Raw genomic sequence first — 43,185 nt, 5'->3', positions numbered from 1 at the left:
CCTTTTGGTTACTTTTGGGCTCTTTCAAAAGTGACCCGCCGTAAGGGCGGAACCCATATCAGCCGTTACCGCAGCAACGGATATGTACTCAAAAAACAGCCTCTAAGCCTTAGCCTGCTGCTCCAGATGCACCTGCAACCCCGGATCAATCCGCAACTGCCCCGCCAACTCATCCAGATAACCCCGCTCCCCTGCCTGCTCAACATTCACCAGCATCACACTGGCCAAATAAACCTCCGAAGCCACCGCCGGATCTTTCGCATATTCAGCAAAATCCGCAGCATTCAGCGGCTTGGCCACCTCGGCATCGAGCCATTGCTGCAATTGCGGGTCATCAGTATGGCGCCCAATCTCGGCTGAGATCATCTCCTGCTCCTGCTCATCAATCTCGCCATCCGCCTTAGCCGCCGCAATCAGCGCACGCAACAGCGCATGGCTATGAGCCTCAGCCTGCGGCCCATCAAGCTGGTCAACCGTTTGGATCGCTTGCTGCGGCGCAGACGCCTGCTGACGCTGCCACGCCTGATACGCCTGAAACGCCGCCATTCCCAACGAAGCCAGCGCCGCGTAATTCATCCCGCCTGAGCGCGTCGGCGTCGAACCACTGGCGGGCGCACCGCCCAACAACCCACCCAGGCCACCCAATAACCCACCCAAACCGCCGCCAGCCGAGGCATTCCCGGTACTGGTGCCTTTCAGTAAACCGCCCAGCAGCCCACCCAGGCCACCGCCCGAGGCGCCGCCGCCTTGCTGCCCGCGCAGCAATTGTTCCAATAGATCGCTGGTGTTCATGCTCTCACCCTCCCGGGGCGCAGTAATGGCGTTCAACAACCATAGCCCGCCCAGGCTGGAACACCATGACCGCCGGGCGGGCACGCCTTATGATGGCGCCACTACGCCGCTAAGAGAGAACCCACGTGAACCGCATCGAGCACATCGCGTTGATGGCCCACTACAACCAGTGGATGAACCGCAAAGTCTACGAAGCCGCCGGCACGCTGACGGACGCAGAGCTGAGCGCGGACCGACAGGCGTTTTTCGGCTCGATTCTCGGCACCCTCAATCACCTGGCGCTGGGCGACACCGTCTGGCTCAAGCGCTTTGCCCAGCACCCGGCAAACTTTGCGGCCCTGGCCTCCTTAAGTGCGATTGCCACACCCAGCGACCTCAAGCAGTTGGCCTTTGCCGATATCCGCGAGCTGGCAAACCATCGCGCCTGGCTGGACCAACTCATCCTCGAGTGGGCCCACAGCCTGCGCGAAACCGACCTGGATCAGCGCCTGAGTTACCACAACATGCGCGGCGTGGCGAACAGCAAACCGTTCTTCGGCTTGCTGGTGCATTTTTTCAACCACCAGACCCACCACCGGGGCCAGGCAACCACGTTGCTGACCCAGGCGGGCGTGGACGTGGGCGACACCGACCTGCTGGCACTGGTCGACTGAACTCAGCGCTGCGCGTAGGCCTGCATCAAGCGCGGGAATTCTTGCAGCTCAGGCAATTGCGCAAAGCTTTCGACCGCGGGGGTCGTGGCCCAAGGCAGCTTTTCGCTGGTCCAGGTTTCCATGAAAGGCACGTAATCACTGGCGTTATCCAGCAAGGTCGCACGCACATTGACGAACTCATCGATGCCATGCGGGCGGGTAAACAGCCAGCTCATGCAATGCGGGCAGCAATAGTGGCGGTCCACACCGTGCAAGCCGCCAATCACCGGGCAGCCCTGAGTCACGGTAAAGCCGCTGGCGGGAAACAGCGCGCTGAGGGAGAACGCACTGGAGGTCATTTTCTGGCAGCCGCTGCAATGGCACGCCATGGTAATCACCGGTGGCAAGCTCACACTGAAACGCACCCGATTGCAGCGGCAGCTGCCTTCCAGCGGCAGTTTTTCGACGCTCATCATTCACTCCTTTTTATGATTGTTGGCGGCACAGATTAGCCTGAACACCCTTAAGCGCAAAACCGAACGCTGCGCTGCGTCTGGGGTCGTAACTTCAGGTGTCGGGATTTTCCGCAGCCCGCCCTCCTCGCGCACATCAGCGTATTACCGATGCGCGCACCCCATAAGAAGGAGACGCTTACATGGTCACTCACTTCAAGGTCGCCGGGCATTTAGCCTGCGGCCACCACGGCAGCAACCTCACGTCCAGCACTGAGCTGAACCGAGTCAAATGCCGTACCTGCCGCAATACCGATGCCTACAAGGAAGCGCGCCGCACCCAACGCAACGCCGCCCGCCGCTCCGCACGCAAAGCCAAAACCCACACCGCCAGCGATTGGCGCAGCGCGTGGACACAACGCCTCACCGACCTGCCCGGCTTGCAGCGTTTGCCACGCGGTTTCAGCGGGCAGCCATTTGTCTGAGTCATTCAGGCCCGTGTCAGTTGTTGACTGGAACGTTTCGCGAGGTGTCCAACACCTCGCTTCAGCCCCAGCTTTCCTGTGTAGATCACTGATCTGACAAGCTTTTTCAGCTTTGGATTAAAGCGATAAACAGCGTTTTCGACCTTGCATCCAAACGCTCGGGTCTATATATTCCCAACCCTGCTGCACCGCGCTACCGCCCGAATGGCGAAACTGGTAGACGCATGGGACTTAAAATCCCCCGCTCGTAAGGGCGTGCCGGTTCGATTCCGGCTTCGGGCACCATAGATATCAAGGGCTTGCATGATGAATTTCATGCAGGCCCTTATCTTTTGTGCTCCGCAATTTAATACACTGCACCGCAATTCCACTCCACCGGCGTCCTGCCGACCGAACACCAACCCAAAATCCGCTACAGCTCGTCGCCTCAAATCGCATCATGCCTAAACCTCGATTACTGTACGAACATACAGCAATCGGATTACCTCGCCATGCACCCTATCGACGAAGACACCTCTGCGTGGCTTGGATGCCCTACGCCCCTGGAAATGTACCGCCAGCACGGCAGACTTTTGGAGAACGAGATCCAGGAGCTGAACCTGCAACTGCGCAAAGCGCGGGCTGACGTTTTCGGCATCAGCCAAATGCTGCTAGAGACCCAGGCGAAGAGCGCAGAGTTTGCCGGGTAGCCGCAAACGCACCACCTCTTCTGTGGAGATTAGAGAATTTCGCACTCCTGTTAGTTAGTCAAGGCAGTATAGGTCGCGTCGCACACAGTACCAGTCGTGCCAATTTGATCGACAGCCCGGGATAGGGGATCGCGGAACTTTATAGAAGCTCATAAGAAGTAGCGTCATCCTTAAATTTAGCGCGAAAGACAGAAGCGTCCCACGGCGCACGACCTCATTAAAGTGCAAAGCGAAACTTCCTCACTCTCCCAAACAAGAAACAAATTGCAACAAAGACCTCTTGAAATATTCTAAACACCAAGAAACCAATATTCACTAACCGAAAACGAGAGGCCTTGCCTTTTATAGCTGGATGGAAACCCAGTTCAATAAAACCCCACCTAGTGGTAACGTATGTTTTCGCATTGCTCAGTATAAGAAAAAACATGAGCAAATTTGTTGGTTTAATAAAGGATTGACGAATGACTATCGAGCGAGAGATTTTCTCGGCCCTTATCGCGAAGAACGCATTTCAAGGTGAAAAGCCGAGCGTACAAAGCTACGCCAAGCTAGCCGTAGACAAGGGTTTTAGAGCGCTTTCGTCAAAGCAGCAGGCGGTGGTAAGCCCCTTCCTGAAAAAACGATGCGAGGGGGTGAAAGAACCAAATGAAAAACATAACAACTGCCAAAACAGTATAGGCGGTCGTGATTTTATTACAGCGCTTGAGAAATCCGAAAATTATAAGGGATGGCGCTGCGAGAGCTGCCGAAGCGCACCTTAAAAACAATAAAAAAACACAAAAAGAGTAGCAATCTAAAAACCTGTAAAAACAAAAAAACACTACAGTTCTCGCTACTCCTGAATGTTACTGCAGCAGGCCACCATGGCCTGCTCGCAGGTCTTTCTTTTCTTTAAGCCCTGATCAGCCCACCATCAAATCGCCGTTCACTCGTCACACACCTGAGTGCTTCGGAAAAATATTGCACGATGCAGCCAAACCCTTCTGCGTATCTAATTTTTTCAGGGAGAAAAGAGCGCCCATATATCAGATAGCACTACTGGTTGTTTTCGGTATCACCACACTCTGGTTGGGCTACCAATTGGATAAGAAGAACCGTCAAAAAGAGTTGGCCGCAAAAAGGCAAAGCGAAACCCGGGCCTCCTAGGGTCGCTGGCAGACATCCCTGATATACGTCTGCGCCGCCCTCAAGGCTGCTTGGTCGGCGATGAGGTCTCTCCGTAAATCGAAAACAGCTTGTCCAGTTTCTCGACTGATTTCGACGGTTCCTGCATCACCCGGGCTGGCGGTGCTGGTGGAACTGGACACGTTGCCGCTATCGGCACGACTGAGCCGCCTTCATCGCGGTGAGCGCAGAACCCTCGGCATCATTTTTCACGATGCCAAATGAATTGTGGCGAGCGCCTCAACGAGCAACCGTGACTGCCTTGATCCATTGCACCGCGTCTTCAACCGACTGGCCGGCGCCGCCGGGTGAGACGTTGTGCCCCAACTCGGGATAGAGCCGATATTCAAATGCCTTGCCCTTGGCATTCATCGCGTCCAACCGCTCGATGGCCATGAACGCCGGAGTTTGCAGGTCTTTGCCGCCCAACAACCACAGCCCCGGGGTCGACACCTTGGCCAACGCAGCGCGCGGGTCAGTGTCGACAAACGGGTAACGGTCGGGGTCTTGCGCGATATGTTGACGCACATCCGCTTGGCTGTGAGTGCGCCAGAAGTCCGCCTTGCCCTGGGTCAGAAACTGAAACCGCAATTGCTCCCGTGTGGTGAGGACAGGCCCGCTGAACAGCACCATGAAATTGACGCTGCGATTGTGTTCTGCGGCGATGGGAATGACCCAGCCGGCCTGGCTGAAACCCACCAGCCCGATGGGCACCGCAGCCTGTGCTGACAGGGCCGTAACCGCTGCATTTGCATCACCCGCCAGGGCCACCAGGTTGGACGCATCGAGGTTGTTGGTACCCACCTCGGGGCCGACGTATACACCAGCGGATTGCCCGACGCCGCGCTTGTCGTAGGTCAGCACGGCAATGCCACGCCCGGCCAGCAGCGTTGCGAAACGAACCATGCGCGGTTCCTGACCGGAGCCGTGCACAAGTACCACGCCCACCTGCGGATGCTCGGGCAGGAAGACGGTGCCGGCCAGTGCAACACCGGCGCTTTGGAAGGTAATGTCCTGGGTGGCAAAACTTACAGGCTCCGCCAGGGTCAGCCGAGGCAGCAGCACGAGCAGGCCCAGCCAAAAAACCAAGTGTCGAAACATGATTCAATTCCAGGGAGGGTACGTCCGAGTACCGAAAGCGCCACTGTGCCTGCGCCCCGTTGCTATCTCATGACGGGGCACGCTAAACAGCCTATAACTGCACGAGTGAAACAATCACCTCATCGGAGCATCAACATGAACCCGACTACCACCGCGTTGGTTTTGATTGAATTTCAGAACGACTTCACCACCCCGGGCGGGGTGTTTCACGACGCCGTCAAAGACGTCATGCACACCACCAACATGTTGGCCAATACCGCCACCACGGTTGAGCAGGCACGCAAGCTCGGCGTGAAAATCATCCATATGCCGATCCAGTTTGCCGACGGCTACCCCGAACTGACCACCCGCACCTACGGAATTCTCAAAGGTGTGGCAGACGCCAATGCCTTTCGCGCCGGCAGTTGGGGCGCCGAGATCACCGAGGCGCTGACACGCGAGGCCGCCGACATCCTGGTCGAGGGCAAGCGCGGCCTGGATGCGTTCGCCACCACCGGCCTGGACCTGGTGCTGCGTAACAATGGCATCAAGAACCTGGTGGTCGCGGGTTTCCTGACTAACTGCTGTGTCGAAGGCACAGTGCGGTCCGGTTATGAGAAAGGCTACGACGTGGTGACCTTGACCGATTGCACCGCAACGTTCAGCGATGAGCAACAGCACGCCGCCGAAAACTTTACGCTGCCGATGTTTTCGCAAACGCTGAAACACGACCAGTTTCTGCAGGCGTTGGATACCCAATAAGCAAAAGGGCGACGCCTAGCAGAGTCGCCCCTTTTTACACCTCGTTCAGCGTCGCTTCGCAACACTTTCCTCCAGTGCCGTCGGGCCCAAGCCTGCGCCCTTAAAGCATCGGCGAATGGCTGACCACCCGCAGCGCCAGGCCTTCATACGCATCCAGGGTGATGGTGAACTCCCCCTCAGCGGTAAGATCGCCCTCCACCCGTTCATTAATGATGTCGACCACCGGCCCCGGCGCGATATTGGGCAGGTGCAGGGCTTCAGTGATCGGCGTAGCGCCAAAGTTAAGCGCGGTGATCTGCGTGCCCTTCCCGGCCGGCAATTCGTGAACCATGATCAGCAAGCCCGGGTGTTCAACCTCCGGCACCAGAATCTGGCGGCTGGCGGCGATCCCGTAGGCACTGCGCACCGCGAGAATTTTTTGCAACTGCGAGGCAAACGACTCCGGGTCCTGCAATTGACTGTTGAGGCTGCCGTACAAGGTTTTCGAGCGCGGCATCTGCCCCGCCGAGAGCTCGGCATCCGGATTCAAGTCCACCAGGTCGTAGGCGCCGCGATGAACCCAGCGGGTATCGCCATCGCCCATCAAATGCGCCACCTCATCGGCCGCCAATGGCAACGCGCCGACCAAGTCCCAGCCCGACAACGCAAACACGCCCGGCTGCATGGCGTTGTACATCACCAACAGTAAATGGATCTGGCGGATCTGCTGGATATCGGCCGGCGTAATTGCTTCAAGGTCACGAATACCCAGGGCTGCCGTGATGATGCTGGCGGTGGTGCAGGACACGCCGTTGGTGACGAACTTGAGGTTATACGGCGCATGCTCGCCCGCCAGGCGCTCATACATCTGCTCGCGGATATGCTCGCGCAGGATGTTGCCGGGGAACGTCTGGCCTTGGTAGAGGTAGCTGTCGTGGGCGTGCAAGGTCCAGAAGTGCACCAGTTCCAGGGTCAGTTCGTCGTGGTTCTGCAACGCATGGATCAGCGAGCCTGGGTCGATGCCCTGGCTGTGCATTTCGCGCAGCATCAGGCGCAGGAACTCGGTATCGCCCATCAGCAACGCATGCTGGTACGCCGGGCGCGTAATGAAGTCATAAGAAAGGTCGGCGCCGCCGTGGGACATGGCGGCGATGTCGTCGACGGTAAGGTTCAACTCTTGAAAGCTGAACCCACCGGCCTTGCGAATCGCGCCGCCGAGCAGTTGGTTGCCGGTGATCGACAGCGGATGGCTTTCCGACCAGGCACCGCCCTCCAGCTTGCGCTCCACGCCGAGGAAGCCGTTGGCGTCCAGGCGCAGGATCTTGGCGCCCATCACGTCAATCGCGTGCAAGGCGTCGCCGATGATCATCTGCTGCGCCGCGAACGAAGGGTCCAGCCAGTTCAGCGACGGCTGGCCTTCCTTGAAATAGTGCAGGTACACCCAGCGCCGCGGCTTGCCATCCACACCGATGACCACCGGCGTCGCGCTCCAGTCGGTTTCCTTCACGCCGGGCTCGAAAAAGATCACCCGCTGCAACTGGCCGACGATGTAATGCTTGTCACGCAGCGCATCCACCTGCAATGGGCTGAGGTTCTGCGCATCACGGCCTTCGGCGACGTCGGGCAGCATCGGCCAGTCTTCCTCGCGGATTTCCACCATGTGGTAGAGGCCGGGATAGTCCTCGTACGCCATCTCGGCCAGGCGAAAATCCGCGCCCTTGCCGGTGTGCGACGGGATCACATCGTCGATGATCACCGCATTGTGCGCGGCCGCCATGCGCGTCAGCGCCTGCAACTGCGCCTCGGTGCCGAGCTGCGGGTCAATTTCAAAACTGATGCGGTCGAAATTGCCGTCGATGGTCGGCGTATGCCGCGTACCGGACAGCCCGCCGGACTTCTTCAATGGGCCGTTGTGAATGCCCTGGATGCCGATTTTCGACAGCGCGTGCCACAGGCTTTCATCCCCCAGCGCCTCCAATACCGTGCCGTTTTCACGGGTCACGATCGAGGCTGGGTAGGCGGTAAACCACACCGAAGACAAGGCGGTAGCATCGCGCGGCCGGGTATGCGCATACGGCTGTTGCCACAAGCGCCCTTGCCCCGAATACAGCTTGGCCCGCTGGCGCGCCGCGTGCAGCATCGATTGCTCAACCAGCCAGTTCACATGATCGTTGTCCGCCGCCGTCATAAGCCTATTACCTGTGTGCGTGAAAAGGTTACTCGTAAGCATAGGAGCGACGACGGGAGTGATTCGTTGCATTGCAATGCCGGCAACTACGCCAACTGCCGATACTGCCTCGGCGTAAACCCGGTCAATGCCTTGAACTGGCGGGTAAACGCGCTGTGGTCGGTGTAGCCGCATTGCAGCGCCACTTCGGTGATCGGCAGGTCGGTGTGCAGCAACCGATGCGCATGTTCCAGGCGCACTTTCTGGATCATCTGCCGGGGTGTGAGGTGGAACACGCGCTTGCAGTAGCGCTCCAGTTGCGCCACGGAAATTCCGGCGATGCGCGTCAGTTCGCCAAGGGTGACGCGCCGGTTGAAATGCGTGCGGATGTACTCGTCCACGGCGGCCAGGCGCTGGTACGCCGGGTGGGTTTCGCTGGCCGATTGCAGGTCGACCGAGATACCCGCCAGGCCAATAATCTGGCCTGCAGCGCTGTACAGCGGCCATTTGTGCGTCAGGCACCAGCCGGGTTCGCGGGTGCCGTACAGGTGCAATTCAAGCTGGTCTTCCAGCACAAACCCCTGCTCCAGCACGCGCCGATCCTGTTCGGTGTAACCCGGCCCCAGTTGCGCTGGGAACACTTCGGCGCTGGTCTTGCCCAGCAGCGGTTGCAGCTGCTTGAGGCCGCAGCGTTGCACCAAGGTGTGGTTGGCGAGTAGGTAGCGGGCGTCGATGTCCTTGATGAAGATCGCGGCGTTGGGGATCACGTCGAGCATCGGCAACAGCTGTGCCACCCCGGCCAGGAGCTGTTCAATGTTGTGGGGGCGATTGGCCTGAAAAAGGCTCGCAAATGCGCTCGGCAACATGGCCTGGACTCCCGGTTTTTTTGAGCAGATTGCCGCATGCCGGCATGGCTGTCGAGCCTGGTGAACTGTGCCGAATTCGTCATCCACACACGCGCAAAACATCAATCACCACGCCATTGATGGGTTCAGGATAGCGCCACCGCATGCCTATCCAATAACTCACAAGAAGGCGCCGCCATGTCTGCTCAAGGCAAGTTCAAGAAACAACTTTCACTGATGGACCTCACCTTTATCGGGCTGGGCGCCATCTTCGGTTCGGGCTGGCTGTTTGCGGCCAGCCACGTCTCCGCCATCGCCGGGCCCGCCGGGATTATTTCCTGGCTGATCGGTGGTTTCGCCGTGCTGCTGTTGGGCATTGTGTACTGCGAACTCGGCGCCGCCCTGCCCCGCGCCGGTGGTGTGGTGCGTTACCCGGTGTATTCCCACGGCCCGTTGCTGGGCTACCTGATGGGCTTTATCACGTTGATCGCGTTTTCAAGCTTAGTGGCGATTGAAGTGGTCGCCTCGCGCCAATACGCCGCGGCCTGGTTTCCCGAGCTGACCAAAGTCGGCTCCAGTGACCCGACCACCCTCGGTTGGCTGGTGCAGTTCGCCCTGCTGTGCCTGTTCTTTGTCCTCAACTACCGCAGCGTGAAGACCTTCGCCATCGCCAATAACCTGGTGAGCGTGTTCAAGTTCATCGTGCCGCTGCTGGTGATTGGCGTGCTGTTCACCTTCTTCAAACCAGCGAACTTTCAGGTGCAGGGTTTTGCCCCGTTCGGGCTGTCGGGCATCGAGATGGCGGTGTCGGCCGGCGGGGTGATTTTTGCGTACTTGGGCCTCACGCCGATCATCTCGGTAGCCAGTGAAGTGAAGAACCCGCAACGCACGATTCCGATTGCATTGATCCTCTCGGTGCTGCTGTCGACGGCGATCTATGTGCTGCTGCAAACCGCATTCCTCGGCGGCGTACCCACCGAGATGCTCGCCAACGGTTGGGCCGGGATCAGCAAGGAACTCGCACTGCCTTACCGCGACATCGCCCTGGCGCTGGGCGTGGGCTGGCTGGCCTATCTGGTGGTGGCCGACGCGGTGATCTCGCCCAGCGGCTGCGGCAATATCTACATGAACGCCACCCCGCGCGTGGTGTATGGCTGGGCGCAGACCGGCACGTTCTTCAAGATCTTCACGCGTATTGACGAAAAGTCCGGCATCCCGCGCCCAGCGCTGTGGCTGACCTTTGGCTTGTCGGTGTTCTGGACCCTGCCGTTTCCATCCTGGGAAGCGCTGATCAACGTGGTGTCGGCCGCGTTGATCTTGAGCTACGCCGTGGCCCCGGTGACCGTCGCCGCGCTGCGCCGCAATGCACCGGGCATGGCGCGGCCGTTCCGGGTCAAGGGCATGGCGGTGCTCGGCCCACTGTCGTTCATCATCGCCGCGCTGATCGTGTACTGGTCCGGCTGGAGCACGGTCTCGTGGCTGCTCGGCCTGCAAATCCTGATGTTTGCGGTGTACCTGCTGTGCGCGCGCTGGGTGCCGACTGCGCACCTGAACATCAAGCAGCAAGTGCGTTCGGCGGCGTGGCTGATCGGCTTCTACGCGGTGACCATCCTGCTCTCCAAGCTCGGCAGCTTTGGCGGCATCGGCGTACTCAGCCACCCGTATGACACGGTTGTCGTCGCCGTCTGCGCCTTGGGCATCTATTACTGGGGCGCCGCCACCGGCGTGCCTGCGCACCTGGTGCGCCTGGAACACGAAGACGACGAAAGCGAAGCCGTCAGCGAACTCCAGCACAACACACGCTTGTCCCCGGCCACCCATTGAATGGAGTGTTTTATGAAACGGTTGCACGTTATCGACTCCCACACCGGCGGCGAACCTACGCGCTTAGTGCTGGACGGTTTCCCCACGCTGGCCGGCAGCAGCATCGCTGAGCAACTGGACAACCTGCGCAGCGAGCACGACCGGTGGCGCCGCGCCTGCCTGTTGGAGCCGCGTGGCAATGATGTATTGGTCGGCGCGTTGTATTGCGAGCCAGTCACACCGGGCGCCACCTGCGGGGTGATCTTCTTCAACAACGCCGGCTACCTCGGGATGTGCGGCCACGGCACTATCGGGCTGGTCGCCTCGCTGCACCACTTGGGCCGCATCCAGCCGGGCGTTCACAGCATCGACACGCCAGTGGGCCCGGTAGCCGCCACCTTGCACGAAGATGGCGCCGTGACCCTGCGCAACGTGCCCGCCTACCGCCATCGCCAACAGGTCGCGGTGCAGGTGCCTGGCTACGGCGTGGTCTACGGCGACATTGCCTGGGGCGGCAACTGGTTTTTCCTGGTGTCGCAGCATGGGCAAACGCTGGAGATGGCTAACGTCGATGCCCTCACCGATTACACCTGGGCGATGCTCAAGGCCCTGGAAGAGCAAGGCATTCACGGTGCCGATGGCGCGCTGATCGACCATATCGAACTGTTCGCCGGTGACGCCCACGCCGATAGCCGCAACTTCGTGATGTGCCCCGGCAAGGCCTACGACCGCTCGCCGTGCGGCACCGGCACCAGCGCCAAGCTCGCGTGCCTGGCCGCTGACGGCAAACTCGCGCCCGGCGCCACCTGGGTACAAGCCAGCATCACCGGCAGCCAATTCGAAGGCCGTTATGAATGGGACGGCGAACGCGTACGCCCCTTCATCACCGGCCGCGCCTACATGACCGCCGACAGCACCTTGCTGATCGATGAGCAGGACCCTTTCGCCTGGGGCATCTGAGCCCAGGCCTTATTTAACTGAACGCTGGAGTTAGAACAATGAGCGACAACATCTTCACCGGTTGCATCCCCGCGCTGATGACCCCGTGCACGCCACAGCGCACGCCGGACTTCGACGCCCTGGTCGCCAAGGGCCGCGAGCTGATCGATATCGGCATGAGCGCCGTGGTGTACTGCGGCTCCATGGGTGACTGGCCGTTGCTCACCGAAGCTGAGCGCCAGGAAGGCGTGGCACGCCTGGTGGCCGCCGGTGTGCCGACCATCGTCGGCACTGGCGCGGTGAACAGCCGTGAGGCCGTGGCCCACGCAGCACATGCGGCCAAAGTCGGTGCCCATGGCCTGATGGTGATCCCGCGCGTGCTGTCACGTGGCGCTTCGGCCACCGCACAAAAGGCGCACTTCTCGGCCATCCTCAAGGCTGCGCCGAACCTGCCGGCGGTGATCTACAACAGCCCGTACTACGGCTTCGCCACCCGCGCCGAGCTGTTTTTCGAACTGCGCCGCGAGCACCCGAACCTCATCGGCTTCAAGGAATTCGGCGGCGCTGCCGACCTGCGTTACGCGGCGGAAAACATCACCTCCCAGGACGATAACGTGACCCTGATGGTCGGCGTTGATACTCAAGTGGTCCATGGTTTCGTCAACTGTAACGCCACTGGCGCGATCACCGGCATCGGCAACGCCCTGCCCCGCGAAGTGCTGCAACTGGTGGCCCTGAGCAAACAAGCCGCCAAAGGCGACGCCAAGGCACGGCGCCTGGCCCGTGAGTTGGAAGCCGCGCTGGGCGTGCTGTCGTCCTTCGACGAAGGCTGCGACCTGGTGCTGTACTACAAGCATTTGATGGTGCTCAACGGTGACCAGGGTTACGCCCTGCACTTCAACGACACCGACGTGCTCAGCGATGCGCAGCGCCGTTACGCCGAACACCAGTACGCGCTGTTCCGCCAGTGGTACGCCAACTGGTCGGCTGAACAGAACCGCGCCTGACCCGTGCGCGCCGCTGTGGTTCTCGCAGCGGCCAACCCTTTTTTCCAGGATGACCCCCATGACTCTGACGGGCAAGATGCTGATCGGTCAGCAAGCAATTTCCGGTGATCGCCAAGGGTTTCGAGCGATCAATCCCGCCACCGATACCCCCTTGGAACCGGCCTATGCCGGCGGCAGTGGCGAGCATGTCGAACAGGCCTGCGCGCTGGCGTGGGCCGCGTTCGACACGTACCGCGAAACCTCGCTGACGGCGCGCGCCGCCTTTCTCGAAGCCATTGCCGACAACATTGAAGCCCTCGGTGATGCGTTGATCGACCGCGCCGTGGCCGAAACCGGCCTGCCACGCGCGCGCATTCAAGGTGAACGCGGGCGTACCTGCGGGCAACTGCGGACCTTTGCCCGCACCGTGCGCGCCGGTGAATGGCTGGATGTGCGGGTGGACACCGCGCAGCCTGAGCGCCAGCCGCTGCCGCGTGCGGACCTGCGTCAACGCCACCTGCCACTGGGGCCGGTGGCCGTGTTTGGCGCGAGTAATTTCCCGCTGGCGTTCTCGGTGGCGGGCGGCGATACCGCGTCGGCACTCGCGGCCGGCTGCCCGGTGATCGTCAAGGCCCATGGCGCCCATCCGGGCACCAGTGAGCTGGTGGGCCGTGCGCTGGCCAAGGCGGTTGAAGACTGCGGTTTGCCGCAAGGCGTGTTTTCGCTGTTGTATGGCTCAGGTACCGACGTGGGCATTGCGCTGGTCACCGACCCACGGATCAAGGCCGTCGGCTTTACCGGTTCGCGCAGCGGTGGCCTCGCGCTGACACACGCAGCGCAGGCGCGGCCGGAGCCGATTGCGGTGTATGCCGAGATGAGCTCGATCAACCCGGTGTATCTGTTTCCCGGCGCATTGCAGGCACGCGCCGAAGGCTTGGCGCAGGGCTTTGTCGCATCGTTGACCCAGGGCGCCGGGCAGTTCTGTACCAACCCAGGTTTGGTGATTGCCATCGAGGGCAGCGCACTGCAGCGATTCATCGCCACCGCCAGTGAGCTGCTGCGCGGTTGCGCGGCGCAGACCATGTTGACGCCGGGCATTTTCAACGCTTACGAAACCGGCGTGGCTGCGCTGACCGAACACGCCCACGTCGCCGCCAAAGGTCAGGCGGCTGAGGGCCCGAACCAGGGCCAGGCGCATTTATTCGTCACCCAGGCCAGTGCGTTTTTGAGCAATGAGCACCTGCAAGCCGAAGTCTTCGGCGCCGCATCGCTGGTGGTGGTGTGCGCCAGCGACGCAGAAGTGCGCCAGGTCTCGGAACACTTGGAAGGCCAACTGACAGCCACGCTGCACGTGGATGAAGCGGACCTGGCGCGTGCGAAAACCTTGCTCCCGGTGCTTGAGCGCAAGGCGGGCCGCCTGCTGGTCAACGGCTGGCCGACCGGCGTGGAGGTCTGTGACGCCATGGTCCACGGCGGCCCCTTCCCTGCCACTTCAGACTCACGCAGCACCTCGGTCGGCACGGCGGCGATCCTGCGGTTCTTGCGCCCGGTGTGCTACCAGGATTTCCCCGACGACTTGCTCCCCGGCGCCCTGCAACACGCCAACCCCTGGCTGTTGCGGCGCTTGCTCGACGGCCAGAGAGAGGCCTAGGCCATGCGCGACTCCAACACTGGCGATATCGCGGTCATCGGCGCCGGTATTATCGGCGTGGCCTGTGCACTGCAATTGGCGCGTCAAGGCCGGCGCGTGGTGGTCATCGACCCGCAAGCGCCCGGCATGGGCGCCTCCTACGGCAATGCCGGGCACCTGGCGACCGAGCAGGTGTTTCCCATCGCCGATGTGTCGATCTTAAAGCGCCTGCCCGCGATGCTGATGGACCCCATGGGCCCGCTGCGCCTGGACTGGAAATACCTGCCCCGCGCCCTGCCCTGGTTTGTGCGCCTGCTGTTGAACCTGCGCCCGGCAAACTACCGGCGCACGGTGGCGGGCATTCGTGCGTTGAATGAAGCCAGCCTGGGCGCCTGGCAACGCCTGCTGCAATCGATTGAGCGCCCGCACCTGTTGCGCGAAGACGGTTCGTTGCTGGTGTTTGAACGTGCTGAATCGCGCGCAGCGGTGGATGCGTTGCAACAGCGCATGCAGCAACAAAATGTACCGGTTGAGTTCTGGTCGAGTACTGCGGTGCACACGGCCGCGCCGCAGTTAAGCGAAGCGATCCAAGGCGGCTTGTTCTTCCCCGCTACCGGGCATTTTCTGGACCCTTATCACGTGGTCTGCGAACTGGTGGAGGCCGCCAAGGCCGAAGGTGTGCAGTTCCTCAAACAGCGCGTGCTGGGTGGGCGCCTGGAACCAGAGGGCGTGTCGTTATTAACCGACCAGGGCAGCGTTACGGCGCGCCAGGTGCTGATCGCCTGCGGTGCGCACTCGGCCAGCCTGACCGCCGCACTCACCGGTAAAAAGATCCCGCTGGACACCGAACGCGGCTATCACTTGATGCTGCCCCAGGAACACAACCGCCTGCCATTCGCCGTCACCTCGTTCGAACGCAAGTTCATCATGACGCCCATGGCCGGCGGCCTGCGCCTGGCCGGCACCGTCGAGTTCGCCGGGCTCACGCGCCCGGCGAACATGCAACGCGCCTGGCAACTGCACCGTCTGAGCCAGGGTTTGTTTCGCCAGGACCTGAGCACGCAGGGCGCTACACCGTGGATGGGCTTTCGGCCGTCCTTGCCCGACTCGCTGCCGATCATTGATCAGGTGTGTGACGCCAAGGTGCTGCTGGCGTTTGGGCACCAACATCTGGGGTTGACACAGGCGGCGGTGACCGCAGAGATGGTGGTGCAGTTGGCTACTGCGAAGCCTGCGTTTTCAGGCCTGCCGGCACTTGCACCGTTTCGGTTGGATCGATTCTGAGAAAACTCGCCGCGTGCGGGTTTTCAATCGGCCACTTGGGATGCACTGAACAACGCATCGGCCGCCTCTTGAATCTCCTCACGCATCCATAGCGTCTGCAACCACCCCGCCGGAATACCTTGCACGCCATAGTAGGCGCCCGCCAACTGCCCGACGATGGCGGCGGTGGTATCAGCATCATCACCCAGGTTCGCGGCGGCGAGCACGGCCTCAGCAAAGCTGTCGATGTGATGAAAACACCAAAACGCGGCCTCTAAAGAGGCGACGGCATACCCGGAACCGACAATGTCATCACGGGACTTGTTGCGGTACTCACCCGCGGCGATAGCCTGCACTTTAGGGGCCGTCAACGCTGGGTCGCGGACGTGCAGCACTTGATCTTTTGAAACACCGTTCAAGGCATTGCTGATGGCCTGCGCCAGCACCAGGCAACACTCGATTGCTTCTTGAGCGCCATGGGTCGTGCGTGAACTTTCGATAGTGTATGTACGCACCTTTTGCGGGTCGGCAAAGAAGAACAACACCACCGGCGCAAGGCGCATCATCGAACCATTGCCGGCCGAACGCGGGTGTGTAGAACCCGCAAAAGGGTTGCCGTCTTGCTGGTACGCCGCCAATGCCTCACGTACGGTCATGCCGATATCAAAGCAGTCGCCGGTAGCACTCAAGTAGCCCCACTGCCACCAATTCAAGTACCGGCCCATCTGATCCTTCGCGTCAAAACCGCCCTTGCGCAGCAGGCTTTCGGCAAGGCACAGGGCCATTGAAGTATCGTCCGTCCATTGGCCGGGCTTGAGGTTGAACGGCCCGCCGCCGACCATGTCGGTAACGGCGGCAAACGTGCCACGCGGCATGAATTCAACCGTGGTGCCGACCGCGTCACCGCAGGCTAACCCAAGCAGGCTGCCACGGTAACGATCAATGAGTGTGAGGGGCATCCGTCTTCCTTTAGAGCTGATCCAGTCGCAGGGTTATCCTACTCGACCAGCCGCCTTTTGAGGGAACTCGGCACCGCACGCTCAAAATCAGATAAATCCTGCGTTGCGTGTAGGAACTTAATCACACGCGGCTTTTTCTTGGCAGGTGCACAGGGCGTACAAGGGCTTAGCGCGATGGCATTGTGCCAATGCGCACTTGGCTAAGTGGCTTGTGGCGCGTTCAGAGGGCTTGAATAAACATCAGGTGACGATTGCGTCAGCCACAACCTAAAAAGCAGCTGATAAAACCAACGCAAACCTTTGCGTGCGAGACCGATGTCTTGAAAAGAAACTCTTCATCCGCTTCATCCAACGCTTGGTGCTGGGTCGGCAAGCTGGCACCGCCGTTGACATTGCTGACTTCCTTGCCGCGCCAGGCGTTACTGGACTCTTTTCGCGAGCGCACAAGCGGCCCTCTGGTGCTGGTGGTTGCTCCCGCCGGTTTCGGAAAGACGACGCTGTTGATGCAGTGGCGACGCGCCTTGCTGTCGACCACGCTACCCTCGACCATCGCATGGCTGTCAGTGGATGAGGCCGACGGCGACCCCCATCGTTTCCTGTCCTACCTGATCCTGACGCTGGACCACGCCGGCCTTGATCTGGGGCACCTGACCCGTCTGGCACACGCGCAATCACTGGATGTGCAACCGCAGCGCACGATCACGGCCCTGCTGCATGCACTGGCGCGTACTAACCGTAAGGTGACGCTGTTCCTTGACGACTATCACTGCGCGGCAAACCCCCAACTCGACCCCATCGTCCAGGCCTTGCTGGAACAGGCTTCGCCTTGGCTGGAATGGGTTGTAGCGGCGCGCCAGCGGCCTGGCTGGCCCCTGGCGCGCTGGAAAGCCAATGGCTGGGTGCACGAAGTATCCGCCCAGGCGTTGACATTCACAGCGGCCGAAACCACGGCGGTGCTCGGCGCAGATATACCCACCGCTGAACTTCTGGACTTGCATGAGAGAACCGAAGGCTGGGCGGTGGCGGTGCAACTGGCGAGGTTGTGGCGTGACAGTGGCGATGCCTCACTGCATGGCCTGAATGCATTTTCCGGGCGTGTCACCGACATGGCGGAGTACCTGACGGGGCAAGTCGTGCAGCGCCTGTCACCTGAATGCCAGGCTTTTTTGCGTGATATGGCACTGCTGGAGCGTTTCAACGCCGAGCTGGCCGACGCCGTCCGTGGCCGTAATGACAGCGCGCAGCGGATGGCGCAGTTAACGCATCTGGACGCCCTGCTTGTTCCCTTGGATGCCGGCCGCCAATGGTTTCGTCACCACCGGCTGCTGCGCGACTTTCTCAACCAGAGCATTGAGACCGACGCCGCTCATAACCTTTATAACGCCGCAGCTCACTGGCTGGCGGCACAAAGGGACTGGGTCCAGGCCATCCGCTATGCACTGCGTGCCCGTGATACCCGGCTGGCAGTTGACCTGCTCGTGCGGGCCGGCGGTTGGGAGGTGGTCATGCACAACGGCATCCGTTACGCCGAAAGCCTGCTGCAGCAATTCGATGAAAAGGCGCTGAGTACTGAACCGGACCTGATGCTGCTCCAGGCGTACTTGCACGCCAAACTCGGCGAACATGCCCTCGCCAAGCAATTGCTCGATTTGATCCGAGAGCAAGTGCAGGCAGATCAGCGCCTGGCGCGGGACTATCATGTGGTGCGCACGCTCGCCGACGCCTATGTCGATCGCTTTGAACTGGCGCCGTGGGAAAGTGACTGCGCCGACAATATGCTCGCCACGGGCACGCAGGAATGCGCTCAGGCCTTGAAAGCACTGAAACAAGGCCAACTGCCCCTGTCCCTGCAAGTGATTCGCTCGGCGCACATCAAGATGCGGGTGGCCGCCAACCCACGGGGTGAAAATTACTGTCGGATCCATGAGGCGCAAATCCTCGCGTTGACAGGCGATATTCGCGTCTCAGCACAGATGGTCGACACCGCCGTGGCCGTGGCCGACAGTCAATTCGGCAGCGAGAGTTCAGTCAGGGCGGTGGCCGGTTGCCTCAAGGCCCAGCACCTGTACTGGCAAGGCGCCTGGGCCGAGGCAACCCCGTGGTTGCGCGATGGTTGGGCTTCGCTCAAACACACCGACGCTTGGTTGGATATCACCGCCGTCACCGCCGAGCTGGCATGGCGCACTTCGTTGCGCACGCTTGGCTTGCAGCCAGCGTTGCTGGAGCTCACGCAAGTAGCCGAACTCGCCACTGCGCGCAACTGGCAGCGGCTGGAACGGCTGGTCAACGCGTGGCGAGTCGACCTGCTGGTGCAACGCAAGCGCGTCAGGAAGCGCTGGCCAATGACCTGGAAAGCGCCGCAAAGAACCCCGATGACTGGCGTAACCATGAGGCCGCGACGTTGGCACTGGCCAGGTTACAGTTCGCGACCGGAGCGTCGGCTGACGCGCTCAACCACCTGCAACGCGGCGCCAGGCTCTTGCACGAACGCGGCTTGCAGTTACCCGCCTGGCGCCTGCAACTGCTGGCCCTGGCCGCCCACGGCAAAGGCCATCCACCCGAGCAGAACGCAATCTTGGCATCGATCCCGGCCCAGGCGTTGCCCGGGCTGCTGCTGGAAGCCGGTCCGTGTCTTTTGAGCGCGCTGGAAGCCTGCGCCAGCACCACCCACAGCCAACAAACCATCATCACGCGCTTGCGCGGATGGCGCGCCCACCCTGTGCGCTCACGCCTGTCGTTCAGCGCCAAGGAGACGCAGATCCTCACGTTGCTTGCCGAAGGTCAATCGAACAAAGCCATCGCCCTGGCGATGGATATTTCTGAAAACACCGTGAAATTCCACCTCAAGCACGTGTTTACCAAGCTGTGTGTCGACAGCCGCACCGCCGCAATGGCCGCCGCATTGCGCTTGGGCCTGCTCGACGCGCCCCATTGACCCACCAACCTACCCATGCGGGTAGTCGAAATGCCGCAATCGTCGTCACCTACCCGCCCTACTCGTAGCCTGCGCCGAGTAGCGCGCCCTAGCATCCCCCAACACCAGCGAGAGGCTCTCGCCTGGCTCCCATGACAACGTAAGTACAGCAGGAGATGCCCTGTGGGTATGGAAGGCAAAACAGTGCGCGTGGCCACCGACGTCGGCGGGACTTTTACCGACCTTGTGTATTTCGAACACGACCCGACCACCGGCGAACAGACGATTCGCACGGCCAAAGTCGACACCACCCCACCCAACTTCGCCCAGGGCGTACTCAATGTCATCCGCAAGGCGGACGTGGATCTGGCTGACGTCGACTTCCTGGCCCATGGCACCACCGTGGTCATCAATGCCCTGACCGAACGCCGGGGCGTCAAGACAGGGTTGATCACCACCCAAGGCTTTCGCGATGTGCTGGAAATCGCCCGCGCCAACCGCCCGGATTACTTCAACCTCAAGTGGGTCAAGCCGGCGCCCTTCGTGCCGCGCTATCTGCGTCGCGAAATAACCGGGCGCCTGCACACCAACGGTCAGGAGCGCCAGCCCCTGGACCTTACGCAAGTGGCGCCGATCATCGAAGCCTTTCGCGCCGACAACGTGCAGGCCATTGCGATCTGCTTGATACACGCCTACGCCAACCCGGCCCATGAGCAAGCTGTGCTGAATGAAATACGCAGGCTCTGGCCGCAGGTGTCGGTGGTTGCGTCCCATCAGATCACCCGAGAATGGCGTGAGTACGAGCGCTCCAGCACAACGGTGCTGTCCGCCTATGTCCAGCCCATCGCCGCACGGTATCTCGACGACCTGGCCAGCGGTTTGCGCGACGGTGGCTACAAGGCGCCGTTGTACATCATGCAATCGAACTGCGGCGTCGACAGTGTGGAGCATGCGCGGGAAACACCGATCACCATGGTCGAATCCGGCCCAGCCAGCGGTTTTTGGGCGGCTGCCGAACTGGGACGGCTGATTGATGAGCCAAACGTACTGGGCCTGGACATTGGTGGCACCACCGCCAAATGTGCACTGATTCGCAACGGCCAGGTATCGATCAAGACCGACTACTGGATTGAGCGCAACCGAATCAATGCGGGCTACCCGATCATGGTGCCCGTGGTCGACCTGGTGGAAATCGGCAACGGCGGGGGCTCCATCGCCTGGGTTGATGACTTTGACAAACTGCATGTCGGCCCACATTCCGCCGGCGCGGTGCCGGGCCCCGCCGCCTATGGCAATGGCGGCACGCTGATCACCACTACCGACGCCAACCTGATGCTGGGGCGCATCAACCCGGATTACTTTTGCGGCGGCGACGTGGTAGCCGACCTGCCGGCCGTTGTACGCGGGCTGAACACCCTGGGGCAGCGCCTGCAACTGCCGGCCGATGAGGTGGCGCGCGGCGTGGTGCGTTTGGCCAACGACAATATGGTCAACGCGTTGAAGCTGGTGTCGCTGAGCCGTGGGCATGACCCACGCGAGCTGACCTTGATGGCCTTTGGCGGAGGTGGCGCCATGCATGCTGTTGCGCTCGCCCAGGAGCTGGGTGTGCAAAAGGTCATCGTCCCGCGCAGCGCCTCAGTGTTCTCTGCCTGGGGCATGACCCTCTCGGACTTGCGACGCGACCTGTTTATCAACCGTTTTGTACAGACCCGCCACCTCGTTGAACTGGAGCAGACCCAGCAGTTTTTGCAAGAACTGACGGGGGCCGCCCGCGAACAGTTCGTCGCGCAAGGCATCACGCCGGCGCACGTCGAGGTCCAGGTGCATTGCAAGCTGCGCTACCAGAACCAGGAGCATTCAGTTGAAGTGCTGCTCGGGCCGAACGAGCGCATCGACGCAGACTGGGCAGTGATCGAACAGCGCTTTCACAGCCTCTACAAGCAGCATTACACCTACAGCCTGCAAGCACCCGTGGAAATCATCGGTTTTCATCTGGTGGCGATTGCTCAGATCGGCAAGTTGACGCCCCAGGCGTTGCCGATTACCGGCCGTTTGGTGAGCGAGGCCTGCAAGGGGTGGCGCCGCGTCGACTACGCCCAGGAAGGCATTCATGAGGCGAGTCTCTACGACTACGCCTTGCTCGAACCGCTGATGACGTTTAACGGGCCGGCCATAGTCGAGGACGCCGGCACCACCGTGGTGGTGCACCCCGGCAACCGCGTACAGGTGGACCGCCTGGGCAACCTGCACATCATGATCAACGGCTGACGGAGTATCGCCATGAGCAAGCTCGATATCTTTACCCGCGACATCATCCAGAACTCACTCCAGGCCATCGCCGACGAGATGTTCACTGCCATGCGCACGGCCGCCATGAGCCCGGTGATTTACGAAGTGTTGGACATGGGCACGGGCATCACCGACGCCCACGGCGAGATCGCCAGTTCCGGCGCGGGTATACCCGCCTTTGTCGGTGTGCTGGACAAAGCCGTGAAGAAAATCCGCCAGCACCATCCGTTGCCGCATGACATTGAAGACGGCGATATTTTTATCAGCAACGACCCGCATGATGGTGCGGTAACGCACCTCAACGATGTGGTTTTGGCCATGCCGGTGTTTGCCGACGGCCATCTGGTGGCCTGGACCGCCAACATCGCGCACTGGAACGATGTGGGAGGTCGCGTACCCGGTTCGTTGTCGACGGATGCCACGGATATCTTTCAGGAAGGCCTGCGCCTGTCCTCGGTGAAGCTGTTCAGCAAGGGTGAGCCGATCCGTTCGGTACTGCAGATTTTGCGCGCAAACACCCGTATGCCGGACTTTATGGAAGGCGATCTTTGGGCGGGCGTTGCCGCTGTCCGGGGTGGCGCAACGCGCTTGCGCGAACTCACAGAAAAATACGGTACGGCGCTGTTTTTGCTGGCGATGAGCGACTTCATGGACCTGGGCGAGAGAGTCTCGCTCAAGGCGCTGGCGGCGTTGCCTGAAGGGCAACTGAACCTTGAGGAGCTGCAAGATGATGGCAGCCTGTTCAAGGTGCGCATTGATATCCGCAACACCGAACTGGTGATCGACCTGCGGGACAACCCCGACCAGTGCCTGGGGCCGACCAACCTCAGCCGCGACGGCGCGGTAGTCGCGGCGCAAATGGCGTTCAAGGCCTTGACGGCGCCGCAAGGCGTGACCAATGGCGGCACGTTCCGCCCCTTGCGGGTGCTGACGCGCCCAGGCTCGTTGTTCGATGCGCTGCCGCCCGCCGCCGAAGGGTTTTACTTCGAGAACCTGATTCGGGTGCATGACCTGATCCTGTGCTGCCTGGCCCAGCAGTTTCCGGAGCGTTTACCCGCCGGCAACTTCGCGTCGGTGTGCGCCACCATCATTGGCGGCGCACACCCGGAAACCGGCCGCCTGTTCACCCTGGTAGAACCGGAAATCGGCGGCTGGGGCGCCGAACCCGGGCGCGACGGCAACAACGCGGTTTACTCCGGATTGCATGGCGAAACCTACAACTGCCCCGTTGAGGTCTGTGAGGCCCGTTATGGGCTGTATGTAGAGCGTCTGGCACTGAATGACGAGCCCGGCGGGCACGGCCAGTTCAGAGGTGGGCGCGGGGTGTGCATTGACTACCGAATTCGCGCTGACGGCAGCTTCATGACCTGCGGCTACACCCGTTCGGTCATCCCGCCCTGGGGCCTGGCGCAAGGGGGTGAAGGCACGCCCAACTATGTCGAAGTCATTCGCGTGAACGGCCAACAGGAACACTACAGCATGGCTAGCGGCATCGCCCTGAATGCCGGTGATCTGGTCCGGGTGCGCACCGGCGCTGGCGGCGGCTATGGCCCGGCCAGCCGGCGCGAGCCACACGCCGTTCGCGCAGACCTGAAGAATGGCTACATCGATGCAGCCACCGCCCAATCGGTCTACGGCTTGACACTTTAGCCCGGGGCGCATCGCGCGCCTTGACACTCGGCTTGAAAGAACAACAACAAAAAAGAGAGCACCACTATGAAACCGCAACACTCATCGCGTTTATGGGTAGCGCCTGCGCTTGCCTGGATGTTGGGATTCACCTCCGTAGCACAGGCTGATCAGTTCATTGGTTTCGCCCAGCCGGGCGTTCCTGGGAAGTGGGCATTGGAAACGTTCCCGGTGTTCAACCGCACGCAAAATGGCGACGTGCGCGCGGGCAGTAATACGGTGCTGACGTACTTCTCCGAAACCGGCTTTACCGGCACGCAACGTGATCAGTTGCAAGTATGGGTGGGTGCCGACGCGGGTTACACCGGCGCCAACGGCACGCGCAGCAATGGTTCGTGGGGCGTCGCCTCGCCCAACCTCGGCCTGGCCTATTACTACAACGTGGTAGAGCCCACCAGCGCCTTTGGTGCCGATGATTTCACCACGTTCTGGGTCAACCCCACCCTGTCGCTGGAGTTTCCCAACGGCAACGATGAAGGCAGCGGCTATGGCGCGTTTGCCAACCGCTATGGTGCCAGCTTCAGCGTGGCCAACTACTTGCGCGTGGGGCGCTTCGCCGCCACGTTCACGCCGGTCGGCATCCATTACGCCGCGCGCAATCGTCACGCTTCCGACCTCGGCGACGGCGACCCTACTCGGCTTCAAGGCGGTGTCAGCCTGTGGTTTGCAAACATTGCCGCGGGGTACCTGGTAAGCGATGACTTGTGGCTCGGTGTGCATTACGCCTACCACATCAACAACCGTACGGCCTCGGACTTCAAAGAGTCGCGCCAGGGCAAGATCGGCCCGGCGATGACCTACACCGGTTTCAGCAAGCAGGGGCTCTACCTGTCGAGCAACTTCAACTTCGATTACTACAACAGCGACAACCTGCCCCGTTCCAATAGCTTGACCATGGCGATAGTGAAATTTTTCTAGTGCCACACACATCATCTATGAGGAATACCGTATGGACTTGACTACCAGCACGCCAGAGCCACATGACATGCCGGTCATTGTGCGCTGGCTGAACCCGATTGGCTGCCCAACCTTCGACGCCCCTATCGCCGAACTGCTGCACAGCATCAAACAACCCTCTACCGAAGTTGAGGTGGTGTCGTTTGACCTGACCCCAAGCCCTACGCACTTGGAATACCGCGCCTACGAGGCACTCACTTATGAGCGCACTGTACGCATCGCCCGCGATTGTGCGCAGTCGGGCGTGGACGCCTTGGTGCTGGGCTGTTTTTACGATCCGGCATTGGCCGATGCACGCGAAATTTCCGGTAAAACCCTGGTCGTCGGCCCCTGCCAGGCAAGCCTGCAGGTGGCCGCGCACCTGGCCAATCGTTTTTCGATCATTGTCGGGCGCACCAAGTGGATCGAGCAGATGCGCAGCCTGGTCCAGGGCTACGGTGCCGGCGACAGACTGGCGTCAATGCGCCCGCTGGGCATGGGCGTGGATGAGTTCCAGCTCGACCACGCGGTGACCCGCCGCAAGATCATCGAGCAAGCCCGGCGTGCCGTAGAAGACGATGGCGCCGAGGCCATCATCCTGGGCTGCACCATCGAGTTCGGCTTTTTTGAGGAGGTGCAACGCGAAATCGGCGTGCCGGTGATCGACCCCGTGGTGGCGGCATTCAAAGTCGCCGAAGCCATGGCGGGCATGAAGCGCAGGTTTGGCTGGCGCCCCAGCCGCGTGGGCAGTTGTGAGCCACCACCGGAAGCCGAAATCGAACGATTCGGTTTGTTCAAGGGCCCCGCTCCCATAGGCAATCGCGTCAAAGCCTGAGCATAAAAAGGATAACTGCCATGCGTGATACTCCCTCCACGCCCGACCCGCGCGGGTCACAACAGCACCGCAACGTGGGTGATGTGTTCAGAGACGTGCCCCTGACACGCAAGCACCTGCAGTGCTGCCTGGTACTGTTTCTGGTGTTTGCGATTGAAGCCTGGGAGATGATGATCATCGTCTACACCGCGCCGTTGATTGCGGCAGAATTTGCCCTGGATGCACTTGCCGTCGGCCACCTGATCGGCGCGATGTTCATCGGCATGCTGCTGGGTGCATTGCCCTGGGGCAAAGTGGCCGAACGCATCGGCCGCAAGCGCGCGATTATCTGGAGCCTTGGCACCTACGGGGTGATCTCCCTGGCCAGTGCGTTTGCGCCGGATTATTCCACCCTGTATGCCCTGCGATTGCTCAGCGGCGTGGCAGCCGTGGGCATGATGGTGGTGACCTTTGCGCATTTCCAGGAGCTGCTGCCGGTACGCCAGCGCGGTGCGTTAACGGTTTACCTCGCAGCAGGTTGGCCGATCGGTATGTTGCTGGCGTTGGGCGCCACCGTGTGGCTGCTGCCGCAAGGTTGGCGCGCCATTATCGTCTTGAGTTCGCTGGGCGGCTTGTGGGCAATTGCCGTCGCGCGCTGGGTACCAGAGTCGCCTTATTGGCTGGCGTCCGTGGGGCGTCAGGAAGACGCCAAAGCCACGATCTACACGTTGAGTCAGGGCACGGTGCTTATACCCAAAACGTGTGAACTGCAGGTTGATCGTACGACTTCCGGTCGCCAGCGCGATGTATTCAGTGCTGCGCTGCTCAAGGTCAGCCTGCTGCAAATCACCGTCAACTTCACGTTTTCGTGGGGTTACTGGGGCCTGCAAACGTGGCTGCCGACGTTGCTGCAACAGCGCGGCCTGAGCCTGCCGCAAAGCTACGGTTTTATCGCGCTGTCGGCGCTGTGCATGATCCCGGGCTACATGGCGGCGTCTTATTTGACCGGTCGTCTGGGGCGTAAAAAAGTCATCGTGAGTTTCATTAGCGCGTCGGTACTCGCCGGTTACGGTTTTGCCAACGCCCAGAGCCTGGAGATGCTCTACCTGAGCAACTTCGCCCTGGCGTTTTTCAGCCTTGGCGCCTGGGGCGTATGGGGCACGTGGGTCAGCGAGTTGTACCCGACGAGCCTGCGCACGTTGGGCTATGGCTGGGCCATTTTCGCCCAGCGCCTGGCAAATGTGGCGGCGCCGTCGCTGATCGGCGCGCTCATCGCCTATGGCTCCTCGTTCAACCTGACCGCCACCCTCATTAACGCGTTTTTGCTGGTCACGGTGGTGCTCGCCGCCTTCATCCCCGAAACGGAAGGCGAGGCATTGCGCTAAAGCCGGTGGTTTGAGCGTCGAGTCCGACCCACTCCAAGGCACGCTGCTGGCAGTCGCCGGCAGCAAACCCGGATTGAATACTGCCCCTAGACGGCTCCCGACATCAGTCGCAGCCCCCATCCCCTTGGAAACGGAGTTCCCATGGCTAACAGACCCTCGCCAAGCAGCCTGGTTTTCCCCATGCAGCGCGGGCCTTTTCAGAACAACGGCGCGACCCCGTGGTATTGCCCGCTCAAACTCGGCACGCCGGCGCAAACGCTGAAGTTCGCTATCGACACAGGTACCAATATCAACTGGGTTACGTCGACGCTCTGCCCGGATGATCAATGTGTGCATTTCGCGGGCGGGCGTTTTGACGTTCATGCCTCCAGCACCGCAAGCTTTAACGATTGTCTGCGCAGGCCTTACAGCTTTGGCCCTTGGGGCACGATGCAGGTCGAGTCCGCCTCAGACCTGTTGACCACGCCTGCTGGTGCTCAATTGGACACTCAGCTGTTTTTGGCCGCAGCCTATGAGGGTGAGCAATTCAAGCAACTGGACTGGGATGGCGGGCTAGGCCTGCCTTGCAGCAGTGCTTATGTGGAAGGCCGTCATTCATTTGTGCTCCAGACGTTGATGCGTGAAGGGCAACTCGACCCCGCCTACCCGTTTGTGACATTTGACTGGAACGCCGATGCGCACAACGGCACCTGCCGTATGGGCGCGGTTGACCCGCTGAAAACCAAAGGCGCATGCGTGTTTTTGCCTTGGTCCGTCTACACCGCGTTGCCTGGGGTGGAGTACATCTGGTCAGCCGAACTGACGTCTTATTCGGTAGGCTCAGAACAACTGGCGTCCAACCTCAAGTTCGCTATCGATTCCGGCTCTTCGCGGTTCAAGGGCGACGACAGGTTGATGCGCCAGACCCTGGCTCGCATGGCCTTGGGCGATCAACCCAACGTGGTACTGGGGTTCGCCGACGGTGAAATCACCCTGGGCGCCGATCTCTACAACTGCCTGATCGAAGAAGGCCCGCAAAAAAATCAGGTGCTGCCGCAGTTCGCGCCACTGGGTCTCACCGACCTGGTGCTGGTAGGGTCGGTGGTGATGGAGCATTGCTATACGGTGTATGAGTACCGAGTGGTGAAATGCTCTAACACTGTTTATTCGCTGGCCCCGGTGGGCGTCTGGCTGTTCAACCGGCCTGATGGCCCCAAGATCATTACGCAATCGTCTTCGACGCCTTTCATCCCTGGCAAACGAACGGTGCTTGATGGCAGGGCCGCCCCGCCGCGCAGTGCCGAAAAAACTGTCTCAGTCGCCGGGACCTGGCAGAACGACTATGGCTCGTTGATGACCCTGGAGGTCTCAGGCCAGCACGTCTTCGGCACGTACCAATCGTCAACCGGCTCAACGGGCCATTACGCAATCTCTGGCTCTTTACTGGGGCCTGGCGCGACACGGCTGAAAAACCAGCCGTTGGCATTGGCGATTGAGTGGCACGACCTTGGCAATGAAACGAGCGACCCCAGTTGGCAGTGGGCCTCAGGATTAAGCGGGCAGCTGAGTACGGGTGACAAAGGCGATGTGCTGGCCCTGTCGCACCTGCTGGTCGCGTCCAGTGAGTTCCCTGACTTGGCGAACCGAGGCAATTACATCGACAAGCTGGTTTATCGTCGAGTGGCACAGCCCTCCCTCGCCACTCCCTGTGCGCCGATCGAATCGATATCGATTGATAACGATTTAAGCGGGCGCTGGGTCGCCAGCGATGAAACGCTCCTGTCATTGACGGTTGAGGCTGACTCCCAGCATCGCTTTGGCATTGTCCAGGGGCGGTTAACCTCGGGCGGCGTCTTTGTCGAAGTGTCCGGTTTTACCGATATCAACGCCGTCTCCAGCAAGTTGGCGTTTCAGTCCGTGAGCTTGACCGTCACCAATACCCAGGCAGGCGAGGTTTCGACACTCTGTGGCACCTTGGATTTAGCCGGGCAAACATTAAATCTGCTGGTATTGGCAAGTTCGCCTGTGGCCCCCGCACAGGCCTACTTGGCCACCAAGCTTTCGTCGTTGCGTTTTATCCGTGCTACTTCACCCGTCTCTTTTCCTTCGACGGCCTATACCCGAAATACGCGCTATAGCACTTACTGAAATGGCTCGGTGACACAAACCCGCACGCCACCAGCACATCCACTTGCGACAGCTCGGTGTGCTGCAACAAGCGCCGCGCCTCGGTGACGCGCAGTTCCATGTAATAGCGTTGCGGTGTGGTGCCCAGTTGTTCCTTGAACAGCCGCTCCAACTGGCGCCGCGAGCGGCCGGCATAGACCGCTAGTTGGTCCAGCTCCAGCGGTTCTTCGAGGTTGGTGTCCATCAGTTTGACCACTTCACGCAGCGGCGCGCTGACGCAGACGTTCTCCGTGGGTTTGATGCGCCGGTAGCGCGACTCTTCGAACGACAGGATGTCTTCGATGCCTTCGACCAACGCCTTGCCATGCAGGGTTTTGATCCAGTCCAGGGCCATGTGAAAGGCGCCTGATGGGCTGGAGGCCGTCAGGCGGTCACGGTCGATCACGTAGGGTTCGCTGGTGACCTGGGCGGCCTTGGCGACTTCCGCCAGTGCGGGGCGATGTTCCGGGTGGATGGCGCAGCGGTAGCCCTGCAATAGGCCGGCGCGCCCAAGGAACCAGGCGCCATTCCATAGCCCGGCCAGCCCCACAGCCTGTTCGGCGGCGGTGCGCAGCAGTTGGATCAACTCATCGCAGGCTTTGAGTTCGGTGCGAAAGCCACCGCAGACCACCAATAAGTCCAGTTGCGCCAGCGCCGACAGTTCCAGCCGCGCATCGGGGCGGATCACCAGGCCCAGGTCGCTGATGACTTCGCCCTCGCAGCAACCGAAGGTACGTGTGGCAAACAATTCGGGGCGCAGCAGGTTGGCGGTGATGAGGGTGTCGAGGGTCTGGGTGAATGCGGGCAGGGAGAAGTGTTCGAGCAGCAAGAAGCCGACACGCGTGGTCGCTGCAGGCTGCTGGGGGGTTTCATTGAGGTAGCGCAGGTTTTTGCCTTTCATGCCACCGCTGAACTGGCGTCTTTCCATCGAGGGTCAGCCCACTTTTGTTGTAGATGCAATGGGCGTCATCTTAGAGGATTAGCGCGCAGAATCGACGAAAACGTGGCATCCAGTTATTCAGGATCTGCGCGGCCGCCAGCACAGGGTGCGCGCGGCCGATCAGCAGCTAGCGTGGCACAAAGCCGATATAGCGTGAATCTGCGCTGTTATCGCGGTTATCACCCAACATAAAGTAGCTGCCGGCCGGCACCAGCACCGGTGCCAAAATCGCGCAAGGCACGTGCTGCCGGGACGAAATTACTGCTGATCTTCATAAACGCGCCCGCCTCCCGAGCCCGCAGTTAAGCCGTCACGGCCCAATCTGATACGGTTTTTTCTTTGCTATCTGCGCCTGTATTGAAAACTGTTCGAGGCGGACAATAGGCCCATTCCCGGCAGGAAGATTCCTGCCGCCCTCTTCCTTTCGGAGGTCTTATGACCAAGATGGCACTTTTCCTGTTCGGCTTTTTGGTGCTGACCATTGGTATTGGCTTGCTGGCGACCATCTCGCCCGTTTAAGCCCGCACTGTTGGGCGGCTGTGCGCGGCGCTGTCAGTTGGCAAAGAGCATCGGGTACAGCGACAGCACCAACAACCCCGCCATCGACCCGTTGAACACCCGTATCCAGCGCGGCTCGCGCAACACGTTGCGCAGGCCGGTGCCGCAACCCACCCATACACACACGCTGGGCAGGTTGACCACCGCAAACACCAGGGCGATCACCAACACATTGGTCACATAACCTTCCGCTGGCGTGTAGGTGGTGATGGCCCCCAACGCCATGATCCACGCCTTGGGGTTGACCCACTGGAACGCCGCCGCGCCGAGGAAGGTCATGGGTTTGCCGTGCTCGTCACTGCTGTCGGACATGCCACCTGCGGTCGCGATCTTCCACGCCAGGTACAACAAATACGTCGCGCCCACATAGCGCAACACGGTGTAAGCCCACGGGAACAGCTTGAACACTTCGCCAAGGCCCAGGCCCACCGAAATCACCAGCAGCATGAACCCCATGCTGATCCCCAACGCATGGGGCATGGAGCGGCGAAACCCGAAGTTCACCCCCGACGCCAGCAACATGGTGTTGTTGGGGCCAGGCGTGATCGAGGACACAAAGGCGAACAGCACAAAGGCTGACAGCAGGCTGGTAGACATGAACATGGTACGGCATCCGAACGGCGGTAGTATGCCTGCGACAGTAGTGGTTTGCGCAGCCCATCGCCCCGTACAGCTAGGGACAGATCAAGGCATACACTTTGGCCTTGTCGAGCAATTTGCGACAGTGTGCGGTGGTTCTGGCGGTGGCCTCGACCATCGGCAGGTGCCCCACACCCTCAAGTATTTCCAGGCGCGCATGCGCGATACCCGCCAGCCAGGTTTGCGCGCTGGCGACCGGCCCCCTGCGACTCTCCATGTGGAATCGATGGCCGCTGTAAGCAAGCGTCGACTCGGAAATCGACTACCATGAGCCTGCATTTTATCGGCGGAGGCCGCCCATTCCTGTCCCCAGCAAAGGATCACACCATGAGTGCCCCCGTCATCCTGATCACCGGCGGAAGTCGCGGCGTAGGTGCAGCCACTGCGCGCCTGGCGGCTGAGCGCGGCTACGATGTAGCAATCAGCTTCGTGTCTGACGAAGCCGCAGCTCTCGCCGTGGCCAACGACGTGAAAGCCACCGGGCGTCGAGCGCTGGCGATACGCGCCGACAGCGCAGACCCGGAGCAAGTCGCCGCGTTATTCGCCGCGATCGACCGTGAGTTCGGGCGCCTCGATGTACTGGTCAACAACGCGGCCATACTGGGGCCGCAATCGCGCCTGGAAGACCTCGACTTTGCACGGATGCAACGTATTTTCGCCGTCAACGCCATCGGCCCGATGCTGTGCTCCCAGCACGCCATCAAGCGCATGTCCCACCGCCACAACGGGCGCGGTGGCGTGGTGATCAACCTGTCCTCAGGGGCGGCGCGGCTCGGCAGCCCACATGAATACATCGACTACGCCGCCTCAAAAGGCGCCCTGGAGTCCTTCACCATCGGCTTCGCCAAAGAAGTTGCCCGCGACGGCATCCGCGTCAACTGCGTCCGGCCGGGGCACATCTACACCGACATGCACGCCAGCGGCGGCGAGCCGGGCCGGGTCGATCGGGTCAAGGACTCCATCCCTATGGGCCGAGGCGGCCAACCCGAAGAAGTGGCACGGGCGGTATTGTGGCTGGCGAGCGATGAAGCGTCGTTTATTACCGGGACGTTCCTTGATGTGACTGGGGGCAAATGAGCGGCCTATGATCCACTTACGCCAAGCGACAAAAGCCGATATCGACAGCCTGCGTGAGGTCGGCTGTGAGACTTATCGCGAGCACTTTTCCGCCATCTGGTCGCCTGCCGGCATGCAGAGTTTTCTCGATCAAGACTTTTCAGCCAGCGCCCTGAGCCATTCGCTTGAAGCGACCGAGCGGCATGTGTGGCTTATAGCCGCTGACAGTGGCGGTAAACCGGTAGGGTTTGCCAAGGTTAACTGGTCAACCCCCACGCCTATTACCGGGGTGCTGGGGGCGGAGCTGCAAAAAATCTACCTGCTCAAATCAGCCACAGGTCACGGGTATGGGAAGCAGTTTCTGCAGTTCATTTGTGAGCAGGCGCAATCTCGTGGGGAAACGTTGCTTTGGCTGGATGTACTCAAGACCAACCTGAATGCCCGAGGCTTTTATGAGGCATTTGGGTTCAATCAAATCGGCGAGATCCCATTCAAAACCGACCTGGCTGAAATCGGCATGGTGGTGATGGGATTGGCGTTGAAGCAACGGCAGGCGGTGAAGTAGATGGAAGAGTTGATACAAGGCCTCGATGGGCCGAGGACTGCTCAGCAGGAATTGTTTTATGACCTTGAAGATGCGGCGGCGGTTATCGGCTGGTCGGTGGTTGAGCTGACGGCCATGGCGGCAGGCGCTAAAACGCCTGCGCAGGCAGTCGCGTTAATGAAGATTTGTGCGTTGCTGACGGCTCAGCAGGAGAAGATTGGTGGGTATGCGGGGGAAGTTAAGGAGCAACGTGTTATCAGGCATGAGGCCGAATGAAAACCCATCAGGTCGAACACGTATTCACGGTTAAATAAGGAGTTTACGGATGCCATTTTCAATGGAAGAAAGAACCGCTTTGCTCGCGCTCAAGGGAGTAGGCCCGACCGTCATTGCTCGGCTGGAGCAGATGGGTATCGAGTCGATGGAAGAACTTGGTAAAGCGCACGTGAGCGACATCCTCGCGCAAGCGTCTGCGGCATTGGGTTCGACGTGCTGGAAAAACAGCCCTCAGGCGCGAGCGGCAATTACGGCGGCGGTAGAACTTGCGAGGGCTCAGGGAGAAAACGTCTGAACTTGGGGCTAGGAGTGACCCACGCTCGCGGCGATAGAACGCGTGTATATCAAGTCTTCAAATACCTGATCATTGATTCGCACTGCATTCGGAACACGGCTTTCCAGCGAAAAACCACACTTCTCAAGCACGCGACATGACGCAATATTCCCGGCTGTTACCGTGGCCTGGAGTGCAGTGAGCCTCAAGCTTTCATCTGCATAGGCAATCACGCTGCTCAGTGATTCGACACCATATCCCTTGCCGTGCTGCTGCGACAAAAGAAGGTAGCCGACTTCGGCACCTGGCGCGTCAGCCCCATTGCGGGTCATCTTTAAGCCGGTGACACCTACAGGCTGGCCGCTATGTCGCTCGCAGATGACAAGGCACAACCAATGATCGGAATCTGGCGTCCACTCAGGAAGCCTGCATGCAAACTTCTCTCGTAGGCTATGTTCCGCAGGGTGGTCGCACACATACTCAATCACCTTCGGGTCAGTATGTAGCTGTAGAAAAAGCGCCCAGTCAGTTGAAGACAACTGCCGCATATGGAGTCGATCCGAAAAGAGCTCCAGCACCGGTTTTTCCTTCAATACAGTGGTTTTTCAAGACTGTAGCACTGAGGGCGAGATGCAAAAAAGCTCAATGCGCAGCCGGGCTGAGTATTTTTCGTGATCATTACGAACGTACAGGCTTTGCAGCGATGTACCCATTAACCGCCTTCACACAATTATTTTATGAAACCGTGCATCCACTTTGATGGTTGGCTCGTAGATTCAATACCCTCACTCGGAGGGCATAAGAGCCAAGGAGATACATCATGCACGCTTTTTACAAAAAACTTGCTGCAGCAGCCTGTTTCTCGATTCTCAGCGTCACTGCAACACTCAGCGTTGCCGCCGACACAGTGATGGTCGGAGGCGCAGCGATGTACCCAAGCAAAACCATCGTAGAGAATGCGGTCAATTCAAAGGACCACACCACACTCGTAGCAGCAGTCAAGGCTGCCGGGTTGGTTGATACGCTCAATAGCAAAGGGCCTTTCACCGTATTCGCGCCAACCAACGAAGCCTTTGCCAAGTTGCCGGCAGGTACCGTCGATACGCTGGTCAAGCCAGAACACAAAGCCGACCTGACTAAAATCCTGACCTACCACGTCGTGCCCGGCACTCACACATCGGCACAACTGATGGCCGACGCCAAGAAGAACGGCGGCACCGTTGTGCTGAAAACCGTGCAAGGTGAGTCGCTGAATATCAAACTGCACGACGGCAAGCTTTGGGTGGTGGATGCCAAGGGCGGTAAGGCAAGTATCAGCATCGCCGACGTGATGCAGTCCAACGGTGTGATCCACGTTGTAGACTCAGTCTTGATGCCTTAAACGCTCTGCAATCCCGGCAAACCCAGAGTTTGCCGGGTGTCAAACCTTGGTTGAGCACCACTAAACCTGGCTTTAATCCGGATAACACGGTAACTCTTGTGCCTGCGCTTCACGCTGAAACAGGCTGAACGGCTCCGGCCCGCCGGCTAACTGTCGTAGAAATACCACATCACAGACACCACGGTGGCGACCCATCCGAGGGTGAGCAGAAACGATAGACCTGCAAGGCGCTTATCCATGGTGACCGTTCCAAACGCTATGTTCGCACTACGAACGACACGACGAGCGTAGTTCATAAAATCAGCAACAAAACAGGCATGGCGCAGATCGTGGAGGGTTTTCGAGCGTCAGGACAGCCAGCACGGATCCCCACGCGGGCATGGGCGGCGCAATAAGTCTCAACAAGTGCAAGCGTGGGCCGATACCCTGTAAAGAAGCGCCCCGAGTCGGGGAAATTGAGAAATGTGGCAGTGGATTTAGGTTATGAAAGATATTTACTTACTGGTAGAGCATGGAAGAGATCAAGGTGAGGTCTACATTTTAGGTTGGTTTGAGGACAAAAAAAGCGCTACGGATGTTGCTGAAGCGAAGGAGTGGCAGGCTTATCGAGACGCCTTGAATGCCGAGCACTCTTGGTCTCTTCATAAGCCCGTCCCGCCTGACCAGACCAAGTATCGGCGCTTCTGGGTTCAGGAGGTTTCCAAATTTGATCCAGCGCCCACTCAACGTACCTCGGCCATTCACTAAGGCCTCGCCGTACGGAGGCGGCAGGCGAGGTGCACTTTAAGGGCGTTGAGTGCCTCGCTCAGCACTGCGCGCCTCAGGGGGTTCAGTGAATAAGTTCTTTGGCTTTTTCCAAGCACTCAGTTGCGCTGTCCAGTGCCTCAGCCGCCTTCAGGGAGTCCGTACTGCCATTCTGTGTGCGCTGCCCGGTGATGACAAAGAGCACGTCAACGCCGGCTTTTGCAACAGCAGCCAAGTAATCCGCGCGGGGGAACCTTATATCGTTCTCGTAACGCCCCTGAGCATTCACTTCGACACCCCCCCACTTCCCGATCTCAGCTTGGGAGATTCCAAGCCGAAGCCTCTCACTCTTCAGCCTTGCACCTATGCTCATGTTTTTACTCAGGTTAACTAGGTGAAGGTAAGAGTGAGGCCGCAGATTATTAGTTCCAGACGGCACAGCCAAACTGAACGTTGGCAACCCTGCTCTCGACTCAACGCTTTCACATACGCCTGCCAAGCCTGCAGTGCGGTTACTGCGTTATTGCCGTCGACGCTGAGTAAGCGTTCGGTGAAGTCACCTTGATTCAGGCTGTGAGTTCTAAAATCTCGACAGCGCGTCGTTTTAGAGCGCCTCAAACTTCGGCAGAGCGTACGAGTACGATAAATAAACGGCGTGGCATCGGACTATGAATCCCGCGCTCCACTTTTCAGTCTTAGTCATCAACACCCACTATCAGGCCAATGAGCTTCTCAGCAGGTAATTCCCTGGCGCAGGATCATTCAGCTACGCGCTTGTGCGTTAAAGTGCCTGCAAGGTTTTTCCGAGCCCATTGCTCGGCGGTGGTGACCTGAATCGACTGTTGCTCGTTGAAAGTGGCAGCTTTAGGCCACGCCACTCCTCTACCTTGTGCGAACACAGCGCGGTACTTTTTGATGTGATGAGTGGGGTCTTTCTCCAATTCCTGGATTAGGTACGGAACAGTCCATACGTTACGTTTGAATGGGCGTCCCAGAACCTGTTCAAGGATATTCGCAACCTGCCCATACGTCACAGTGTCGCCAGAAAGGTAGACAATTTGATTGCGCAAGCGAGGCTCAAAGAAAACGATTTCCGCTGTCAGCGTACCGATGTCGTCTGGTGTCGTGAGCGTCACGCTGTTCTCAAGACTGCCCAGGGCGTTCACTGTGTCGTTTTCGAAGTCCACTACCTCAAATACAGGCTCGAAAAGAAAGCTGGTGAACATACCCGTCGAGATGATTACCCATTCAGTTTTGTCTTGGGCACGAAGCAACTCGCGCACATCGAGTTGAGCATCGAATAGATCCTGGGGACTGCCCCGACCGATCACCTCAAAATCGACGCCAAACTGCCATGGGAAGTAGCGCTTCACGCCGGACTTGAGCGCGGCTGTAGCCAACTTCATCGGGGTTTCTCGACCCGCGACCATGCCTGCACAGCCTATTACGGTATCAAACCGTGCGAACACTTCAGCCAGCTGATCGATTGAGTCATTCACCAGGTCTGCGGCGACCATTTGGATGCCTAGACTGCGAAGCTCATCGATTTCTACCTTTTTCTCCGGCACCTGAGTGTTGATGGTCGAATCCCTGAGCAGGACGCTGATTTTGGAGCCGGGCGTACGCTTTGCCACCCGCGCAAGATTGCGTAAAACCGGAAGACCCAGTTCACCTGCGCCTAGAACAAGAATTGATTGGGGGGAAAGCTGGGTCACTTTGGTCATGATTTCTCCTGAGACCTATTGCCTGTAAGATGAGCGAATGCTTGCACGATTCGGCAGCGCTCGTAAGAAGGCACACGTGTGATACCAGGGGGAGAAATGACCGATCATGAAACTCTTAAGCAGGCAGAAACTATCTGCCAAACGCTAAGAGAAGATGATGATGGCGTCAGGCGCGAAGTCCTCGCTCACGCAGGTAGCCGCTGGTCATTGGGCATTCTGCATGCGTTAGGTGTCTACGGTAAGATGCGCCATGCCGAGATTAAAAGGCAGATGGCGGGTGTAACTCAGCGAATGTTGACGAAGACACTACGCGCCATGGAGCGCGATGGTCTACTGATTCGGCGGGAGTTCGGTGAAATTCCGCCCCGGGTCGAGTATGAGCTGACGCCGCTGGGCCTGGGACTGTTGATCCGTATGTCCCCTATCTGGACTTGGGTAGTCGAGAACGCCGAGGAATTCCGCAAAGCGCGTCGAATGTTCGACAGTCAAGATGGCAAAAAGCCGTCGTGGCAAATTCCCGTGTCGATTCCAGTAGATCCAGAAGCGCCTGAGTAATCTTCAGCGTTACAAGCAACGTCTCACGACTAGATCGCTAAGCGTCCGTCCAACTTACAGCGCGTAAGTCAGGCCTGCATCCATTGATGTGGGAGAAGTTGATCAATATCACTGGCGCGCTGCGTTGGCAGCGACTGGATCAGACTCATGATCGCCGCTGCCCGTTTGCCACTGCGAAGCGATCCGGTAAACAACTCCATCTCGGAGCCATGACGCCCCCCTGGCCAACGAAACTTGCCTTGGTTCAAGCGGCGAGCAGCCAGCCAGACGCCAAACCCGTCATGCACCAATACTTTCATGCGAGTGGCGCGGCGGTTGGCAAACAGATAAGTACAGTGCGGCCTCGCCGCACCGAACACCGCGACCACCCTGGCCAGCGAAGTTTCGGTGCCCGATCGCGCACAAGCGTTGGATCAGGAAGGTGTATTGGCCAGACGCTTACGACGCTGAAACTGACAATGCGCTAAGCCTGTAGGTGCGCAACCTTTTCCTTCATGTTGACTCGGTGCTGGGTCGTTTCAACGTAAGCGTCTGGCTAACACACCTTCGATGCTGTTGTGTAAGACGTAAATTTTCACGGCACAGGGCCGACCTTTCCGAACTCCTGCCTAAAAACAGTTTCCGGCCACCCCTGCGTTCAAATGCTACATTCACGCCTTTCCTGGCCGGCCGTCTTCATGCACATCAATCCTGATCACTTCTTACAGACGGAGAATGGCCGCATTATTAATGCTGAGCTAAATAGACTGGCTTGGCAGAGGGCTCACCTTGCCCTATCAGAGGCTCTGCTAGTGACTCCCAAACCTTCTCGTCTGTATGTGTTGATAGGCGCTCAGGGTGCAGGAAAAAGCACTTGGGCCAAATCGACGCGTTTAGTTGAGCCTGGCGCTGTAATCTTTGATGCCATCCTGGTTCAGCGCTGTGAGCGTGAATCGCTCATACAGGCTGCCAAGAAGCATGGGGTAGATGCAGTAGCTACTTGGTTCACTACTTCGCTGGAAGACTGTTTGGCACGTAATCAATTGCGCCCTGATGATGAGATGGTTCCTGAGAATGCCATTAGAAACGTTTTTAAAGCACTTCAGCCTCCACGCTTGAGCGAGGGTTTCACCGAAATTTTAGTTGTTGATGCACAGGCTAGCGCGAACGTTCATGCTTCTAAAGACTGAATCGACTTCCAGTTATGCGGCCACAGCTCGGCGATCTCGCTCGCCCGTTGCGTCAGCAGCCGCGCCAGTACCTCCTTCAAATACGCATACGGATCATGGCCAGTGAGCCGCGCAGGCCCAACCAAGCCACGTAGTGGGTAACTTAACAGTTCATAATTCGCTCTTTTTTTTCAGCTGCGTCATAGCTACGTCGGCAGTCTTGAATGGCGTCCATATTCTCGACTGTCCAGTCGAACAGAACCGAGAATGCCCCCTGCAACGAGCTACCCAGTGGTGTCAGGGCATACTCGACACCAAGCACTCGTCCATCCAGAACTCTACGCGTCAACATTCCGTTGCGCTCCAGTTTGCGTAGCGTCTGGGTCAGCACGCGTTGGGTGATGCCATCGAGACGACGCTTGATGGCATTGAAGCGACAGGGCTCGCACAATACAGCCAGAACCATCATCGACCATTTATCTGCTATCTGATCGAGTATCACGCGGCTTGGACAATCGGCGCGGTAGATCGGGTCAGTATCTTCCATTGGTATCCTCCAGTACACCTAGGATGCTTCAGGTGCGTAATTGACTCCAAGTATCCAATAAATACTATCAGATCATTAGCGCACCTAACCAAGGAGTACTCAGATGACAGATACAGACGTCGGCAAACTTCACATTTCCAACGCTAATGGCGTTACGACGATCACAATTAATAATCCGCCAGTGAACGTACTCGACGTATCTTTGATGGGCGAGATACAGCGCTTTCTCCTTCGCGCTCGTGATGACACAAACAGCCGCGTGCTGGTATTCCAGAGTGCGGACCCAGAGTTTTTCATAGCGCATGTCGATATGACATTAATCGACGAGCCGCACGCGTTTGACGATTTTGTTCATGAGTCTCCAGAGGCTCTCAACCCGTTCCAGGCATTCGGCGAGCTGCTGCGAGATCAGCCACAGGTAACAATTATCAAGCTCGCCGGATTGGCGCGCGGGGGAGGCGCAGAGTTCATCTCGGCAGCCGACATGGTATTTGCCGCAGAAGACCGAGCAGGACTTGCCCAATGCGAAGCGTTGATGGGCATCACCCCAGGGGGTGGAGCGACTCAATACCTTCCTAGTCGCATGACGCGCGGCCGAGCTCTTGAAGTGATACTTGGCGCCGATCTCATCGACGCAATAACGGCAGAACGTTATGGATGGATCAACAGAGCGATACCTGCGGACCAACTTGACGATTTCGTTGATCGGCTGGCGCGCAACATCGCCGCACTGCCCGAAGGGGTAATCGCCGCCGCAAAAAAAGCAGTGCCCAGAACAGACCTGCGGGAAGGCTTTCGCCGCGAGCACGATGCCTGGGCGGGACTCTTCGAACGTCCGGCGGCTGAAAAGCTCATCCGGGGAGGACTTAAGGCTGTCGCGCAGACTAAAGAAGGGGAGCGAAATCTGGAGAGCCTTCTCCGAGGACTGAATTGCCACCACCGGTAACGGAGGGCGGCGCCTTACTGGAGATAATCCATGGGCCACAACTGCGCACACCTTCGGCAGCTGCCGGGCAAAGATCCCTGCAAACCGATTTCGACTTTGACGATCACAGCGCCCGAGAGAAACGCTGACCAGCACTTGTGCCAGAGCAGTACTTGCGTGCATTCGATCAACGTTGAGCCAGCTTGGTGGAATAGACGTCCGGCCGAGAAATCCGATCAAGCGCTTCAGCCGCTGACGTGGCCCGCAGGTCTTAATAAGTCAGTTTGATAAAACATATCAAACACGGAACGGATGGCACACGCTTCTACAGAGTTGAAAACGCGTGTAAGAGCATCATAGGTACCCATGCGGAGCATGGCACATTCAACGCATCCGCGATGCGCACTTTATTGCAGCACTTAATACAAAACGGAACAACGCTTTTGAGTGTTTATTGAAAGCTGAACACCCAACTGAATAGATAAACCTCACTCAGTACAAAGACAGCCTTGGTTGGACACACAGAATAATGGGTTTCAAAAATCTTTAACACGTGTACAAGAGGTCAACTACAATTGAAAAGTAGCTAAAACCATCGAACCACCCAAGCGCTTAGCTAGCTAACTTAATTTTAGCTGCGATGGCTCCGCCTTAGGGCCCACACAACCTTACCTCGGGCATCTATGTGTTCAACAGAACCTTAAAAAAAGAGCTAATGGAATTAAAGGGTGAAGTCAAAAGGCAGCAAGCATTACAAGACGGTGTAAGTGCTGAAATGGTCACCATGACTGTCGATAGCAACCTGACGATTACCTGCATCAATAAAAATTTCGCGAAAGTAGTAGGTTACGAACAAACTAAATTAATTGGCGCCTCACTAGGCACCCTATCACCCTCGTATGTCAAAGATCTTTCTTGTTATAAAAATTTTATGCGTGCGATGTCTGAAGGGCGATCAGTCAGCGATGACTACAGATACATCACAGCCGACGGTCGAATGGTTTGGATACACGCAGCTTGGTGCCCAATCAAAGATGAAAGTGGTCGTACAACCCATATGGCTTGTTATGGAATAGATGCCACAGACTCTATAGACAAGTCACGTGAAAATAGCGAATTCATCCAAGCGCTGCTGAGATCTACCGCAGTGATAGAATTCGACACGTCGGGAAAGATTATCACCGCGAACGATAATTTCTTAAATGCAGTGGGTTATTCACTTGTACAATTAGTGGGGAAGCATCATAGCTTATTTTGTGAGCCCGCCTATACTTCTTCCTCAGAATACCAGCAGTTTTGGAAAACGCTGAATGACGGAAATTTCGTAGCAAACCGATTCAAAAGAATAGATAGTTCTGGCCGGGAAATTTGGCTTGAAGCTACCTACAACCCTGTTTATGACACCCGAGGAAAACTTTACAAGATTGTAAAGTTCGCCACCGTGGTCACCGATCAAGTTCAGCGCGAACAAGAGATTAGTTCTGCTGCTAGCACGGCCTACGACATTTCACAGCAAACTGATATTTCTGCAAATCGGGGAGCAGAAGTTGTTCAGGAAACGGTCGGCACGATGAACAAAATTGTCGACCAAATATCGTCTGCTTCGGAAGGCATTGAAGCCTTGGGTAAGCAGTCTTATCTGATCAGCTCGATGGTACAAACTATCGGTGGAATCGCTGCTCAAACTAATCTATTAGCACTGAACGCGGCAATCGAGGCGGCGCGCGCAGGCGAACAAGGTAGAGGGTTTGCGGTTGTCGCAGACGAAGTACGGCAACTTGCAGGAAGAACGAGTAATGCGACTGAGGAGATCGTTGCAGTCGTGCAAAAAAATCAGCTTCTAGTCGATGAAGCCGTAGCAAACATGGGTAGCAGTCGTTCCCAGGCGGAGCAAGGGCTGATGCTGGCTCAACAAGCAGGAAGCGTGATACTGGAAATTCAATCTGGCGCCCGAGAAGTTTTAGGTGCGGTTGAACGGTTTGCAAAACAACTGTGAACCCGTTGTATCAATGCATCAAACTTGCGGCTTTACCCGACAAGAGGACGCGCTGGCCCTGTGAAATATGGCGGTTTCTGGCTGACCGCCTCTGCGCCAACACGGCGTCAGGATAGGCATAGCCTGCGTTCTCGTGGTGGATGATCGCCGTGACGAAACCATCCATTATAGCTGGCGGTGACAAATCCACGTCAGCACCACACCGGATGTCGGAAAGGCGAATGGCTAAGGGGCGAATAGTGCGCCGAGCTGAGTGCGCTGAATTAACGGATTGAGCTGATCCAGATGCGCGAATTGGCCCAGCATTTGATTGCTGGGCCAGAAGGGTGAGTTAAAGCAATACAGTGGAAAGCATGCCCAAAGCGCCCAAGACGAACCCAATGAGTGCGCCTCGCCCTGGTGCTTCATGAAACAGAGACCAGACCACAATGGGCTCCAGAAGCAACAAAGAGGTAACCGAGACCACGGTGACGATCCAGATATCACCGACGGCAACGTATCCAAGCCAATAAGCACCCAGCAGACAAAGCCCTGCAAAACACATAAGTGCAACAGGAAGTACGAACCCTTCCCACGAGCCACTCCCTGTGTGGGCAAGCTTGGCGGTTACTACCTCACTGTAAATCGCACAAAACTCACCGACCACCATTAACCCTAGAGCAGAAACTCCGAGTAGTTCTTTGGACATATCAAAAACTCCTTCGTATTCAACGCACTATTTTTCAGCTCCCAGTTAGCGACACCGCCGCTCAGGAGCTTGTTGCAGTGATACGAAGTAGCCTTGAAAAGGCCTGAATTACCGAAGTGCTTTTCCATGCTCATGTCCTTCAAAGGGTGTAAGTCTTAGCGCCCGAAACGGTGCTTGTTCTGATCATACGTTCCGTGAACCAGTCTGAACAACCTACGTCACGACAGCCTATCGATAACGGCCCGAGCGCCTGGCCCTCCCCGGCATCAGTCATATCGCAGTGTGATCTGAAACATAGGCCGAAAGGTTCCCCGGGCAGCCGGTATGCCGGATTAAGTCAGGGCAGACACACTCCGATGCGGACGAAATCGCGGCCTACAATCAACCTGAC

At 58.8% G+C, this 43,185-nt stretch carries 44 protein-coding genes, 1 tRNA gene and 5 pseudogenes; 31 read left to right on the top strand and 19 right to left on the bottom strand.

Annotated elements, in window-relative coordinates:
* Positions 1-102: 102 nt before the first annotated feature.
* The gene (locus tag ACI77I_RS24430) at positions 103-792 is read right to left on the bottom strand and encodes a tellurite resistance TerB family protein (RefSeq protein WP_094953886.1); all 690 of its coding nucleotides are present in this window, start codon (positions 790-792) and stop codon (positions 103-105) included.
* Positions 793-917: 125 nt separating this feature from the next.
* On the opposite strand from ACI77I_RS24430, the gene ACI77I_RS24425 reads away from it, so the two are divergent.
* Positions 918-1,445, top strand: a complete 528-nt coding sequence (locus tag ACI77I_RS24425; RefSeq protein ID WP_263273038.1) for a DinB family protein — start codon at positions 918-920, stop codon at positions 1,443-1,445.
* 2 nt (positions 1,446-1,447) lie between these two features.
* Here ACI77I_RS24425 and ACI77I_RS24420 read toward each other — a convergent pair whose 3' ends face one another.
* Positions 1,448-1,897 carry a GFA family protein gene (locus ACI77I_RS24420; protein ID WP_242149631.1) on the bottom strand — a complete coding sequence of 150 codons (450 nt, stop codon included), beginning with the start codon at positions 1,895-1,897 and terminating at the stop codon, positions 1,448-1,450.
* A gap of 182 nt (positions 1,898-2,079) precedes the next feature.
* Between ACI77I_RS24420 and ACI77I_RS24415 the strand changes: the two genes are divergently transcribed.
* The 4 genes and pseudogenes from ACI77I_RS24415 to ACI77I_RS24400 all read left to right on the top strand — a co-directional run bounded on the left by ACI77I_RS24415 (position 2,080) and on the right by ACI77I_RS24400 (position 3,811).
* Positions 2,080-2,361 (top strand): hypothetical protein, encoded by a 282-nt coding sequence (locus tag ACI77I_RS24415; protein ID WP_094953889.1) that lies wholly within the window; start codon positions 2,080-2,082, stop codon positions 2,359-2,361.
* Between the two features lie 198 nt (positions 2,362-2,559).
* Positions 2,560-2,646 (top strand) — tRNA-Leu (locus tag ACI77I_RS24410).
* Positions 2,647-2,852: 206 nt separating this feature from the next.
* Positions 2,853-3,047: pseudogene (locus ACI77I_RS24405) on the top strand (hypothetical protein); the annotation flags it as partial.
* A 464-nt stretch (positions 3,048-3,511) separates the two neighbouring features.
* Complete coding sequence (locus ACI77I_RS24400) at positions 3,512-3,811, top strand: hypothetical protein (protein WP_406998692.1); 300 nt, start codon at positions 3,512-3,514, stop codon at positions 3,809-3,811.
* A gap of 381 nt (positions 3,812-4,192) precedes the next feature.
* On the opposite strand, the gene ACI77I_RS24395 is transcribed toward ACI77I_RS24400, so the two are convergent.
* Both ACI77I_RS24395 and ACI77I_RS24390 read right to left on the bottom strand, forming a co-directional pair.
* Complete coding sequence (locus ACI77I_RS24395) at positions 4,193-4,357, bottom strand: lysis system i-spanin subunit Rz (RefSeq protein ID WP_406998690.1); 165 nt, start codon at positions 4,355-4,357, stop codon at positions 4,193-4,195.
* A 97-nt stretch (positions 4,358-4,454) separates the two neighbouring features.
* Positions 4,455-5,315, bottom strand: a complete 861-nt coding sequence (locus ACI77I_RS24390; RefSeq protein WP_406998688.1) for an alpha/beta hydrolase family protein — start codon at positions 5,313-5,315, stop codon at positions 4,455-4,457.
* A gap of 135 nt (positions 5,316-5,450) precedes the next feature.
* Here ACI77I_RS24390 and ACI77I_RS24385 point away from each other — a divergent pair, with 135 nt between their 5' ends.
* Positions 5,451-6,056: a cysteine hydrolase gene (locus ACI77I_RS24385; protein ID WP_263273058.1), complete on the top strand. Its 606-nt coding sequence runs from the start codon at positions 5,451-5,453 to the stop codon at positions 6,054-6,056.
* A gap of 100 nt (positions 6,057-6,156) precedes the next feature.
* On the opposite strand, the gene treS is transcribed toward ACI77I_RS24385, so the two are convergent.
* Together treS and ACI77I_RS24375 are read right to left on the bottom strand one after the other, a co-directional pair.
* Entirely contained in the window at positions 6,157-8,223 is a 2,067-nt protein-coding gene (gene treS, locus ACI77I_RS24380) for a maltose alpha-D-glucosyltransferase (protein WP_406998686.1), read from the bottom strand.
* An 86-nt stretch (positions 8,224-8,309) separates the two neighbouring features.
* A complete protein-coding gene (locus ACI77I_RS24375) occupies positions 8,310-9,068 on the bottom strand; it encodes a helix-turn-helix domain-containing protein (protein WP_406998684.1) in 759 nt (252 codons plus the stop codon).
* Between the two features lie 177 nt (positions 9,069-9,245).
* Between ACI77I_RS24375 and ACI77I_RS24370 the strand changes: the two genes are divergently transcribed.
* From ACI77I_RS24370 to ACI77I_RS24350, 5 genes are read left to right on the top strand one after another with little or no spacing between them, the layout of a single operon-like run.
* Positions 9,246-10,871: an APC family permease gene (locus ACI77I_RS24370; RefSeq protein ID WP_406998682.1), complete on the top strand. Its 1,626-nt coding sequence runs from the start codon at positions 9,246-9,248 to the stop codon at positions 10,869-10,871.
* A 12-nt stretch (positions 10,872-10,883) separates the two neighbouring features.
* Entirely contained in the window at positions 10,884-11,810 is a 927-nt protein-coding gene (locus ACI77I_RS24365) for a 4-hydroxyproline epimerase (RefSeq protein WP_406998680.1), read from the top strand.
* Between the two features lie 38 nt (positions 11,811-11,848).
* A complete protein-coding gene (locus ACI77I_RS24360; protein ID WP_406998678.1) occupies positions 11,849-12,796 on the top strand; it encodes a dihydrodipicolinate synthase family protein in 948 nt (315 codons plus the stop codon).
* A 58-nt stretch (positions 12,797-12,854) separates the two neighbouring features.
* A complete protein-coding gene (locus ACI77I_RS24355) occupies positions 12,855-14,426 on the top strand; it encodes an aldehyde dehydrogenase (NADP(+)) (protein WP_406998676.1) in 1,572 nt (523 codons plus the stop codon).
* A gap of 3 nt (positions 14,427-14,429) precedes the next feature.
* Complete coding sequence (locus ACI77I_RS24350; RefSeq protein ID WP_406998674.1) at positions 14,430-15,689, top strand: NAD(P)/FAD-dependent oxidoreductase; 1,260 nt, start codon at positions 14,430-14,432, stop codon at positions 15,687-15,689.
* Positions 15,690-15,712: 23 nt separating this feature from the next.
* On the opposite strand, the gene ACI77I_RS24345 is transcribed toward ACI77I_RS24350, so the two are convergent.
* Together ACI77I_RS24345 and ACI77I_RS24340 are read right to left on the bottom strand one after the other, a co-directional pair.
* The gene (locus tag ACI77I_RS24345; protein ID WP_406998672.1) at positions 15,713-16,627 is read right to left on the bottom strand and encodes an ADP-ribosylglycohydrolase family protein; all 915 of its coding nucleotides are present in this window, start codon (positions 16,625-16,627) and stop codon (positions 15,713-15,715) included.
* A gap of 256 nt (positions 16,628-16,883) precedes the next feature.
* Entirely contained in the window at positions 16,884-17,162 is a 279-nt protein-coding gene (locus ACI77I_RS24340) for a hypothetical protein (protein WP_263273071.1), read from the bottom strand.
* Here ACI77I_RS24340 and ACI77I_RS24335 point away from each other — a divergent pair.
* From ACI77I_RS24335 to ACI77I_RS24300, 8 genes are all read left to right on the top strand, one after another.
* On the top strand, positions 17,131-19,266 hold the full coding sequence (locus ACI77I_RS24335; protein ID WP_406998670.1) for a LuxR family transcriptional regulator: 2,136 nt from the start codon (positions 17,131-17,133) through the stop codon (positions 19,264-19,266). The genes ACI77I_RS24340 and ACI77I_RS24335 overlap by 32 nt on opposite strands.
* The gene (locus ACI77I_RS24330) at positions 19,203-19,562 is read left to right on the top strand and encodes a LuxR C-terminal-related transcriptional regulator (RefSeq protein WP_406998668.1); all 360 of its coding nucleotides are present in this window, start codon (positions 19,203-19,205) and stop codon (positions 19,560-19,562) included. The genes ACI77I_RS24335 and ACI77I_RS24330 overlap by 64 nt, the downstream gene beginning before the upstream one ends.
* 168 nt (positions 19,563-19,730) lie before the next feature.
* Positions 19,731-21,809, top strand: a complete 2,079-nt coding sequence (locus ACI77I_RS24325) for a hydantoinase/oxoprolinase family protein (protein WP_406998666.1) — start codon at positions 19,731-19,733, stop codon at positions 21,807-21,809.
* A 12-nt stretch (positions 21,810-21,821) separates the two neighbouring features.
* Positions 21,822-23,480 (top strand): hydantoinase B/oxoprolinase family protein, encoded by a 1,659-nt coding sequence (locus ACI77I_RS24320; RefSeq protein WP_242149686.1) that lies wholly within the window; start codon positions 21,822-21,824, stop codon positions 23,478-23,480.
* Between the two features lie 66 nt (positions 23,481-23,546).
* A complete protein-coding gene (locus tag ACI77I_RS24315) occupies positions 23,547-24,437 on the top strand; it encodes a hypothetical protein (RefSeq protein WP_406998664.1) in 891 nt (296 codons plus the stop codon).
* Positions 24,438-24,468: 31 nt separating this feature from the next.
* The gene (locus tag ACI77I_RS24310) at positions 24,469-25,290 is read left to right on the top strand and encodes an aspartate/glutamate racemase family protein (RefSeq protein ID WP_406998662.1); all 822 of its coding nucleotides are present in this window, start codon (positions 24,469-24,471) and stop codon (positions 25,288-25,290) included.
* Positions 25,291-25,310: 20 nt separating this feature from the next.
* Entirely contained in the window at positions 25,311-26,654 is a 1,344-nt protein-coding gene (locus tag ACI77I_RS24305; RefSeq protein WP_406998660.1) for an MFS transporter, read from the top strand.
* A 141-nt stretch (positions 26,655-26,795) separates the two neighbouring features.
* Positions 26,796-28,781 carry an avidin/streptavidin family protein gene (locus ACI77I_RS24300; RefSeq protein WP_406998658.1) on the top strand — a complete coding sequence of 662 codons (1,986 nt, stop codon included), beginning with the start codon at positions 26,796-26,798 and terminating at the stop codon, positions 28,779-28,781.
* Here the strand turns inward: ACI77I_RS24300 and ACI77I_RS24295 are convergent.
* The 4 genes and pseudogenes from ACI77I_RS24295 to ACI77I_RS24280 form a co-directional block, all read right to left on the bottom strand.
* Positions 28,717-29,700: a GlxA family transcriptional regulator gene (locus ACI77I_RS24295; protein WP_406998694.1), complete on the bottom strand. Its 984-nt coding sequence runs from the start codon at positions 29,698-29,700 to the stop codon at positions 28,717-28,719. The genes ACI77I_RS24300 and ACI77I_RS24295 overlap by 65 nt on opposite strands.
* Positions 29,701-29,869: 169 nt before the next feature.
* Positions 29,870-29,965, bottom strand: a pseudogene (gene lepB / locus ACI77I_RS24290) (signal peptidase I); the annotation flags it as partial.
* Positions 29,966-30,291: 326 nt separating this feature from the next.
* Positions 30,292-30,900: a LysE family translocator gene (locus tag ACI77I_RS24285; RefSeq protein ID WP_242149698.1), complete on the bottom strand. Its 609-nt coding sequence runs from the start codon at positions 30,898-30,900 to the stop codon at positions 30,292-30,294.
* 70 nt (positions 30,901-30,970) lie between these two features.
* Positions 30,971-31,153: an alpha/beta fold hydrolase gene (locus tag ACI77I_RS24280; protein ID WP_406998656.1), complete on the bottom strand. Its 183-nt coding sequence runs from the start codon at positions 31,151-31,153 to the stop codon at positions 30,971-30,973.
* Positions 31,154-31,263: 110 nt separating this feature from the next.
* Between ACI77I_RS24280 and ACI77I_RS24275 the strand changes: the two genes are divergently transcribed.
* The 4 genes from ACI77I_RS24275 to ACI77I_RS24260 are packed head-to-tail and all read left to right on the top strand — an operon-like array spanning position 31,264 to position 33,107.
* Positions 31,264-32,013 (top strand): SDR family oxidoreductase, encoded by a 750-nt coding sequence (locus ACI77I_RS24275; RefSeq protein WP_242149700.1) that lies wholly within the window; start codon positions 31,264-31,266, stop codon positions 32,011-32,013.
* A 7-nt stretch (positions 32,014-32,020) separates the two neighbouring features.
* Positions 32,021-32,557, top strand: a complete 537-nt coding sequence (locus tag ACI77I_RS24270; RefSeq protein ID WP_406998654.1) for an N-acetyltransferase family protein — start codon at positions 32,021-32,023, stop codon at positions 32,555-32,557.
* On the top strand, positions 32,558-32,812 hold the full coding sequence (locus ACI77I_RS24265) for a hypothetical protein (RefSeq protein WP_242149705.1): 255 nt from the start codon (positions 32,558-32,560) through the stop codon (positions 32,810-32,812). It begins immediately after the preceding gene.
* Positions 32,813-32,861: 49 nt separating this feature from the next.
* Positions 32,862-33,107, top strand: coding sequence for a helix-hairpin-helix domain-containing protein (locus ACI77I_RS24260; protein ID WP_242149708.1), 246 nt, complete (start codon positions 32,862-32,864; stop codon positions 33,105-33,107).
* An 8-nt stretch (positions 33,108-33,115) separates the two neighbouring features.
* On the opposite strand, the gene ACI77I_RS24255 is transcribed toward ACI77I_RS24260, so the two are convergent.
* On the bottom strand, positions 33,116-33,634 hold the full coding sequence (locus tag ACI77I_RS24255) for a GNAT family N-acetyltransferase (RefSeq protein ID WP_263275112.1): 519 nt from the start codon (positions 33,632-33,634) through the stop codon (positions 33,116-33,118).
* Here ACI77I_RS24255 and ACI77I_RS24250 point away from each other — a divergent pair.
* The 3 genes from ACI77I_RS24250 (at position 33,517) to ACI77I_RS24240 (ending at position 35,214) form a co-directional block, all read left to right on the top strand.
* Positions 33,517-33,846, top strand: a complete 330-nt coding sequence (locus ACI77I_RS24250; protein WP_406998696.1) for a hypothetical protein — start codon at positions 33,517-33,519, stop codon at positions 33,844-33,846. The genes ACI77I_RS24255 and ACI77I_RS24250 overlap by 118 nt on opposite strands.
* Positions 33,847-33,906: 60 nt before the next feature.
* On the top strand, positions 33,907-34,467 hold the full coding sequence (locus ACI77I_RS24245) for a fasciclin domain-containing protein (RefSeq protein WP_242149711.1): 561 nt from the start codon (positions 33,907-33,909) through the stop codon (positions 34,465-34,467).
* Between the two features lie 483 nt (positions 34,468-34,950).
* Positions 34,951-35,214 (top strand): hypothetical protein, encoded by a 264-nt coding sequence (locus ACI77I_RS24240; protein WP_242149713.1) that lies wholly within the window; start codon positions 34,951-34,953, stop codon positions 35,212-35,214.
* Positions 35,215-35,296: 82 nt separating this feature from the next.
* Here the strand turns inward: ACI77I_RS24240 and ACI77I_RS24235 are convergent, their stop codons facing one another.
* Positions 35,297-35,584 carry a helix-turn-helix domain-containing protein gene (locus ACI77I_RS24235; RefSeq protein WP_242149716.1) on the bottom strand — a complete coding sequence of 96 codons (288 nt, stop codon included), beginning with the start codon at positions 35,582-35,584 and terminating at the stop codon, positions 35,297-35,299.
* Positions 35,585-35,969: 385 nt separating this feature from the next.
* Positions 35,970-36,935 (bottom strand): aromatic alcohol reductase, encoded by a 966-nt coding sequence (locus ACI77I_RS24230; protein ID WP_406998652.1) that lies wholly within the window; start codon positions 36,933-36,935, stop codon positions 35,970-35,972.
* Positions 36,936-37,031: 96 nt separating this feature from the next.
* Here ACI77I_RS24230 and ACI77I_RS24225 point away from each other — a divergent pair, with 96 nt between their 5' ends.
* Positions 37,032-37,490, top strand: a complete 459-nt coding sequence (locus ACI77I_RS24225; RefSeq protein WP_263273090.1) for a helix-turn-helix domain-containing protein — start codon at positions 37,032-37,034, stop codon at positions 37,488-37,490.
* 68 nt (positions 37,491-37,558) lie between these two features.
* Here ACI77I_RS24225 and tnpB read toward each other — a convergent pair.
* Positions 37,559-37,876: pseudogene (tnpB, locus tag ACI77I_RS24220) on the bottom strand (IS66 family insertion sequence element accessory protein TnpB); the annotation flags it as partial.
* Positions 37,877-38,167: 291 nt separating this feature from the next.
* On the opposite strand from tnpB, the gene ACI77I_RS24215 reads away from it, so the two are divergent.
* Positions 38,168-38,659 (top strand): AAA family ATPase, encoded by a 492-nt coding sequence (locus ACI77I_RS24215; protein ID WP_406998650.1) that lies wholly within the window; start codon positions 38,168-38,170, stop codon positions 38,657-38,659.
* On the opposite strand, the pseudogene ACI77I_RS24210 reads toward ACI77I_RS24215, so the two are convergent.
* Both ACI77I_RS24210 and ACI77I_RS24205 read right to left on the bottom strand, forming a co-directional pair.
* Positions 38,641-38,778, bottom strand: a pseudogene (locus ACI77I_RS24210) (transposase domain-containing protein); the annotation flags it as partial. The gene ACI77I_RS24215 and the pseudogene ACI77I_RS24210 overlap by 19 nt on opposite strands.
* A 23-nt stretch (positions 38,779-38,801) precedes the next feature.
* Positions 38,802-39,185 (bottom strand): helix-turn-helix domain-containing protein, encoded by a 384-nt coding sequence (locus tag ACI77I_RS24205; protein ID WP_242149727.1) that lies wholly within the window; start codon positions 39,183-39,185, stop codon positions 38,802-38,804.
* A 103-nt stretch (positions 39,186-39,288) separates the two neighbouring features.
* On the opposite strand from ACI77I_RS24205, the gene ACI77I_RS24200 reads away from it, so the two are divergent.
* The 3 genes and pseudogenes from ACI77I_RS24200 to ACI77I_RS24190 all read left to right on the top strand — a co-directional run bounded on the left by ACI77I_RS24200 (position 39,289) and on the right by ACI77I_RS24190 (position 42,106).
* Positions 39,289-40,131 carry an enoyl-CoA hydratase/isomerase family protein gene (locus ACI77I_RS24200; RefSeq protein ID WP_406998648.1) on the top strand — a complete coding sequence of 281 codons (843 nt, stop codon included), beginning with the start codon at positions 39,289-39,291 and terminating at the stop codon, positions 40,129-40,131.
* 694 nt (positions 40,132-40,825) lie between these two features.
* Positions 40,826-41,572, top strand: a pseudogene (locus tag ACI77I_RS24195) (PAS domain-containing protein); the annotation flags it as partial.
* Entirely contained in the window at positions 41,552-42,106 is a 555-nt protein-coding gene (locus ACI77I_RS24190) for a methyl-accepting chemotaxis protein (RefSeq protein WP_406991109.1), read from the top strand. The pseudogene ACI77I_RS24195 and the gene ACI77I_RS24190, both read left to right, overlap by 21 nt.
* A gap of 331 nt (positions 42,107-42,437) precedes the next feature.
* On the opposite strand, the gene ACI77I_RS24185 is transcribed toward ACI77I_RS24190, so the two are convergent.
* Positions 42,438-42,755, bottom strand: coding sequence for a hypothetical protein (locus ACI77I_RS24185; RefSeq protein ID WP_242156065.1), 318 nt, complete (start codon positions 42,753-42,755; stop codon positions 42,438-42,440).
* Positions 42,756-43,185: the final 430 nt, after the last annotated feature.

This window comes from Pseudomonas sp. D47 (genome assembly GCF_045447305.1).
Lineage (GTDB): Bacteria > Pseudomonadota > Gammaproteobacteria > Pseudomonadales > Pseudomonadaceae > Aquipseudomonas.
Note: the sequence above shows the minus strand (reverse complement) of the source record. Positions and strands in the feature narration are given on the sequence as shown.

What these genes read in the sequence shown, in the direction of transcription:
- ACI77I_RS24200 (WP_406998648.1), top strand. Translation starts at nt 39,289, where the DNA reads ATGACAGATACAGACGTCGGCAAACTTCACATTTCCAACGCTAATGGC.
- ACI77I_RS24310 (WP_406998662.1), top strand. Translation starts at nt 24,469, where the DNA reads ATGGACTTGACTACCAGCACGCCAGAGCCACATGACATGCCGGTCATT.
- ACI77I_RS24325 (WP_406998666.1), top strand. Translation starts at nt 19,731, where the DNA reads ATGGAAGGCAAAACAGTGCGCGTGGCCACCGACGTCGGCGGGACTTTT.
- ACI77I_RS24225 (WP_263273090.1), top strand. Translation starts at nt 37,032, where the DNA reads ATGACCGATCATGAAACTCTTAAGCAGGCAGAAACTATCTGCCAAACG.
- ACI77I_RS24345 (WP_406998672.1), bottom strand. Translation starts at nt 16,627, where the DNA reads ATGCCCCTCACACTCATTGATCGTTACCGTGGCAGCCTGCTTGGGTTA.
- ACI77I_RS24400 (WP_406998692.1), top strand. Translation starts at nt 3,512, where the DNA reads ATGACTATCGAGCGAGAGATTTTCTCGGCCCTTATCGCGAAGAACGCA.
- ACI77I_RS24185 (WP_242156065.1), bottom strand. Translation starts at nt 42,755, where the DNA reads ATGGTGGTCGGTGAGTTTTGTGCGATTTACAGTGAGGTAGTAACCGCC.
- ACI77I_RS24390 (WP_406998688.1), bottom strand. Translation starts at nt 5,315, where the DNA reads ATGTTTCGACACTTGGTTTTTTGGCTGGGCCTGCTCGTGCTGCTGCCT.
- ACI77I_RS24365 (WP_406998680.1), top strand. Translation starts at nt 10,884, where the DNA reads ATGAAACGGTTGCACGTTATCGACTCCCACACCGGCGGCGAACCTACG.
- ACI77I_RS24360 (WP_406998678.1), top strand. Translation starts at nt 11,849, where the DNA reads ATGAGCGACAACATCTTCACCGGTTGCATCCCCGCGCTGATGACCCCG.
- ACI77I_RS24235 (WP_242149716.1), bottom strand. Translation starts at nt 35,584, where the DNA reads ATGAGCATAGGTGCAAGGCTGAAGAGTGAGAGGCTTCGGCTTGGAATC.
- ACI77I_RS24415 (WP_094953889.1), top strand. Translation starts at nt 2,080, where the DNA reads ATGGTCACTCACTTCAAGGTCGCCGGGCATTTAGCCTGCGGCCACCAC.
- ACI77I_RS24420 (WP_242149631.1), bottom strand. Translation starts at nt 1,897, where the DNA reads ATGAGCGTCGAAAAACTGCCGCTGGAAGGCAGCTGCCGCTGCAATCGG.
- ACI77I_RS24280 (WP_406998656.1), bottom strand. Translation starts at nt 31,153, where the DNA reads ATGGAGAGTCGCAGGGGGCCGGTCGCCAGCGCGCAAACCTGGCTGGCG.
- ACI77I_RS24375 (WP_406998684.1), bottom strand. Translation starts at nt 9,068, where the DNA reads ATGTTGCCGAGCGCATTTGCGAGCCTTTTTCAGGCCAATCGCCCCCAC.
- ACI77I_RS24250 (WP_406998696.1), top strand. Translation starts at nt 33,517, where the DNA reads ATGCAAACTTCTCTCGTAGGCTATGTTCCGCAGGGTGGTCGCACACAT.
- ACI77I_RS24300 (WP_406998658.1), top strand. Translation starts at nt 26,796, where the DNA reads ATGGCTAACAGACCCTCGCCAAGCAGCCTGGTTTTCCCCATGCAGCGC.
- ACI77I_RS24260 (WP_242149708.1), top strand. Translation starts at nt 32,862, where the DNA reads ATGCCATTTTCAATGGAAGAAAGAACCGCTTTGCTCGCGCTCAAGGGA.
- ACI77I_RS24335 (WP_406998670.1), top strand. Translation starts at nt 17,131, where the DNA reads ATGCAGTGGCGACGCGCCTTGCTGTCGACCACGCTACCCTCGACCATC.
- ACI77I_RS24350 (WP_406998674.1), top strand. Translation starts at nt 14,430, where the DNA reads ATGCGCGACTCCAACACTGGCGATATCGCGGTCATCGGCGCCGGTATT.
- ACI77I_RS24240 (WP_242149713.1), top strand. Translation starts at nt 34,951, where the DNA reads ATGAAAGATATTTACTTACTGGTAGAGCATGGAAGAGATCAAGGTGAG.
- ACI77I_RS24315 (WP_406998664.1), top strand. Translation starts at nt 23,547, where the DNA reads ATGAAACCGCAACACTCATCGCGTTTATGGGTAGCGCCTGCGCTTGCC.
- ACI77I_RS24270 (WP_406998654.1), top strand. Translation starts at nt 32,021, where the DNA reads ATGATCCACTTACGCCAAGCGACAAAAGCCGATATCGACAGCCTGCGT.
- ACI77I_RS24205 (WP_242149727.1), bottom strand. Translation starts at nt 39,185, where the DNA reads ATGGAAGATACTGACCCGATCTACCGCGCCGATTGTCCAAGCCGCGTG.
- ACI77I_RS24245 (WP_242149711.1), top strand. Translation starts at nt 33,907, where the DNA reads ATGCACGCTTTTTACAAAAAACTTGCTGCAGCAGCCTGTTTCTCGATT.
- ACI77I_RS24355 (WP_406998676.1), top strand. Translation starts at nt 12,855, where the DNA reads ATGACTCTGACGGGCAAGATGCTGATCGGTCAGCAAGCAATTTCCGGT.
- ACI77I_RS24265 (WP_242149705.1), top strand. Translation starts at nt 32,558, where the DNA reads ATGGAAGAGTTGATACAAGGCCTCGATGGGCCGAGGACTGCTCAGCAG.
- ACI77I_RS24295 (WP_406998694.1), bottom strand. Translation starts at nt 29,700, where the DNA reads ATGAAAGGCAAAAACCTGCGCTACCTCAATGAAACCCCCCAGCAGCCT.
- ACI77I_RS24230 (WP_406998652.1), bottom strand. Translation starts at nt 36,935, where the DNA reads ATGACCAAAGTGACCCAGCTTTCCCCCCAATCAATTCTTGTTCTAGGC.
- ACI77I_RS24385 (WP_263273058.1), top strand. Translation starts at nt 5,451, where the DNA reads ATGAACCCGACTACCACCGCGTTGGTTTTGATTGAATTTCAGAACGAC.
- treS (WP_406998686.1), bottom strand. Translation starts at nt 8,223, where the DNA reads ATGACGGCGGCGGACAACGATCATGTGAACTGGCTGGTTGAGCAATCG.
- ACI77I_RS24305 (WP_406998660.1), top strand. Translation starts at nt 25,311, where the DNA reads ATGCGTGATACTCCCTCCACGCCCGACCCGCGCGGGTCACAACAGCAC.
- ACI77I_RS24215 (WP_406998650.1), top strand. Translation starts at nt 38,168, where the DNA reads ATGCACATCAATCCTGATCACTTCTTACAGACGGAGAATGGCCGCATT.
- ACI77I_RS24285 (WP_242149698.1), bottom strand. Translation starts at nt 30,900, where the DNA reads ATGTTCATGTCTACCAGCCTGCTGTCAGCCTTTGTGCTGTTCGCCTTT.
- ACI77I_RS24320 (WP_242149686.1), top strand. Translation starts at nt 21,822, where the DNA reads ATGAGCAAGCTCGATATCTTTACCCGCGACATCATCCAGAACTCACTC.
- ACI77I_RS24430 (WP_094953886.1), bottom strand. Translation starts at nt 792, where the DNA reads ATGAACACCAGCGATCTATTGGAACAATTGCTGCGCGGGCAGCAAGGC.
- ACI77I_RS24370 (WP_406998682.1), top strand. Translation starts at nt 9,246, where the DNA reads ATGTCTGCTCAAGGCAAGTTCAAGAAACAACTTTCACTGATGGACCTC.
- ACI77I_RS24275 (WP_242149700.1), top strand. Translation starts at nt 31,264, where the DNA reads ATGAGTGCCCCCGTCATCCTGATCACCGGCGGAAGTCGCGGCGTAGGT.
- ACI77I_RS24255 (WP_263275112.1), bottom strand. Translation starts at nt 33,634, where the DNA reads ATGCGGCAGTTGTCTTCAACTGACTGGGCGCTTTTTCTACAGCTACAT.